The 57,342-nt window shown below is 71.3% G+C and carries 50 protein-coding genes and 1 tRNA gene (1 of these 51 only partly in view); 27 read left to right on the top strand and 24 right to left on the bottom strand.

Going from position 1 to position 57,342, the window contains the following annotated elements:
- Positions 1-306, top strand: partial view of a YrdB family protein gene (locus AB0G63_RS29660; RefSeq protein WP_360756357.1) — the 3' portion only. It extends 24 nt beyond the left edge of the window; 306 of the gene's 330 nt are visible here — the last part of the coding sequence; the start codon falls outside the window, past its left edge; its stop codon occupies positions 304-306.
- A gap of 9 nt (positions 307-315) precedes the next feature.
- On the opposite strand, the gene AB0G63_RS29655 is transcribed toward AB0G63_RS29660, so the two are convergent.
- Positions 316-891: a TetR/AcrR family transcriptional regulator gene (locus AB0G63_RS29655; protein ID WP_360756355.1), complete on the bottom strand. Its 576-nt coding sequence runs from the start codon at positions 889-891 to the stop codon at positions 316-318.
- A gap of 103 nt (positions 892-994) precedes the next feature.
- Between AB0G63_RS29655 and AB0G63_RS29650 the strand changes: the two genes are divergently transcribed.
- Positions 995-3,541 (top strand): glycoside hydrolase family 3 C-terminal domain-containing protein, encoded by a 2,547-nt coding sequence (locus AB0G63_RS29650; RefSeq protein ID WP_360756352.1) that lies wholly within the window; start codon positions 995-997, stop codon positions 3,539-3,541.
- 91 nt (positions 3,542-3,632) lie between these two features.
- Here the strand turns inward: AB0G63_RS29650 and AB0G63_RS29645 are convergent, their stop codons facing one another.
- Together AB0G63_RS29645 and AB0G63_RS29640 are read right to left on the bottom strand one after the other, a co-directional pair.
- Positions 3,633-4,604: an aldose epimerase family protein gene (locus tag AB0G63_RS29645; RefSeq protein ID WP_360756349.1), complete on the bottom strand. Its 972-nt coding sequence runs from the start codon at positions 4,602-4,604 to the stop codon at positions 3,633-3,635.
- 147 nt (positions 4,605-4,751) lie between these two features.
- Positions 4,752-5,651, bottom strand: a complete 900-nt coding sequence (locus AB0G63_RS29640; protein WP_360756347.1) for an SGNH/GDSL hydrolase family protein — start codon at positions 5,649-5,651, stop codon at positions 4,752-4,754.
- Between the two features lie 259 nt (positions 5,652-5,910).
- Between AB0G63_RS29640 and AB0G63_RS29635 the strand changes: the two genes are divergently transcribed.
- Positions 5,911-6,405: a DUF3145 domain-containing protein gene (locus AB0G63_RS29635; RefSeq protein WP_324789764.1), complete on the top strand. Its 495-nt coding sequence runs from the start codon at positions 5,911-5,913 to the stop codon at positions 6,403-6,405.
- Positions 6,406-6,487: 82 nt separating this feature from the next.
- On the opposite strand, the gene fabF is transcribed toward AB0G63_RS29635, so the two are convergent.
- The 5 genes from fabF to fasR form a co-directional block, all read right to left on the bottom strand.
- Positions 6,488-7,759, bottom strand: coding sequence for a beta-ketoacyl-ACP synthase II (gene fabF, locus AB0G63_RS29630; RefSeq protein ID WP_360756342.1), 1,272 nt, complete (start codon positions 7,757-7,759; stop codon positions 6,488-6,490).
- An 83-nt stretch (positions 7,760-7,842) separates the two neighbouring features.
- A complete protein-coding gene (locus tag AB0G63_RS29625) occupies positions 7,843-8,091 on the bottom strand; it encodes an acyl carrier protein (RefSeq protein WP_030040115.1) in 249 nt (82 codons plus the stop codon).
- Positions 8,092-8,194: 103 nt separating this feature from the next.
- A complete protein-coding gene (locus AB0G63_RS29620) occupies positions 8,195-9,226 on the bottom strand; it encodes a ketoacyl-ACP synthase III (protein WP_360756339.1) in 1,032 nt (343 codons plus the stop codon).
- Positions 9,227-9,241: 15 nt separating this feature from the next.
- Positions 9,242-10,162, bottom strand: a complete 921-nt coding sequence (locus AB0G63_RS29615; RefSeq protein ID WP_360756337.1) for an ACP S-malonyltransferase — start codon at positions 10,160-10,162, stop codon at positions 9,242-9,244.
- Positions 10,163-10,251: 89 nt separating this feature from the next.
- The gene (gene fasR / locus AB0G63_RS29610) at positions 10,252-11,457 is read right to left on the bottom strand and encodes a fatty acid biosynthesis transcriptional regulator FasR (RefSeq protein WP_360756334.1); all 1,206 of its coding nucleotides are present in this window, start codon (positions 11,455-11,457) and stop codon (positions 10,252-10,254) included.
- An 89-nt stretch (positions 11,458-11,546) separates the two neighbouring features.
- Here fasR and AB0G63_RS29605 point away from each other — a divergent pair, with 89 nt between their 5' ends.
- The 3 genes from AB0G63_RS29605 to AB0G63_RS29595 all read left to right on the top strand — a co-directional run bounded on the left by AB0G63_RS29605 (position 11,547) and on the right by AB0G63_RS29595 (position 19,910).
- A complete protein-coding gene (locus AB0G63_RS29605; protein ID WP_360756370.1) occupies positions 11,547-12,203 on the top strand; it encodes a pirin family protein in 657 nt (218 codons plus the stop codon).
- An 866-nt stretch (positions 12,204-13,069) separates the two neighbouring features.
- Positions 13,070-19,642: an RHS repeat-associated core domain-containing protein gene (locus tag AB0G63_RS29600; protein WP_360756331.1), complete on the top strand. Its 6,573-nt coding sequence runs from the start codon at positions 13,070-13,072 to the stop codon at positions 19,640-19,642.
- A gap of 10 nt (positions 19,643-19,652) precedes the next feature.
- Positions 19,653-19,910 (top strand): MafI family immunity protein, encoded by a 258-nt coding sequence (locus AB0G63_RS29595; RefSeq protein ID WP_360756329.1) that lies wholly within the window; start codon positions 19,653-19,655, stop codon positions 19,908-19,910.
- Positions 19,911-20,252: 342 nt separating this feature from the next.
- Here AB0G63_RS29595 and AB0G63_RS29590 read toward each other — a convergent pair whose 3' ends face one another.
- Both AB0G63_RS29590 and AB0G63_RS29585 read right to left on the bottom strand, forming a co-directional pair.
- Positions 20,253-20,522 carry a DUF397 domain-containing protein gene (locus AB0G63_RS29590; RefSeq protein WP_360756326.1) on the bottom strand — a complete coding sequence of 90 codons (270 nt, stop codon included), beginning with the start codon at positions 20,520-20,522 and terminating at the stop codon, positions 20,253-20,255.
- A complete protein-coding gene (locus AB0G63_RS29585; RefSeq protein ID WP_360756324.1) occupies positions 20,482-21,330 on the bottom strand; it encodes a helix-turn-helix transcriptional regulator in 849 nt (282 codons plus the stop codon). The genes AB0G63_RS29590 and AB0G63_RS29585 overlap by 41 nt, the downstream gene beginning before the upstream one ends.
- 111 nt (positions 21,331-21,441) lie before the next feature.
- Between AB0G63_RS29585 and AB0G63_RS29580 the strand changes: the two genes are divergently transcribed.
- The 3 genes from AB0G63_RS29580 (at position 21,442) to AB0G63_RS29570 (ending at position 23,823) form a co-directional block, all read left to right on the top strand.
- The gene (locus AB0G63_RS29580; protein WP_360756322.1) at positions 21,442-21,849 is read left to right on the top strand and encodes an ATP-binding protein; all 408 of its coding nucleotides are present in this window, start codon (positions 21,442-21,444) and stop codon (positions 21,847-21,849) included.
- Between the two features lie 371 nt (positions 21,850-22,220).
- A complete protein-coding gene (locus AB0G63_RS29575; protein WP_360756320.1) occupies positions 22,221-23,429 on the top strand; it encodes a M4 family metallopeptidase in 1,209 nt (402 codons plus the stop codon).
- An 88-nt stretch (positions 23,430-23,517) separates the two neighbouring features.
- Entirely contained in the window at positions 23,518-23,823 is a 306-nt protein-coding gene (locus AB0G63_RS29570) for a protealysin inhibitor emfourin (protein WP_360756317.1), read from the top strand.
- 53 nt (positions 23,824-23,876) lie between these two features.
- Here AB0G63_RS29570 and AB0G63_RS29565 read toward each other — a convergent pair whose 3' ends face one another.
- Positions 23,877-24,698, bottom strand: a complete 822-nt coding sequence (locus AB0G63_RS29565; protein WP_360756314.1) for a serine hydrolase domain-containing protein — start codon at positions 24,696-24,698, stop codon at positions 23,877-23,879.
- 179 nt (positions 24,699-24,877) lie between these two features.
- On the opposite strand from AB0G63_RS29565, the gene AB0G63_RS29560 reads away from it, so the two are divergent.
- Both AB0G63_RS29560 and AB0G63_RS29555 read left to right on the top strand, forming a co-directional pair.
- Complete coding sequence (locus AB0G63_RS29560) at positions 24,878-25,339, top strand: MerR family transcriptional regulator (RefSeq protein WP_324789403.1); 462 nt, start codon at positions 24,878-24,880, stop codon at positions 25,337-25,339.
- On the top strand, positions 25,339-26,355 hold the full coding sequence (locus AB0G63_RS29555; protein ID WP_360756309.1) for an aldo/keto reductase: 1,017 nt from the start codon (positions 25,339-25,341) through the stop codon (positions 26,353-26,355). Before AB0G63_RS29560 ends, AB0G63_RS29555 begins: the two co-directional genes overlap by 1 nt.
- A gap of 136 nt (positions 26,356-26,491) precedes the next feature.
- On the opposite strand, the gene AB0G63_RS29550 is transcribed toward AB0G63_RS29555, so the two are convergent.
- The 3 genes from AB0G63_RS29550 to AB0G63_RS29540 form a co-directional block, all read right to left on the bottom strand.
- Positions 26,492-27,355, bottom strand: coding sequence for a DUF4429 domain-containing protein (locus AB0G63_RS29550; protein ID WP_360756367.1), 864 nt, complete (start codon positions 27,353-27,355; stop codon positions 26,492-26,494).
- A 57-nt stretch (positions 27,356-27,412) separates the two neighbouring features.
- On the bottom strand, positions 27,413-28,630 hold the full coding sequence (locus tag AB0G63_RS29545) for an alpha/beta hydrolase (RefSeq protein WP_360756307.1): 1,218 nt from the start codon (positions 28,628-28,630) through the stop codon (positions 27,413-27,415).
- 65 nt (positions 28,631-28,695) lie between these two features.
- A complete protein-coding gene (locus AB0G63_RS29540; RefSeq protein ID WP_360756305.1) occupies positions 28,696-29,352 on the bottom strand; it encodes a TetR family transcriptional regulator in 657 nt (218 codons plus the stop codon).
- A gap of 66 nt (positions 29,353-29,418) precedes the next feature.
- Between AB0G63_RS29540 and AB0G63_RS29535 the strand changes: the two genes are divergently transcribed.
- Both AB0G63_RS29535 and AB0G63_RS29530 read left to right on the top strand, forming a co-directional pair.
- Positions 29,419-31,038, top strand: a complete 1,620-nt coding sequence (locus AB0G63_RS29535; RefSeq protein ID WP_360756303.1) for an MFS transporter — start codon at positions 29,419-29,421, stop codon at positions 31,036-31,038.
- A gap of 330 nt (positions 31,039-31,368) precedes the next feature.
- Entirely contained in the window at positions 31,369-31,677 is a 309-nt protein-coding gene (locus AB0G63_RS29530; RefSeq protein ID WP_360756301.1) for a small hydrophobic protein, read from the top strand.
- A gap of 1,122 nt (positions 31,678-32,799) precedes the next feature.
- Here AB0G63_RS29530 and AB0G63_RS29525 read toward each other — a convergent pair.
- Together AB0G63_RS29525 and aceE are read right to left on the bottom strand one after the other, a co-directional pair.
- Entirely contained in the window at positions 32,800-33,537 is a 738-nt protein-coding gene (locus tag AB0G63_RS29525) for an ion channel (protein WP_360756298.1), read from the bottom strand.
- 113 nt (positions 33,538-33,650) lie between these two features.
- Entirely contained in the window at positions 33,651-36,398 is a 2,748-nt protein-coding gene (gene aceE / locus AB0G63_RS29520) for a pyruvate dehydrogenase (acetyl-transferring), homodimeric type (protein WP_360756296.1), read from the bottom strand.
- A gap of 354 nt (positions 36,399-36,752) precedes the next feature.
- Here aceE and AB0G63_RS29515 point away from each other — a divergent pair, with 354 nt between their 5' ends.
- From AB0G63_RS29515 to AB0G63_RS29490, 6 genes are all read left to right on the top strand, one after another.
- Positions 36,753-37,190: a DUF3052 domain-containing protein gene (locus AB0G63_RS29515; protein ID WP_324789411.1), complete on the top strand. Its 438-nt coding sequence runs from the start codon at positions 36,753-36,755 to the stop codon at positions 37,188-37,190.
- Positions 37,191-37,298: 108 nt separating this feature from the next.
- A complete protein-coding gene (locus tag AB0G63_RS29510; protein ID WP_360756293.1) occupies positions 37,299-37,757 on the top strand; it encodes a peroxiredoxin in 459 nt (152 codons plus the stop codon).
- Positions 37,758-37,871: 114 nt separating this feature from the next.
- Positions 37,872-38,447 (top strand): TerD family protein, encoded by a 576-nt coding sequence (locus tag AB0G63_RS29505; RefSeq protein ID WP_360756291.1) that lies wholly within the window; start codon positions 37,872-37,874, stop codon positions 38,445-38,447.
- A gap of 133 nt (positions 38,448-38,580) precedes the next feature.
- A complete protein-coding gene (locus AB0G63_RS29500; RefSeq protein ID WP_360756289.1) occupies positions 38,581-39,156 on the top strand; it encodes a TerD family protein in 576 nt (191 codons plus the stop codon).
- Between the two features lie 78 nt (positions 39,157-39,234).
- The gene (locus AB0G63_RS29495; RefSeq protein WP_360756286.1) at positions 39,235-40,380 is read left to right on the top strand and encodes a DUF475 domain-containing protein; all 1,146 of its coding nucleotides are present in this window, start codon (positions 39,235-39,237) and stop codon (positions 40,378-40,380) included.
- 85 nt (positions 40,381-40,465) lie between these two features.
- Complete coding sequence (locus AB0G63_RS29490) at positions 40,466-41,197, top strand: Tellurium resistance (protein WP_360756284.1); 732 nt, start codon at positions 40,466-40,468, stop codon at positions 41,195-41,197.
- Positions 41,198-41,207: 10 nt separating this feature from the next.
- Here the strand turns inward: AB0G63_RS29490 and AB0G63_RS29485 are convergent, their stop codons facing one another.
- Complete coding sequence (locus tag AB0G63_RS29485) at positions 41,208-42,026, bottom strand: TerD family protein (protein WP_360756281.1); 819 nt, start codon at positions 42,024-42,026, stop codon at positions 41,208-41,210.
- 184 nt (positions 42,027-42,210) lie between these two features.
- On the opposite strand from AB0G63_RS29485, the gene AB0G63_RS29480 reads away from it, so the two are divergent.
- From AB0G63_RS29480 to AB0G63_RS29470, 3 genes are read left to right on the top strand one after another with little or no spacing between them, the layout of a single operon-like run.
- Positions 42,211-43,377, top strand: coding sequence for an HpcH/HpaI aldolase/citrate lyase family protein (locus tag AB0G63_RS29480; protein WP_360756278.1), 1,167 nt, complete (start codon positions 42,211-42,213; stop codon positions 43,375-43,377).
- A 24-nt stretch (positions 43,378-43,401) separates the two neighbouring features.
- Complete coding sequence (locus AB0G63_RS29475; protein WP_360756276.1) at positions 43,402-46,035, top strand: phosphoribosyltransferase; 2,634 nt, start codon at positions 43,402-43,404, stop codon at positions 46,033-46,035.
- Positions 46,035-46,847 carry an HAD family hydrolase gene (locus AB0G63_RS29470; protein WP_360756273.1) on the top strand — a complete coding sequence of 271 codons (813 nt, stop codon included), beginning with the start codon at positions 46,035-46,037 and terminating at the stop codon, positions 46,845-46,847. Before AB0G63_RS29475 ends, AB0G63_RS29470 begins: the two co-directional genes overlap by 1 nt.
- Before the next feature lie 845 nt (positions 46,848-47,692).
- Here the strand turns inward: AB0G63_RS29470 and AB0G63_RS29465 are convergent.
- Together AB0G63_RS29465 and AB0G63_RS29460 are read right to left on the bottom strand one after the other, a co-directional pair.
- A complete protein-coding gene (locus tag AB0G63_RS29465; RefSeq protein WP_360756270.1) occupies positions 47,693-47,914 on the bottom strand; it encodes a zinc ribbon domain-containing protein in 222 nt (73 codons plus the stop codon).
- Positions 47,915-47,955: 41 nt separating this feature from the next.
- Positions 47,956-49,332 (bottom strand): hypothetical protein, encoded by a 1,377-nt coding sequence (locus AB0G63_RS29460; RefSeq protein WP_360756267.1) that lies wholly within the window; start codon positions 49,330-49,332, stop codon positions 47,956-47,958.
- A 152-nt stretch (positions 49,333-49,484) separates the two neighbouring features.
- On the opposite strand from AB0G63_RS29460, the gene AB0G63_RS29455 reads away from it, so the two are divergent.
- Positions 49,485-49,556 (top strand) — tRNA-Val (locus AB0G63_RS29455).
- Positions 49,557-49,612: 56 nt separating this feature from the next.
- Here AB0G63_RS29455 and AB0G63_RS29450 read toward each other — a convergent pair.
- Positions 49,613-49,960, bottom strand: a complete 348-nt coding sequence (locus AB0G63_RS29450) for a hypothetical protein (protein ID WP_360756265.1) — start codon at positions 49,958-49,960, stop codon at positions 49,613-49,615.
- Between the two features lie 163 nt (positions 49,961-50,123).
- On the opposite strand from AB0G63_RS29450, the gene AB0G63_RS29445 reads away from it, so the two are divergent.
- A complete protein-coding gene (locus AB0G63_RS29445; protein WP_360756263.1) occupies positions 50,124-50,651 on the top strand; it encodes a GNAT family N-acetyltransferase in 528 nt (175 codons plus the stop codon).
- A gap of 3 nt (positions 50,652-50,654) precedes the next feature.
- Here the strand turns inward: AB0G63_RS29445 and AB0G63_RS29440 are convergent, their stop codons facing one another.
- The gene (locus AB0G63_RS29440) at positions 50,655-51,554 is read right to left on the bottom strand and encodes a 2-dehydropantoate 2-reductase (RefSeq protein ID WP_360756364.1); all 900 of its coding nucleotides are present in this window, start codon (positions 51,552-51,554) and stop codon (positions 50,655-50,657) included.
- A 94-nt stretch (positions 51,555-51,648) separates the two neighbouring features.
- Between AB0G63_RS29440 and AB0G63_RS29435 the strand changes: the two genes are divergently transcribed.
- Positions 51,649-51,873: a DUF2277 domain-containing protein gene (locus tag AB0G63_RS29435; protein ID WP_324789426.1), complete on the top strand. Its 225-nt coding sequence runs from the start codon at positions 51,649-51,651 to the stop codon at positions 51,871-51,873.
- 21 nt (positions 51,874-51,894) lie between these two features.
- Here the strand turns inward: AB0G63_RS29435 and AB0G63_RS29430 are convergent, their stop codons facing one another.
- The 3 genes from AB0G63_RS29430 to AB0G63_RS29420 all read right to left on the bottom strand — a co-directional run bounded on the left by AB0G63_RS29430 (position 51,895) and on the right by AB0G63_RS29420 (position 55,227).
- Positions 51,895-52,506, bottom strand: a complete 612-nt coding sequence (locus tag AB0G63_RS29430; RefSeq protein ID WP_360756260.1) for a VTT domain-containing protein — start codon at positions 52,504-52,506, stop codon at positions 51,895-51,897.
- 205 nt (positions 52,507-52,711) lie between these two features.
- Positions 52,712-54,361 (bottom strand): alkaline phosphatase D family protein, encoded by a 1,650-nt coding sequence (locus AB0G63_RS29425; protein ID WP_360756257.1) that lies wholly within the window; start codon positions 54,359-54,361, stop codon positions 52,712-52,714.
- A 221-nt stretch (positions 54,362-54,582) separates the two neighbouring features.
- Positions 54,583-55,227: an HNH endonuclease family protein gene (locus AB0G63_RS29420; protein ID WP_360756253.1), complete on the bottom strand. Its 645-nt coding sequence runs from the start codon at positions 55,225-55,227 to the stop codon at positions 54,583-54,585.
- 383 nt (positions 55,228-55,610) lie between these two features.
- Between AB0G63_RS29420 and AB0G63_RS29415 the strand changes: the two genes are divergently transcribed.
- Both AB0G63_RS29415 and AB0G63_RS29410 read left to right on the top strand, forming a co-directional pair.
- The gene (locus AB0G63_RS29415) at positions 55,611-56,192 is read left to right on the top strand and encodes a TMEM165/GDT1 family protein (protein ID WP_360756250.1); all 582 of its coding nucleotides are present in this window, start codon (positions 55,611-55,613) and stop codon (positions 56,190-56,192) included.
- Positions 56,193-56,390: 198 nt separating this feature from the next.
- The gene (locus AB0G63_RS29410) at positions 56,391-57,056 is read left to right on the top strand and encodes an HAD family hydrolase (RefSeq protein WP_360756247.1); all 666 of its coding nucleotides are present in this window, start codon (positions 56,391-56,393) and stop codon (positions 57,054-57,056) included.
- The last annotated feature ends 286 nt before the right edge of the window (positions 57,057-57,342 follow it).

The raw sequence follows: 57,342 nt of genomic DNA, 5'->3' as shown, positions 1-57,342 counted from the left end.
CTGTTCCTCATCGAGCTCGGTGCTCTCGCCGCCGTCGGCTACTGGGGCTTCACCCGCGACGTGGCGGCGCCCCTGGCGTGGCTGCTGGGCCTGGGCGCCCCGGCCGGGCTGATCGTGCTGTGGGGGCGGTTCGGTTCGCGCAAGGCGCCGCACGCGACGCACGGCGCGGTCCGCGTCGGCTTCGAACTGCTCTGGTTCGGGGCCGGCGTGGCCGCGCTGCTCGCTGCCGGGGCCGTGGCATGGGCGATCGCCTTCGCCCTGGTCTGCGCGGTCAGCAAGGCGCTGGCCGTGATCTGGCGCCAGTAGCGCGCACGTTCATGACTCGCCCAGCAGTGCCAGGAAGTCCCGGAACGCCCCCGGCATGTCCACCGACTCCGGGTCCAGGAGCCACTGGTACTGCAGGCCGTCCATCACCGCGACCAGCAGCGGGGCGGTGCGTTCCGGGGTGAGGCCGTTCGGGAGCCGCTCGCCGTACTCGGCGCGCAGGACGGCGGCCATGCTCTCGCGCACCCTGCGGTACCGCTCGGTGAAGTACTCGCGCGCCGGATGCCCCTCCGTCACGCTCTCGCCGAGCAGCGCCGAGAAGGTCTGGATGATGCCGGGCCGCATCGCGTTGTACTCCACCAGTGCGGCCAGCAGATCGACCCGCCACCGGGTGTCCGGCAGCGCGTCCCACTGGTCCCGCTCCTTCAGGACCGCGACGAGCAGCGCGTCCTTGGTCGGGAAGTAGTGCAGCAACCCCTGCTGGGTGAGCCCGACGCGCTCGGCGACCGCGGCCAGGCTCGCGCCCCGGTAGCCGCGCTCGGCGATCACCTCCAGCGCCGCCCGCACGATCTCGCCGCGCCGTTCCTCGCTCCTGACCCTGGCGTTCATGGGGTCACGGTATGTCATCCGCCCACCCTGAATGTAACAGCAAGATAACGAAACCTACCGCTCTACAGGTGACCGATGCACGATGGGGGCACTGCACGGACTTCAACGAGGAGGCACCGCGATGGCGGGAACCCCAGGAACCCCTCCGGCCGGCGAGGCCCGCGAGGCCGACACCGCCGGCGAGGCCGACACCGCCGGCGAGACCGACGCGGCCGACGAGACGCGGGAGGCCCACGCGGCCCGCGCGGCCCGCGAGGCGGTCGTCGAGGCGGCCCTCGGCAGGCTGGACCTGGACGCGAAGGCCCGGCTGCTGTCCGGCCAGGACATGTGGTCCCTGCCCGCCCTGCCGGAGATCGGCCTGAGGTCCCTCGTCATGTCCGACGGCCCGATCGGCGTCCGCGGCGTGCGCTGGACCGCCGACGACCCCTCCGTCGCCCTGCCCTCCCCGACCGCCCTCGCCGCCACCTGGGACCCGCGGCTCGCCCGCCGCGCGGGCGTCCTGCTCGCCCAGGAGGCCCGCCGCAAGGGCGTCCACGTGCTGCTCGCCCCCACCGTCAACCTGCACCGCTCCCCGCTCGGCGGCCGCCACTTCGAGGCCTACAGCGAGGACCCGTACCTCACCGGACTGATCGGCGCGGGCTATGTGTCCGGCGTCCAGTCGGGCGGCGTCGGCACCACCGTCAAGCACTACGTCGCCAACGACGCCGAGACCGACCGCTTCACGGTGAACAACCTGGTGAGCGAACGCGCCCTGCGCGAGCTGTACCTGGCCCCCTTCGAGATCATCGTCGAGAACGCCCACCCCTGGGGCATCATGACCGCCTACAACACGGTCAACGGCACGACGATGACCGAGCACCACTACCTGGTGAACGAGGTCCTGCGCGGCGAATGGGGCTTCGACGGCTACAACGTCTCCGACTGGACGGCCGCCCGTTCCACCAAGGGCGCCATCGAGGGCGGCCTCGACGTGGCCATGCCCGGCCCGCAGACCGTCTACGGCGCACCGCTCGCCCAGGCCGTGCGCGACGGCGAGGTCGAGGAGTCCGCGGTCGACGACGCCGTCCGCAACGTGCTGCGGCTCGCCGCCCGCGTCGGCGTCCTGGAGGGCGCCGAACCCGCGGTGACCGAACTGCCGGACACCGTGGACGGCGGCGCGCTGGCCCGCGAGATCGCCCGCCGCTCCTTCGTCCTGGTCCGCAACGAACGCGGCGCCCTGCCCCTGAAGCCGGGCAGCGTGGCGCTGATCGGCGCCGCCGCCCGCGACGCCCGCGTCCTCGGCGGCGGCTCCGCGACCGTCTTCCCGGCCCGGATCGTCTCCCCCCTCGACGGCCTCACCGCCGCCCTCCCCGACGGCGCCGTCGAGTACGCGGTGGGCGCCGACCCCAACACCGAACTCGCCGTCGCCGACCAGGGTTTCGAGCTGCGCGCGGTGTGCCGGGACGCGGACGGCGAAGTCGTCGGCACCGGCTCGGCCCCCAACGGCCTGATCCAGTGGATGGGTTCGGACCTCCCCGACGGCGTCACCCACGACAACCTGCACACCGTGGAGCTGACCGGCACCTTCACCCCCCGCGAAACCGGCACGCACACCTTCGGCGTCAAGGGCCTGGGCGCCTTCCGGCTGGTCGTCGACGGCACGACGTACTACGACGACGTCCAGCGCCCCGCCGACGACGACGACCCCTTCGAGGCGTTCTTCGGCGCCCCCGTGCCCCGCGCCGAGGCCGAACTCACCGCGGGCGAGACGGTCGAGGTCTCCCTCACCCACGTCGTCGCCTTCCCCGAGAACATGCCCATGAAGGTCGTCGGCTTCGCCCTGGCCCACCAGGAGCCGCAGCGCGACCCCGACGAACTGATCGCCGAGGCGGTCGAGGCGGCCCGCCGCGCCGACACGGCCGTCGTCGTGGTCGCCACCACCGACCGCGTCGAGTCGGAGGGCTACGACCGCAAGGACCTGGCGCTGCCCGGCCGCCAGGACGACCTGGTCCGCGCGGTCGCCGCCGTCAACCCCGACACCGTCGTGGTCGTCAACTCCGGCTCCCCGGTGGAGATGCCGTGGCGCGAGGACGTCGCCGCGGTGCTGCTGACCTGGTTCCCCGGCCAGGAGGGCGGCGCTGCCCTGGCGGACGTGCTCACGGGCGCCCACGAGCCGGGCGGGCGGCTGCCCACCACCTGGGGCTCCCTGGCCGACGCCCCGGTCACCCAGGTGACCCCCGCCGACGGTGAACTGCGCTACTCCGAGGGCGTCTTCATCGGCTACCGGGCCTGGGAGAAGGCCGGCCGCACCCCGTCGTACCCCTTCGGCCACGGCCTCGGCTACACCGACTGGACGTACGAGTCCGTCGACGTGGACGGGACGGCGGACGGTACGACGGCCACCGTCCGCGTCCGCAACACCGGCGAGCGCCCCGGTCGCGAGGTCGTGCAGGTCTACCTGGCCCCGGCCCAGCCCGACGCCGGCCGCCCCGCCCGCCGGCTGGCCGGGTTCGCGGACGTCACGGCCGCTCCCGGCGAGACGGCCGAGGCGGTCGTCACGCTCCCGCGCCGCGCCTTCGAGGTCTGGGACGAGGAGACCGGAGCCTGGACATTTGTGAAGGGTTCGTACGAGATCCAGGTCGGACGCTCGATAGCGGACCGCAGGATCACGGCGACGATTAACGTCTGATCCGGGACAAGTCTCCCCAAGCAGCCCCGGCCCGGGACCTGACCCCCGGGCCGGGGCTCGTACCGCCCCCGGCCCCCCCGGAGGACCCGCTTCAGCGCACCCCGAACCCGTACACCGTCTCGGAACGGAACACCTCGCCCGGCCGCAGCACCGTCGTCGGGTAGTCCGGGCGGTTGGGGGAGTCCGGGAAGTGCTGGGTCTCCAGCGCGACGCCCGCGCCGGGGGAGAAGGGCTCGCCCAGGTGGTCCGCGGTGTACACCTGAAGGCCGGGCTCGGTGGTGGAGACGGTCAGCACCCGCCCGGACACCGGGTCGTACAGCTCGGCGACCTCCCGGGCGGCCTCGGTCACCCCGCCGTCGAGCACGAAGTTGACGTCGTACCCGGAGCCGACCTCGCGCGCCCGCCGGAAGTCGAAGCGGGTGCCGGCCACCTCGCGGGGCGGCCCGGCGGGGATCAGGTGCTCGTCGACGGGCGTGTAGCGGGACGCGGCGACCCGCAGTTCGTGACCGCCCGCGTACCCCGAGCCGGCGAGGCCGAAGTAGCTGTGGTTGGTCAGGTTCACCACGGTCGGCGCGTCCGTCACCGCCTCGTAGGCGATCCGCAGGGCGCCGGACGCGTCCAGCGTGTACGTCGCGGACACCTCCAGCCGGCCCGGGAAGCCCTCCTCGCCGTCCGCGCTGACCCGGCTCAGCCGCACCCCGTGCTCCACCGGCACGACGTCCCACACCCGCTTGTCGAAGCCGCGCTCGCCGCCGTGCAGCGAGTTCGGCGGGGGGTTGAGCGCGAGCTCGTACGTCACCCCGTCCAGCGTGAAGCGGCCGCCCGCGATCCGGTTGGCGTACCGCCCGATCAGAGCGCCGAGGTACGGCTCCGGGTGCGCGAGGTAGCCGTCCAGGCCGGCGAACCCCAGCACCACGTTCCCGGCGCGGCCGTCCCGGTCCGGGACCTCCACCGACTGCACGATCCCGCCGTACGACAGCACCCGCACCCGTACGCCCGACCGCTCCAGGGTCCAGCGGTGCACCGGTGTGCCGTCGGGAAGTGTGCCGAAGTGTTCGTTCATGAGCGAATCCTAAGCGGGTCGGCGAAGTGCGCCGCGGCCGGGCAGCCGGGGGGTGCGGGGAACCGCGCGACCGGCCACGACGGCGCCGCGGCCGACGCACAGGCGCGACGCGGCACATCCGGCGGAGCGCTCAGCGCCGGGCACCGGTCACCGCTTCTTCGCCGTGACCGTCCGGTAGGCGATCTCCGCCAGCCGGGCCTGCCCGTCCACGCTCGGGTGGAACCAGTCCCAGTGGCTCAGCTGACCGGTGCCGAACCGGTACGCGTACACCGCGCCCCCGTCGAAGCGGCAGCGACGGTCCTTCGCGCACACCTCCCCCAGCACCGCGTTGTAGGCCTCCACCCGCTTGCGGACCGTGTCCCGGCGCAGCGTCGCCGCCGAGTCCAGCGCGTCCGCGTCGCCCAGCATCGACGGGCACAGGCCCAGCTTCCAGATCTGCTTGCCCAGCGCGTTGGTGCGCCCCTGGGACCACAGCCGCTTCAGATCCGGCACGCTCGACACGTACACCTGCGCCTTCGGCAGGGCCTTGCGCAGCGTGGCCATCGCCTCCTCGAAGTCGGCGCGGAAGTCGGCCACCGGCGTCATCGCGTCGGTCGAGGCCCGGCAGGCGTCGTTGGCGCCCGCCATCACCGTCACCAGCTGCGGCCTGCGCGTCACCGCCCGCGCCATCTGCCCGGGCAGGTCCGCCATCCGCGCCCCGGTCACCGCGTAGTTCCAGCTGCGCTCGGCCGCCTTCGCCTTCCCCAGCAGCCGCACGGCCAGACTGTCCACCTGCGGACTGGTCCCGGTCGCCCACGAGACCTCCGGGCAGTCCGCCAGCACCGCGCAGGCGTCGAAACCGCGGGTGATGGAGTCGCCGACGGCCGCGATCGAGGCGGGGCTGACGTCCCACACCGGCGCCGGCCGCGCCGACGGCTTCGCGGCCCGCGCCTTCGTCCCGTCCTGCCCGGCGGAGCCGCCACCGGCGGCGTCGCACCCGGCGACGCCGAGGACGGCCGCCGTCACGGCGGCGAGTACGGTCCGTGACCGGCGGCTGGGCTTGCGCATCCGCTGCTGATCCCCTCGGTCGACGTCAGAAAAGTCCCCCTCCATGACAACGCGCGCGGGTTCCCGGCCTCCACCCGGTGCGGCCACCGGCACCCGTACAAGCGTCCTGCCGGGTGAATGGCGGACGTTTCCCGGCACCGGCTCCGACGGTACGTCACACTCCTCGCGCCGTCGCAGGGTAGCCTCGCCATCAGCGTGGCCCGCCCGGCCACGGCCGTCCGCCAGTTCGCAAGATGTCCCGCTCTGCCCGGAGGTCCCGGTGACGACACGTGGAGTCCTGTACGTGCACTCCGCGCCGCGCGCGATGTGCCCGCACGTCGAGTGGGCCGTCGCCGGGGTGCTCGGCACGCGCGTCAGCCTCGACTGGATCCGGCAGCCCGCCGCGCCGGGCACCTGGCGCTCGGAGTTCTCCTGGCAGGGCCAGCCGGGCACCGCGTCCAAGCTGGCCTCCGCGCTGCGCGGCTGGCAGATGCTCCGCTTCGAGGTGACCGCCGAGCCCTGCCCGACCGCCGAGGGCGAGCGCTACAGCTGCACCCCCGACCTCGGCATCTTCCACGCCGTCACCGGCATCCACGGCGACATCCTCATCCCCGAGGACCGCCTGCGCGCCGCCCTGACCCGCTCCCGGGACGGCGAGACGGACCTGGAGGCGGAGATCGCCAGACTCCTGGGCAAGCCCTGGGACGACGAACTCGAGCCGTTCCGGTACGCGGGCGAGGGGGCACCGGTGCGCTGGCTGCACCAGGTCGTCTGACACCCCCGCGCCGCCTCCCGGCGCTACGCGAAGGGGCCCCCACCGACCGGTGGGGGCCCCTTCACGCTTCTGGCGGCGCCTGTCAGACCGTACGGAACGCCAGCACCACGTTGTGCCCGCCGAAGCCGAACGAGTCGTTCAGCGCGGCGATACGGCCCTCCACGGGCAGCTTGCGGGCCTCGCCGCGGACGATGTCGGCGTTGGCCTCCGCCTCCGGGTCGAGGTTCTCGACGTTGATGGTCGGCGGGGCCACCCGGTGGTACAGGGCGAGGATCGTCGCCACGGACTCCACACCGCCCGCGCCACCGAGGAGGTGACCGGTCATCGACTTCGTCGCGGAGACCGCCATGTGGTCCGCGTCGTCGCCGAACACCTTCCGCAGCGCCTTCAGCTCGGCGATGTCACCGGCCGGCGTCGACGTGGCGTGCGCGTTGACGTGCACGATCTCGGCCGGGACCAGGTCGGTGCGGTCCAGCAGGTTCTGCAGGGCGTGCGAGATGCCGCGCCCCTCGGGCTCCGGCTGCACGATGTCGTGGCCGTCGGCGGAGATGCCCTGGCCGACCGCCTCGGCGTACACGCGGGCGCCGCGCTTGGCGGCGTGCTCCGCGGACTCCAGGACGATCACGCCGGCGCCCTCGCCGAGCACGAAGCCGTCGCGGGCGACGTCGTAGGGACGCGAGGCGCCCTGCGGGTCGTCGTTGTTCTTGGACATCGCCATCATGTTGCCGAACGCGGCGATCGGCAGCGGGTGGATCGCCGCCTCCGTGCCGCCCGCGACGACGACGTCGGCGCGGCCCGTGCGGATCATCTCGATGGCGTAGCCGATGGCCTCCGCGCCCGACGCGCAGGCGGACACCGGCGTGTGCACGCCCGCACGGGCGCCCACGGCGAGGCCCACGTTCGCCGAGGGGCCGTTCGGCATCAGCATGGGGACTGTGTGCGGGGAGACGCGGCGGACGCCCTTCTCCTTCAGCACGTCGTACTGGTCGAGCAGGGTCGTCACGCCGCCGATGCCGGAGGCGATGACGGCGCCGAGCCGGTCCGGGTCGACGTTCGGGTCCTCACCGGCCTTGCCCTCGAAACCGGCGTCGGCCCACGCCTCCTTGGCGGCGACCAGCGCGAACTGCGCCGAGCGGTCCAGCCGGCGGGCCTGCGGCCGGGGGATGACCTCGGTGGGTTCCACGGCGACCGGCGCCGCGATGCGGACCGCCTGCTCGGCGGCCCATTCCTGCTCCAGGGGCTTGACGCCGGAACGACCGGCGACCAGACCCTCCCAGGTCGAGGCTGCGTCGCCACCCAGCGGTGTGGTTGCGCCGATACCGGTGACGACCACGGTGCGATTGGTCGGGCTCACGGGAATTCTTTCTCCAACGGATACGAGGATTCGTACGGCGCCACCGCCGGGTGGCGGGGCAGGCAACAGGCCTAGCGGGTGGCTCAGCCCTGGTGCTTGAGGATGTACTCGGTCGCGTCGCCGACCGTCTTGAGGTTCTTCACGTCCTCGTCGGGGATCTTGACGTCGAAGCGCTCCTCGGCGGCGACGACGACCTCGACCATGGACAGCGAGTCGACGTCCAGGTCGTCGGTGAAGGACTTGTCCAGCTGGACGTCCTCGACCGGGATGCCGGCGATCTCGTTAACGATGTCGGCGAGACCGGCGACGATCTCTTCCTGAGTGGCGGCCATGTCAGGCGCTCCTTCGTAGTGATTCAGAGGGTTGGCGTCCGCCGCGTCAGCGGCAGGTGTTGCTGGTCCCGTGCCGGATCGGAGGTGATCCGGCACGGAGTGCCTAGGGGAGGGTAACGACAGTCGCGGCGTAGACGAGACCCGCCCCGAAGCCGATGACGAGCGCGGTGTCGCCGCTCTTCGCCTCACCGGTCGCCAGAAGCCGCTCCATCGCGAGCGGAATCGAGGCGGCCGAGGTGTTGCCGGTGGTGCGCACGTCGCGGGCGACCGTGACGTGCGCCGGCAGTTTCAGCGTCTTCACCATCGAGTCGATGATCCGCTCGTTGGCCTGGTGGGGAATGAAGACGTCCAGGTCGTCCGCGGTGATCCCGGCCGCTTCCAGCGCCTGCTGGGCGACCTTCGCCATCTCGAACACGGCCCAGCGGAACACCGCCTGGCCCTCCTGCGTGATCGCAGGGAACTTGACGTTGCCCTCGCTGTCGAGGGGCAGCTGGGACACGTCGCCGACCCGGAAACGGTCCCAGGACACGGTCTGCTTGATCGTATCGGCCTTGTCGCCCTCGGAACCCCACACCGTCGGACCGATGTGCGGTTCCTCGGAGGGGCCCACGACGACCGCGCCCGCGCCGTCACCGAACAGGAAGGCCGTGGCACGGTCCTCCAGGTCGGTCAGGTCGGACAGCCGCTCCACGCCGATGACCAGCACGTACTCCGCCGAGCCCTCGACGATCATGCCCTTGGCGAGGGTGAGGCCGTAGCCGAAGCCCGCGCAGCCGGCCGAGATGTCGAAGGCGGCGGCCCTGTCCGTGCCGAGCTTGTCGGCGATCTCGGTGGCGATGGCCGGGGTCTGGTGGAAGTGCGAGACGGTGGACACGACGACCGCGCCGATCTGCTCGGCGGCGATCCCGGCGTCGGCGATCGCCTTGCCGGCCGCCTCCACGGACATCGCGGAGACGGTCTCCTCGTCGTTGGCCCAGTGCCGGGTCTCGATGCCGGAGCGCGAGCGGATCCACTCGTCGGACGAGTCGATCTTCTCCAGGATGACCTCGTTCGGCACCACCCGGACCGGACGGTAGCCGCCCACCCCGAGGATGCGCGCGTACGGGGCGCCCTTGCTCGGCTTGATCTTCGACATGCTCCGGGCTCCTTGTCAGGCGTGCTCTGCGATGAGCTCGCGAGCAGCGTCGAGGTCGTCGGGGGTCTTCAGGGCCAGCGTCTTCACACCCGGCAGGGCGCGCTTGGCGAGGCCGGTCAGCGTGCCGCCGGGGCACACCTCCAGCAGCGCGGTGACACCGAGCTCCTTGAACGTCTCCATGCACAGGTCCCAGCGCACCGGGTTGGCGACCTGGCCGACCAGCCGCTCCAGCACCTCGGAGCCGGACTCGACGGTCCGCCCGTCCCGGTTGGAGACGTAGACGACCTTCGGGTCCGCGGGCGAGAGCTCCTTGGCGGCCTCGGCCAGGCTGTCGACCGCGGACGCCATGTGGTGCGTGTGGAAGGCGCCGGCGACCTTCAGCGGAACGATCTTGCGGACGCCCTCGGGCTTGTCCTCGTTCAGCGCGGCGAGCTGCTCCAGCGTGCCCGCGGCGACGATCTGGCCGGCCCCGTTGACGTTCGCCGGGGTCAGGCCGAGCTTCTCCAGGTGCGCGACGGACACCTCCGGGTCGCCGCCGAGCAGCGCCGACATCCCGGTCGCGGTGACGGCGGCGGCCTCGGCCATCGCCAGACCCCGCCTGCGTACGAGCGTCAGCGCGGCGGTGTCGTCGAGGACGCCCGCGAAGGCGGCGGCGGTGATCTCGCCGACGCTGTGGCCCGCGACCGCGCCCGGCGCGACCTCGGAGATGTCACCCAGTGCCGCGGCGGACAGGATTCCGGCGGCGACCAGCAGCGGCTGGGCCACGGCCGTGTCGCGGATCGCCTCCGCGTCGGCCTGGGTGCCGTAGTGGGCGAGGTCCAGCCCGATGGCGTCCGACCAGGCGGCGACGCGGTCGGCGGCACCGGGCAGTTCGAGCCATGGAGTCAGGAAGCCGGGCGTCTGGGCGCCCTGGCCGGGAGCGACGAGTACGAGCACTCTCACACTCTCTCTTGTGGACGGCCGCGACCGCCCGTGGGGACAAGGACGAAGAACAGCAAGGGGTTTTGTGGGCCCCCGACAAAACTCTAGGAGGGGAGATCTCCATCGGCCAGACGCCCCAGGATCAGGGCGATGCGCAGCGTGAACGCAGAGCGTACGTCAGAAGGCGACCATCCGGTGACATCAGTCACACGTCGGAGCCGGTAGCGCACGGTGTTGGGGTGAACGAACAGCATCCGCGCGGCGCCTTCCAGACTGCTCGCCTGTTCCAGATACACGGAGAGCGTCTCCAGGAGCGCCGAACCGGCCTCCTCCAGCGGTCTGTAGATCTCCTCCACCAGCTGCTCGCGCGCGCTCGGGTCACCGGCGATCGCGCGCTCCGGCAGGAGATCGTCCGCCAGCACCGGGCGCGGCGCGTCCTGCCAGGCGGAGCACGCCTTGAGCCCGGCCGCCGCGGCCTGCGCGGACCGGGTCGCGGCCAGCAGGTCGGGCACCACCGGACCGGCCACCACGGGCCCGGCCGCATACGGCCCGATCAGCGACTTCGCGACGGCGAGCGGGTTGTCGCTGCCGCCGGCGATGACGACCAGCCGGTCGCCCAGCACCCCCGTCAGCACCTGGAGCTTGGCGTGCCGGGCGGCCCGCCGGATGGCCTCCACGGTCAGCTCGGAGTCCCCGTCCGGGGCGGTCCCCAGCACCACGCACACATGCTCGGGCGAGTTCCACCCCAGTGCGGCGGCCCTGCTCACGGCGCCCTCGTCGGCCTCCCCGCTCAGCACGGCGTTCACCACCAGCGACTCCAGCCGCGCGTCCCAGGCACCGCGTGCCTCGGCGGCCTGGGCGTACACCTGGGCGGTCGCGAAGGCGATCTCCCGCGCGTACACCAGCAGCGCCTCGCGCAGCACGCTCTCGTCGCCGGGCGCGGCCACCTCGTCGATGGCGCTCTCCATGACCTCGATGGTGGTGCGCACCATCTCCACGGTCTGCCGCAGCGTGATGGCCCGCGTCAGTTCGCGCGGCGCGGTCCCGAACACGTCGGTGGAGATCGCCTGGGGGGCGTCGGGGCGCCGGAACCACTCGGTGAACGCCGCGATGCCCGCCTGGGCCACCAGCCCGATCCAGGAACGGTTCTCCGGAGGCATCGCCCGGTACCACGGCAGCGTCTCGTCCATCCGCGCGATGGCCTGCGCGGCGAGACTCCCGGAGGACTTCTCCAGCCGCTTCAGGGTCGCGGCGTGCGGGTGGACGGCGGGCACTACGGCTTTGTTCTTACCGGTTACGGGTTCGGGCACGGGGACAAGACTGCCTTATCGGGACGGGCGCATGTACTGGCGGGGTGCGGGTCGGTCCGCTGGGCAGGCGGGGCTACCGTGGGGGCGTGATTCAGGTACGGCGCGCTGCGGAGCGCTACCCAGGGGGCGACCCGGCGGCCGGCATCGAGTCGCGGCACGCCTTCTCCTTCGGCCCGCACTACGACCCCGGCAACCTGCGCTTCGGCACGCTGATCGCCTGCAACGAGGAACGGCTCGCCCCCGGCGCCGGGTTCGACGAGCACCCGCACAGCCACACCGAGATCGTGACATGGGTCGTCGAGGGCGAACTGACGCACCGTGACTCCACGGGCCGGGAGACCGTGGTCCGCCCCGGCGACGTCCAGCACCTGAGCGCGGCCGCCGGCGTCCGCCACGTCGAACGCAACGACGGCCCCGCGCTGCTCACCTTCGTACAGATGTGGCTGACCCCCCGGGACCCGGGCGGCGACCCGTCGTACGACATCGTGCGCGGCATCGCCGACTCCACCCCGTACGCCGTCCCGGAGGCGACCGCCATGCTGCACGTACGCCGCCTGGCACCGGGCGAGCGGACGGCCCTCCCGGACGGCGCGTACGTCTACGTACACGTGGTGCGCGGCGAGATCCGCCTCGCCGACGAGCACCTGACCCCGGGCGACGCGGCCCGCATCACGGACGCCGAGGACCTTGAAGCGGTCGGGGTGACGTCGGCCGAGGTGCTGGTGTGGGAGATGGCGGGGAGCTGAGCGGGCGGGGTGGTGCGGTGACACCGCCGCCCACGCTGATCCGTCGCCTTCGCTCGGTGAGGCGGGTGGGCCCTCGCGACCGGCAGCCATCATATTTTGTGATGCAGATCACTCAATATCGCTGCAACCATTGGCCCGGCCATCTGTTCACAGCATGTTCATGGTCGTTACTGTTTCGCGGCGTTGATCGACTTCTGCGCTGAGTCGAGTCGCCGTGCTGGGGAGCACGGTCGGTTCGGCCTGGAAGCCGAATTCTTGTATCGGACTGCGGTTCGCGCGCGGACGCGCCAGGACCGTCCGGGGTGGGAGTCCAAGTGGCTGCTCGGCGTGCGCGTTTACTTTCCGTCACGGTGGCGGGTGCCATCCTGTCGGCCCTGTTGTCGACGGTGTCGGTCGTCTCTCCGCAGTAGGCCGCGGCGGCTGACGACGATGCGACGCCGCTGGTGCCGTCGCAGTCCCTGGGCACGGTCCCCGCGCAGCAGGCGGAAGAAGTGGGCAAGCCGCTCCCCGAGCCGACATGGCCGGATGCGGCCCAGGCGACGGTGGACTTGTCGCAGACGGCGCCGGGAGACCCGGGCACGGTGACCCCGCAACCATCGGCTTCGGCGAGCGGGGATGTCACCGAGATCGGTGGCGTGATCGAAGTCGCGCCGGCACCCCAGGGCCCAGGCACAGGCGCCCAGTTGGCCCGGGCGCGACTCGCCGACGAGGTTACGCCCACGCCCGCACCGAGCGCTTCGGACAGCCCGCAGGCGACTGCCTCCGCCGCCGCGGAGCCGAGCACGGACACATCGCCACAGCCATCCCCGTCGGCATCGGCATCGCCCGGGCCCGCCGACGAGACGCTGTCGCCGGACCAGGTCGAGGTGCGGTTGCTGGACCGCCAGGCCGTGGCTCCGGCCGGCGGCGTGGGCCTGGGACTGCAGGTCACCCGTACCGACGGCGTGACCGTGCCGGGCCAGGTCCAGGTCGACATCGACTACTCGGGCTTCAAGTACGCCTACGGCGGCGACTTCGCCTCCCGGCTGCGCCTGGTGAAGCTGCCCGCCTGCGCGCTGCAGACACCCGACGCCGAGGACTGCACGGACCGCGAGTTCGTGCCCGCCGAGAACGACCCGGCTACAGGCACGCTGACCGCCACGGTCGTGGCCGATCCGGACGGCGACGGCCTGTCCACCCAGCTCGACAGCACCAGCGGTTCCGTCTACGCGCTGACCACCGGCTCCTCTTCGGACAAGGGCGACTACCGGGCATCCACCTTGTCTCCGACCGGATCGTGGGATGTCGCGACCGGCTCCGGAGCCTTCACCTACAACCTGCCTGTGCAGTTGCCGTCTCCGGCGACGGGTTCGGCTCCGGACCTCGGACTGACGTACAACTCGCAGTCGGTGGACGGCCGGACCTCGGCGACGAACAACCAGGCCTCCTGGGTCGGCATGGGCTGGGACCTGAACGTCGGCTATATCGAGCGCAAATACCGTAACTGCACCCAGGACGGGCTGGCGACGATCGGCGACATGTGCTGGGACTCGCCCAACACCGCCGCGGAGCCGGACGGCGCCGTCTACGTCATCAATCTCAACGGGGTGAGCTCGACGCTGGTGCAGGACGGCACCGGCACCGGCTCCTACCACGTGCAGAACGATCCCGGGTGGCGGGTGCAGCACCTGAACGGCGGACACGGCGCGGACGACGAGTACTGGGTGATCTCCTCCCAGGACGGGCAGCGCTACTACTTCGGCTGGGGCCGCTCCGAGCGGACCGGCACCGCGACCGCGTCGGTGTTCACCATCCCGGTCGTCGGCAACGACGCCGGTGAGCCGTGCCACGACAAGTTCCCCGAGCCCTGCACGCAGGCCTGGCGGTGGAACCTGGACCGCGTCGTGGACGCCAACGAAGTCGAGTCGGCCTACTTCTACGACAAGGACACCAACTACTACCGGTCGGTCGCCAACACGGACAAGGCGCGTTCCTACACCGCCGGCGGCTACCTCACCAAGATCGAATACGGCTGGGCAACCCAGATCGCGAACTCCAAGCCCACCGGCAAGGTCGAACTCACCCATGTCGGCCGGTGCGTTGAACGCATGACAGAGGCTGACCCACTGCGCAACGAGTCGCGCGCCTGCCCGTCGATCTCCTCCACTCCCTCCTCCTATCCGGATGTGCCGGTCGACCTGCTGTGCGACGGCAGCGCGGCGGACTACTACTGCGCGGGCAAGACCTACTACCCGACGTTCTTCAGCAAGGACATGCTGTGGGACATCAAGACGTTCGTGCTGAACACCAGCGCGGACGGCTGGGATCTGGTGCAGCAGTACCAGACCAAGCACGGCCTGCCCAACCCGGACGGCTCGATCGGCAAAACGCTGTGGCTGGACTACGTCCAGCGGAAGACCTACGGCACAGGCACCGACATCGTCCTGCCGGTCATCAACTTCAACGGCATCGACCTGGACAACAAGGTCGGCTCCACCGAACTCAACTTCCGCCGCGTCAACACCATTCACGGCGACCTCGGCGCCACCACCACCGTCAGCTATGGCTCCCCCAACCCGTGCAGCGCCGACAATCTCCCCAGTCAGTCGTCGAACACCCAGGACTGCTTCTGGCAGAAGTGGACCCCGGAGGGCGACACCGCATCGAAGAGCGGCTGGTTCAAGAAGTTCCTGGTCACTCAGGTCACCGTCGACCCGACGGTGACCAGCAGCCAGGACGGCGCACCGGAGATGACCACCAGTTACGACTACCAGGGCGGAGCCGGATGGCGTTTCACCAACGATCCACTCACCCCGGACAGTGATGAGTCCTGGTCGGACTGGCGCGGCTACCAGCGCGTCGAAGTCACCTCGGGCACCGGCCCGGTCAAGCACTCCACCTTCCACTGGCTCTACCGCGGCCTGGACGGCGACCGCACCTCCAAGACCGACCCTTCCGCCACCCGCTCCGTCTCGGTGACCGACGGCGAAGGCACCTCCTACACCGACTCGGCCTGGCTGCAGGGCCGCACCATCGAGACCTCGGCACGCGACGACGCCGGCAGTTCACACGAGCGCGTCTTCCACCACTACTGGACCCACACCACCGCCACCTACGCCGGCCTGCCCGACGCCCGCTTCGTCCGCGAGGACCAGACCACCACCGACACCAAGATCTCCACCGGCTGGCGCACCCACGTCGTCCAGAACGAATACGACGCCGGCACCGCCACCTCGGCCACGTACGGTCTGCCGCTCCGCGTCGACGACCAGGGCGAACAAGGCGTCGTGGACAACCGGTGCACCACCTACGGCCGCGCCTACAACACCGACTTTTACGACGGCAGCAGCATCCAGCGATGGATGGTCCTTCTCGACGAGACGCGCCACTACTCCGTCGGCTGCGCCAGCCGGGACGCGGACCATCAGGACCGCTACGCCACCACCTTCTACGACAACGCCACCGACATCGCCGGCAACAAGCCCGTCGACGGCAACCCCACCGAGACACGCACCTACACCACCTCAAGCCACTACCAGCAGGCGAAGTCCGGTTACGACGGCGCGGGCCGGGCGCGCTGGACCGAGGACGCCTACGCGAACCGCACCACCACCAGCTACAGCCCGGAGAACAACTGGCCCACCGACGGCATCACCACCACCTCTCCCGACCCGGACGGGCTTGCCTCCGCGCGTGGCCCGCTGTCGACGACGGTGTGGATGTCCCGGTTCTGGGGCGTGCCGTATCAGAGCAAGGACGCCAACGGGAACATCACCAAGGTCACCTTGGACGCGGCCGGCCGTCCCATCGAGGTGTGGAAGCCGACCGAGACCGGCAGCTCACCCTCGCTCAAGTTCAGCTACACCGTCCCCGCGTCCACCAGCGGTGGAGTGCCCGACTCGGTCGACGGCTACCCTCGCGTGGCCACCCACACGCTGCAGTCGGACAGCACGTATCTGTCCTCCTACGCCTATGCCGACGGGCTGGGCCGGGCCCGGGAGACGCAGGCTCCGATTCCGGACGGCACCGATCCCTCCACGGGTGCAGAGGTTCCCAACCGGCAGGTGGCCGTCACGCGGTACGACACGGCCGGCAACGTCACGGGCACCTCGGCGGTCTTCCGCAACCAGGGCACCGCAGGCTCCGGCGGCCCGGTCAGCCCCAAGGTCGAGGACCTGCCCTCGTACACCGACCTGACCCTCGACTGGGCGGGGCGGACCACGCTGTCGCAGATCCTCGTCGGTGACGGAACCACCGCGCGAGGCGTCGCCCAGGGCCGGGTGCAGACGGCCTATCACGGCGACTACAGCACAGTCACCCCAGCGGTGGGCGGCGCCACCGACACCTACACCGACGTCTACGGTCAGATCTCCAAGGTCGTCGAGCACAGCGGCAGCTCCACCTACGCCACGCAGTACCTCTACACGGCCACCGGTGACCTGCAGCAGATCACCGACACCCGTGGCAACGACACCGTCTACAACTACAACTGGGCCGGCCAGCATACCCGGGTCGCCGACCCGGACGCCCGCATCACCCTCACCGAGTACGACGACAACGGTCAGGTCGACAAGGTCACCAGCAACAAGGGACAGACCGTCCTCGACTACAGCTACGACAACCTGGGCCGCAAGACGGCCGTGACCAGCGACACCGCCGTACTGGCCAGCTGGGTCTGGGACGGCCTGACCGTGCCCGGCGGCAAGGGGCAGATCACCGCGGCCACGAGCCAGGACACCAGCGGCAACACCTACACCGTGAAAACCAACGCCTTTGACGGCCGTGGCCGCCCGCTGAGCACCACGATCAGCATCCCGGCCGGCGTCACCGGCCTGGCAGGCGACTACACCGCGAGCTCCACCTACGACGCCGCCGACCACCTCACCTCGGTCACCTACCCGAAGGCCGGCGGGCTGGACGAGGAGACCGTCACCACCACCTACAACGCCTACGGCCAGCCCCGCAGCCTCGCCTCCGGCCAGCAGACCTACGTCAGGAACACGGTCTACGACGCCTACGGCCTGCTCACCGACCGGTACTACGGCGGCCCCACCGGCGCGGTGAGCGGTGTCGCCGCGCAGCGCACCTACAGCTACTACTACGCGGGCGGCACCCGTTGGCTGCGCGGGATCGCCACGACCACCACGGTCGGCCAGTACACCAGCGAAAAACAGCAAGACCTGTACGACCACGACGACACCGGACGCATCACCGAACTCAGGGAACAGGCCAGCGGCCAGACCGTACAGTCGCAATGCTTCCGCTACGACGGCCAGGGCCGCCTGACCAGCGCCTACACGCGCGCCGGCCTGGGGGTGTGCTCCCTGTACAGCAGCTCCGACTTCACCGGCGAAGCCCCCTACCAGACCGCCTACACCTACGACCGGCTCGGCAACCTCCAGTCCGTCACCGACACCAGCGACACAGGCGCGGCCACCACCCGCGACTACCTCTACCCGGGCTACGACGACGCCGGCAACTGGACCACTGCCAACGCCCCCTCGCCACACGGTGTCCGCAAGATCAACCACATCACCGCCGGCACCACCACGGGCACCGACACCTTCACCTACGACGACGCCGGCCAGATGGACACGCGCATCGAACCCGGCACGAGCACCGACTACGACTGGACCAAGCTCGGTCAGCTCTCCACCGTCAAGACGACCACCTCCGCCGGCAGCCAGCTCACCCGCTACACCTACGGTGCCGACGGCAACCTCCTGCTGCGCACCACACCCCAGGAGACCGTCGCCTACCTCGGCGGCATGGAACTGCACACCGACGGCCAGACGACCACCGCCACCCGCTACTACGCCTGCGGTGGGGCGACCGTGGCCATGCGCACCACCACCGGCACCACCACCACGGGCGGCAAACTCACCTACCTGATGGCCGACACCCAGGCCTCCACCCAGCTTGCCGTCGACGCCACCACCGGCACCACCACCCGCCGCCGCTACACCCCCTTCGGCGACGAACGCAGCGGCACCCTGCCCACCGGCACCGACCACGGCTTCCTCGGCAAGACCGAAGACACCAGCACCGGCCTGTCCCTCCTCGGCGCCCGCGCCTACGACCCGCACCTCGGCCGCTTCCTCAGCCCCGACCCCCTCAACACCCCCTACATCCCGCAAAACCTCTCCGCCTACAGCTACAGCATCAACGACCCCATCAACTACAGCGACCCCTCAGGGCTCTCCTTCACCGCGGAGGACCACAGCAGCGGAAACAACGACTGCAGCCTCACCGAAATCGTCTGCAGTGACGAGGTCCCCGTCGACCAGCTCCCGGACCACGAAAGCGGCGGCGACGACTACAACCACGACGGCTACGCCACCATCCATCCCGGCGTCAACGTCCCCATCATCTGGTCAAAGAAGGACGAATTCATCGCCGCGTTCTTCGCCGACATGGACGACTATTCTTGCCAGTCGGGAGAGCAAAACCGGTGCTATTACGTCGCCCCCGATGAGCCCTACGCCGACTTCAGAGCCTCCATCGCAGCCAAAGGACTTGCGAGCCTCCTGTTTCGTGCATGTGGCGAAGTAGCGGGCAGTTCGACCTGTCCTGTGGCAGGCGGGTCCACGGGTGAAATGGTCGCTGCGATGGGCGAGCTTTCCGCCATGACTGGCGGCGGAGAAGGACCAGGAAGCGGCGGAGGCATCGGCAGAGGGGGCTGCCCCAACAGCTTCACCCCTGACACCGAAGTCCTCATGGCCGACGGATCCACCAAACCAATCGGCGAAATAGAGCCGGAGGACAAAACCCTCGCGACCGACCCGGAAACAGGCGAGACCGAGGCCCGCACGGTCCTGGCCACCATCGTCACCAAGAGCGACAAGGACTTCTCCGAGCTCACTTTGAGTTCCAGTAACGGCAAGGCCAAGGTCACCGCGACCCGTCACCACCCCTTCTGGTCACCCAGCCGGCACGCGTGGGTGGATGCAGGGGAACTGAAGCCGGGGATGACCCTCCTCACCAACACCGATGCCAGGGCCACCGTTACAGCCATTCGTTCCTTCCATGGCAGCCATGAGACCCGCAACCTGACCATCGACGGCCTCCACACGTACTATGTACTCGCTGGTCAGACGCCGGTTCTAGTTCACAACAGCAATTGCTCCGGTATCGGACGCGACTTGATTGGTGGGCAAGAGCAGTTCCATATCATTCACGGTGACAGAACGGGTGGTGGCCATAAGTGGCCCGGACAGCCTGGGAAGACCGTGTTTCCGCGCGGCTGGGACACCGATAAGATCCTCGACAGCATTGCCGACGTGGCGACCAGTCCGAACAGCGTCAGAACGCAGCAGACAGGCCGGGCTGGAGCCCTTTATACGAGGAACGGGGATCCGTCGCGGTGGAAGGTTGAAGGAGTGGTGGACGGCGTGAACATCAGGGTAATTTATGAACCTGCGACAGGCCGAATCGTGACCGGCTTCCCGTATCGACCCTGATGGAGGTGCGGTGGAAGCCGTAGAGTACGCCGCCAAGATCGAAGAACTACTTGAGGAATCTCCCATAACTGCGCCTTCAGTCGCAGTTGACGTGCGCGACCTTCTGGTGGCCGGAGAGTTCGCCCTGGCCTTCGACACAATGTGTTCATGGATTTACGAGGACGAGTTGTCGATTAGTGAGGACTATTACGGGCGGCTTGTTCGGTTGTCGGCGGACCTCGGATCTCGTGATCTAATCGCGCGAATGCGTGAGCTGGTTACGGGGTAACCGAGTGGGCTCCTGTCGCCACTCCGGATCGCGATGTGTCGTGATCGTTTGATGTGGACCCGATCCGAGTGAGCGACCGCAACCTGAAGCCCCGCCAGGTGCGTCTGGCGGGGCTTCTGTGTGGGGCGACGGCGGTAATTGACGGTAACGTCAGCGGATGAGGGCGGCGCAGGGTGGTGGTTCATCGCCGTACCGTGCCTGCGGCGGGAGCCGATGCCGAGCTTGTCGGCGACCGCCCTGCACGGCGACCGTCTCACGTCAGTGTCGTTCCCCTCGTGCCTCCTGGCTGGCGCGCTTCTGCGGTACGAGCGGCTACGTCAGGGGGAACCGCTGGCAGTTGGACTACCGCAGGCCGTCGACGAACGCCTGCCAGGCGGGCGTGCTGACTATCACGGTCGGGCCGGAAGGGTTCTTGCTGTCGCGGACCGGGACGGCGCCGGTCGGGCAGCCGTCGGCGACCTCGACGCAGTCGCCGCCGGTGTTTCCGCTGTACGAGGATGTGCGCCAGACGGCGCCGCCGGCGACTGTGCACTCCACGCAGTCGCCGCCGGTACTGCCGCTGTAGCTGGACTTACGCCACTGTGCGTTCCTCATGGTCGGACCGGTGTCCATAGCGTTCCTCCATCACACGGGCGATCAGTGCCGCTGAATCCTCCACGGAGAGGGCTGCGGCCTGCAAACGAGCGTAACGGCGCGCTGCCTCCTTGATGGTCTCAGGGTTGGCGGTCATGTGCCCTGAAATCAGATCCTCTGTGTAGATGATGTCCGGGTCGTCGTCGAAGCGGAGCAGGTTGAACGCCCCGTCCAAGCTGGCATGTTCACCCGCTGAGTTCGGCAACACCTGCACGTGCAGCCAGCGGTGACCCGTGAACTCCAACAGGTGGGCGAGTTGGCGCCGCATGACATCGCGGCTTCCGATCGGCCGGAGCAACACGGCCTCGTCCAAGACCACCCAGGCCAGCGGCGGCTGTTCGTGCTCCATGATGCGCTGGCGTTCCACGCGGGCCGCCACCAAGCCGTCCAGGTCGTCCGGCATGCCAGTGGCGAGCACGGCCCGTGCGTACTCCTCCGTTTGCAGTAGTCCGTACACCAACTGTGCCTGGTACGTGGAGATGTATGTCGCGCGCGCCTCCATCTCCGCGTACGGCTGGAACCAGTTGGGGAGTTGGCTGCGCAGGACCAGGCCGATGAGGCGGGAGAACAATCCGTCCGTGCCGAGCGCGGCGTCCACGCGTTCGGAGAAGTCGCGGGTGGGGACCTTCTTCGTGGTCTCGATCTGGCCGATGAGCGAGCCCGTGCAGAAGATGATGTCGCCGAGCTGGCCCTGTTTCAGGCCGTGGGCCTCACGGTGGCGGCGCAGCTCCCAGCCGTAGTAGTGCAGCGGTGAAGCGGTGGGGTCGAGAGTCTGGATGTTGGCCACGGTGGCACCTCCGGCGTGCAACGCCGCATGACGTTCGTTTCTCTTGGTAGCCAAGCGTATGCGGTGGGTCACAGGCTGGGTGACGTGAATCACGTAACTGGTCCGCGAGAAGTGGACGTTCAGCCGCGGTACGGCGCCGAGTTCGCGTTGGGGGAGCACTCCGTCCGGCACCTGCGCCGCATCCTGCGGCTCTACCTCAAGGGCTCCGGCCTGCTCGAAGTGGCCGACGCGGCTGGACTGGCGCTGACGGAAATCCTCGCCAACGTCGTCCGGCACGTACCCGGCCGCCGGTGCCGCGTCTGCTTCCTGCTGCTGCCCGGCGCGGTGCGGGTGGAGGTCTCCGACGACTGCCCGCTGCTGCCGGTCCCGGGCAGCGGGGACGTGCTCGCCGACAGTGGCCGCGGCCTGCTTCTCGTCGAGGCGGTCACCGACCGGTGGGGCGTGACGCCGCGCCCCGGCGGTGGCGGGAAGACGGTGTGGTTCGAGTGCGCCGCCGAAAGGCCGCACTCACGCAGATGAGGAAGGCGGAGGCCCTCCGGCCCGGCAACGTGCCCAGGGGCTGACGAAGTTCGACGTACTCCGCACTTGTAACCCGGAACCCCGCTCGGGGAGGGCGCCGCTCGGGGTGCGCGTCGACGAATTCGAGCGGATACTCGAAGTGGACGCTTTCGCACCTCTCCACGCAGGTGCCCTCAAGCGTGACCGGACGTGACCGTCCGGTCGCAGCGATATGACCCCTTCCCATGATCGACGCGCTTCGGCGCGCCACGGTCGCAGCGGCCATGCCGGTCGGGACGGGCGCGGTTGCACAGGGACGCGAAGAACAATCCATGCAGAAAACCGGGCCGGCCGGGCGTGACCGCTGCTTCCTTTTGCCCGCGAGGTATCCCATGACCAGGACCTGCCGCCTCAATTGCATCGTCCCCCCGCACATTCTCGAAAAGCTCCTGAGGAGTGATGACAGCGACACGCACCAGGCCGCTCTGGCCACCATGCTGACCACCGCCTCCCTGCGTGGTGAGCGAGCTGTCCGGGCGTCCTTCGCCGGAGCCGCGGCCCTCGGCAACGGCCGGCGGACCGTCTTCGACTGCCGGCACGGCAGGTCTCTGCCCCTCGCCGTGCTCGCCCGGCCGGAGGACGGAGCCGCTTCCGGGGACGATTCCGTCAACCGGGCGTTCGACGGACTCGGCACGACGCGCGACTTCTACCACGCGTTGTTCCACCGCAACTCGATCGACAACCGGGGGATGCGCCTGGACGGGTACGTCCACTTCAGCACACGTTTCAACAACGCGTTCTGGGACGGCCAGCAGATGGTCTTCGGCGACGGCGACGGAAGGATATTCACCGACTTCACCGGATCCCTCGACGTCATCGGCCACGAACTGACGCACGGAGTCACCGAGAACACCGCGGGACTCGACTACCACAACCAGTCCGGTGCCCTGAACGAGTCCATCTCGGACGTCTTCGGATCGCTGGTCAAGCAGTGGTCGTTGAAGCAGACGGCCGACGAGGCGGACTGGCTGATCGGGGCCGAGATCTTCACTCCGGAGATCGACGCCGACGCCCTCCGCTCGATGAAGGCCCCCGGACACGCGTACGACAACGCGCTGTTCGGCAGCGACCCCCAGCCCGACCACATGAGCAAGTACGTCAGCCTGCCGGACACCGAGCCCGGGGACTTCGGCGGCGTGCACATCAACTCGGGTATTCCGAACAAGGCGTTCTACCAGACGGCTGTGGGAATCGGCGGATTCGCGTGGGATGCTGCCGGACTCATCTGGTACGAGTCACTCAAGGCTTCCAGCGCGGAGACGCAGTTCCAGGACTTCGCGGACACCACCTACCAGAAGGCCGAGGAACTCTTCGGGGCCGGCAGTGCCGAACAACTCGCCGTGCTGGCCGCCTGGCAGGAGGTGGGCCTCCAGATCACTGGGGTCCCGGCCGGGGTCGCCCGGGCGCGCACTCTCACGGCCGGCCGCGACGGCGGCGTGGGACGGGAGGACGGCGTGGCCTCCCTGAGCAAGCAGGTCGGGGCACTGGCCGCCCAGGTGTCCGGGATGGCCAAGGACCTGGCCTCGCTGAAGAGCAAGTGACCGTCGGCGAACGACCGGAGGGCGGGCCGGCCTCGGCCGAGCGGAACGGCGGGAAGCGCCGCCCGGTCGGCCGGGAAGGTTGTGGACGATGAGGGTGACCCTGGCGACACACGGCGGACAGGCGGCCGCGATCCGGCTCCGGCTCCCGCCCGAGGTGCTGGACACCGACACCCTGCCCACGGACGCCGCGGCGGAGCTGGCCGAGCTGGTGGCCGCGGTCGGCCCGGCGGTCGAGAAGGAACGGCCGCCGGGCCGGGCCCGGGACGCCATGAGCTACATGATCACGGTGGAGAAGGACGGCCGCACGACCGTCCTCACTCAGTCGGACACCACCATGACCCCGGAGTTCGCTGCCCTGCTCGGCTGGCTCGAGAGACACTTCGCACAGCGGTGACGAGCCGGGACGGACAGTCACCGGCCGCGTCACTCTCACCGGCCTCGGTGGGCTCAGCCCCGCGCCTCCGCCAGTACGGCGTCCGTGAACGGCGGCCACGCCTCGATGGCCCAGGGGCCGAAGGCGCGGTCGGTCAGGGCGACGGTGGCGAGGCCCGCGTCGGGGTCGATCCACAGGAAGGTGCCGGACTGGCCGAAGTGGCCGAAGGTGCGCGGGGAGGACGTGGCGCCCGTCCAGTGCGGGGACTTGGAGTCGCGGATCTCGAAGCCGAGGCCCCAGTCGTTGGGGTTCTGGTGGCCGTAGCCCGGCAGGACGCCCTTGGTGCCGGGGTACTGCACCGTCATCGCCTCGGCGACCGTGCGCGGGTCCAGCAGGCGCGGCGCCTGCACCTCGGCGGCGAAGCGCAGCAGGTCGGCGGCGGTGGAGACGCCGTCCTTCGCGGGGGAGCCGTCCAGGGTCGTCGCGGACATGCCCAGCGGTGACAGGACCGCCTGGCGCAGGTACTCGGCGAAGGGGATCTCGGTCGCCTTCGCGATGTGGTCGCCGAGCTGCTCGAAACCGGCGTTGGAGTACAGGCGGCGCTCGCCGGGCGGGGCCGTCACCCGGTGCTCGTCGAAGGCCAGGCCGGAGGTGTGGGCGAGCAGATGACGGACGGTGGACCCGGGCGGGCCGGCCGGCTCGTCGAGCTCGATCGCGCCCTCCTCGTACGCCACGAGGGCCGCGTACGCCGCGAGCGGCTTGGTGACCGAGGCCAGCGGGAAGGGTCGGTCGGCCGGCCCGTGGGTCCCCAGGACCGTGCCGTCGGCCCGTACGACACCCGCCGCGGCGGCGGAAACCGGCCAGTTCTCGATCAACGCGAGGCTCTTGAGCGACATGCCGTCGAGCCTAGGGCCTCGCGGCGCCGGCATCGGCGGGGGGTAGGCGTCGGCCGCCGGGCCGGGGGAGACGTACGGTCAACCGGCCGGCGGGCGGCGCTCGCGCATCGCCCCCGTCCTGCCGATTTCTCATCGGTCGGCTTGCCTGGAGTGCGCTCGAAGGTCATAGCGTTGTGCTCATGACGGTGATGGAGACTCCGCGTACCAGGACCGACAGCTGCGCCGCCCCGCCGAACCCGCACCGGCGGCCGCAAGGACAGGACAGTTACACGATCAGCGAGGTCGTCGCCTTCACCGGGCTGACCGCGCACACGCTCCGCTGGTACGAGCGCATCGGCCTCATGCCGCACGTCGACCGGTCGCACACCGGTCAGCGCCGCTACAGCAACCGTGACCTGGACTGGCTGGACTTCGTCGGCAAGCTGCGGCTGACCGGCATGCCGGTCGCCGACATGGTGCGCTACGCCGAACTGGTCCGCGAGGGCGACCACACCTACCGCGAGCGGTTCGAACTGCTGGAGTCCACCCGCCGGGACGTGCTGACCCGGATCGCCGAACTCCAGGACACGCTCGCCGTGCTCGACCGGAAGATCAGTTTCTACGCGGACGCCGACCGCGCCCGCGAAGCGGAGAAGGTGTGATGACCGACACGCAGATCCCCACCGTACGACTCGGCGACACCGGCCCCGAGGTCGGCGTCCAGGGCCTCGGCTGCATGGGCATGAGCTTCGCCTACGGCCCCTCCGACGCCAAGCAGTCCCGGGCCACCCTGGAGCGGGCCCTGGAGCTGGGCGTCACCCTCTACGACACGGCGGACGCGTACGGGGCCGGCGAGAACGAGCGGTTCCTGTCCCCGTTCTTCAAGGCGCACCGGGACGAGGTCGTCGTCGCGACCAAGTTCGCCCTGTCGATCCCGCCGGACGACCCCACGCGGCGCATCGTCCGCAACGACCCGCCGTACATCCGCCAGGCCGTCGAGGCCAGCCTGAAGCGCCTCGACATCGACGCCATCGACCTCTACTACATGCACCGCCGCGACGTGAACGTGCCGATCGAGGAGAGCGTCGGGACGATGGCCGAGCTGGTGCGCGAGGGCAAGGTCAAGCACCTGGGCCTGAGCGAGGTGACCGGCGCGGAGCTGCGGGCCGCGCAGGCCGTGCACCCCATCGCCGCGGTGCAGTCGGAGTGGTCGCTGTTCAGCCGGGACATCGAGGCGCAGGTGGTGCCCGCGGCCCGGGAGCTGGGCGTGGCGCTGGTGCCGTACTCGCCGCTCGGCCGCGGTTTCCTCACCGGCACCTTCACGAACGCCGACAAGGACCTCACCGCGGACGACTTCCGCCGTCAGCAGCCCCGGTTCACCGGCGAGAACGCGGCCGCCAACGCCGCGCTCCTGGAGCCGGTGCGCGCCGTCGCCGAGGCCCACGGGGTGACGCCGGCGCAGATCGCCCTGGCCTGGGTCCAGCAGCAGGCGGCCGTGCGGGACCTGCCGGTCGTGCCGATCCCGGGCACCCGCAAGCCGGAGCGGGTGGAACAGAACGCGGCGGCGACGCGGATCGAGCTGACCGTGGAGGAGCTGTCCCTGCTGGAGCCGATCGCGTCGAAGGTGGCGGGCGACCGGTACGCGGACATGACGTTCACGTCCGCAGGACGGGAGTAGCGGCCGGCCTGCCGGGCGGACTCCGCCGGGGTCCGGCAGCGCCCTGAAGGGGCGCGGGGAACTGCGCGACCGGCCACGACGGTGCGGCAGGCGATCGACCGGTCGGACGGAAGGTCGCGGCATTTCCAGCGGAGCGCTAAAGCTCCGCCAGCAGCTCCGCCTTCTTCACCGAGAACTCCTCGTCCGTCACCAGCCCCGCCCGGTGCAGCTCCCCCAGGTGACGGATCCGCTCGGCGATGTCGGCGGGGTCGCGGCGGGGCCGGGGCGCCGTCACGGCGGCCACCGGCCGGGAGGCGCGGACCGCCGCCAGCACCGCCGCGGCGAACGGCAGGGACTCGTGCACGGGCCCGTAACCGAGCCCGAACACGACGGCGGCCGGGTCCTGGTCCGGCTGGGCCGGCTGCCCGGCCGCCCCGGCCTCCCGCCGCAGCAGCCGCAGATGCCCCTCGAACGCCTCGGGCGAGCGCCACTCCACCCCGCTCAGCTCCGTGACCGGGAAGCTCTGGTCGCCCGCCTTCCACTTCGCCGACGACGCGCCCGTCCAGAACCACCGGAAGGCGACCGTACGGCCGTCGAAGGACGCCTTCGCGTCGTACGCCTTGAACTGCCGCGGCGCCTCGGGAGCGGCCACCAGGAACTCGTCGGCCGGGCCGTCGTCGGTCAGCCGGGCCCGCAGCTCGTCGGCGTAGTACTCGGCGAGCGTCTCGCGCTCCGCGGGCAGCACCAGCCGGTACGGGTCGCACCCGTCCCTCAGCTGGCCCGCGGCCGCCTCCATCAGCGGGTCGGCGCCGGGGCGCGGCTCGGCCCGCAGCACGACCGTGCCCCGCTTGCCGGGGGAGAGCGTCACCCCGGCGAGGGCCGCGAGCGGCACCCGGCGTTCCCCGAGCGCCTGGAAGAGCTTGGGTGTTCGAATCCCCCGTTCGTAACGGATGAGCACGGAGTCGGACTCGAACTCCCAGGCGGCATGAAATCCGGCCAGTACGTCACCCATGCGGCTCATCGTATGCGCGACCGGCTTCTTCGTCGCTACCCCGTGCATACCGCAATTTCTGCGCCTCTACGCGCGTCCGGCCGCCGCGGGACCGGACAAACCCGCGCTGCACACCGCATCCTCGCGCGCGCACTGCACCGAGCCGTACGCGCCAACCCCGATGTCGGCGAAGTTGCGCAGGCTCTGCGTACCGGGCTGGAAGTAGCCGCTGTGCCCCTTCGCGCCGTCGGCCGACAGCACCCGTGCCCCGAACGAGGCCGCGACCGGGTCGGCGCCGTGGCCGAGCCCGCCGACCTCCAGGTAGGGCACGTCCTGCACCCAGTCGGTGGCGTTGCGCATCGACCACACCCGGGCGGAGGTGCGCAGGCCGGATGCCCGCTGCACGCGCATGCCGGGGCTCGCGGCGACCGCGATGTCGGCCACCCGGCGCGGCAGCGCGTGCGCGGCGACCCCGCACACCACGGAGCCGTAGCTGTGGCAGAACAGCGTGACCGGCGCGGTCCCGGGCAGGGCGCGCACCAGCGCGTTCAGCCGCACCGCGCCGTTCTCGGCGCGCATCGCGGTGGCCGAGTCGATGCCGAGTCCGGCGGGCGCGGTGTAGTCGGCCCAGGCGATCACCGCCGTACGGGTCTCCGGGTCCGCCTCCCGCTCGGCCGCGTACAGGGACTCGCCCATGCCGACGGGTGCCGAGTACCTGCGGTTGGTGCGCTGGAAGGTGAGCAGGGCGGTGTCGACGCCGGGCACGATCACCGACACCCGCTCGGCCCGGGTCAGGTCTCCGAACACCTCGGCGACGCGCCCCGAGCCGGCCGGGTCGAAGGCGAGGATCTGGCGGCCGGGGCTCAGCAGCGACGCGTAGCGGTGCATGCGGCGGCCCGCCTCGTACTGCCCGGCGGGCGTGAGCCGGCTGTCGTGCATGCGCTTGAACTCGGCCCGGTGCTGGTGCGCGAGCGCGATCCGGTTGGCCTGGTAGCGCAGGGCGACGGGCGCGCCGTTCATGTTGCCGACCGCGAGCGGGTAGTGCCGGGCGAGGTCACCGCGCTCCCTGGGGGTGAGCGAGGCGAAGAAGCGGGCGATCCGGGCGGGGCTCGCGTCCGGGTGCGGCAGCCGGTGCCCGTGCAGCCGGCCGTGGTCCCAGGCGGAGACCGAGGCCTGCAGGGCGGTGGGCGCGCGGTGGGAGCGCAGCGCCGTCCAGCCGGTGGTGGCGAGCATCACGAACACGACGGCCAGCGCGAGCAGCGCGCGCCAGACGTTGAGCGGCGGGGAGGTTTCGAAGGAAGTCACTGAAAGGACACACTAGGAGAACGAGAGGGTCTCGTGCTGCCACAGTGACGCGGCTCACGTTCGGCTCATGTTTCAGAAGACACGCCTGTGATACCTGAGCGTGTTCGCCAGTTCTCCGTGAGTGCCGGGCCCACCTGTTCGAGGTACGAGATCGTCAGCCGGCGCATGGCGTCCAGGCTGACGTCCCCCCGGCTGCTCCACTGCCGCTCGGCCAGCCGCATCACCCCGCCGAAGACGGCCACGGCCAGCCGGGGCCGCGGGTCGGCGTCCGCGTCCACGCCCTCGCGCTCGGCCAGCACGCGCGCGAGGCTGTCCTCGATCTCCGCGCTGCGCCGCAGGTGGGCGGCGAGCAGCACCGGGGTCGACTCGATCACCTGGTACATGCGCAGGTACAGCTCGACCGGCACGACGGACTCGATGATGTCGTTGAGGCCGTCCCAGCCCTCCAGCAACGCCTGCCGCAGCGCCGTCATCGGCGCCTCCCCGGCCGGGCGGTCCCGTACGGCCTCGACGAACCGCGCCACCGCCAGCTCCTGAAGGAAGAGGGCCGCCTCCTGCTTGCCGGCGAAGTAACGGAAGAAGGTGCGCTGGGAGACGTCGACGGTGTCGGCTATCTCGTCGACGGTCGTCCGCTCGTAACCCCGGGTGGTGAACAGCTCGAGAGCGGTCCGCAGCAGGGCGTCCCGGGTGCGCTGCTTCTTGCGTTCGCGCAGTGTTTCCATGACCGTCAGTTACTGACTTGTGAACTGGTTTGTCAATTGTCAGCGGCTGTCACTAACCTCGAATGTATGACTAGTCAGACCACCGTCGACACGACGGGACCGGGAGACGGGGCGTCGGCGGCCCCGTCGGACCGGTCGCCGTCCTCCGGGCTGCGCGGCCACCCCTGGGTCACCCTCATCACCGTCGCCGTCGGGGTCATGATGGTGGCCCTGGACGGCACCATCGTGGCCATCGCCAACCCTGCCATCCAGAAGGACCTGAAGGCGAGCTTCGCCGACGTCCAGTGGATCACCAACGGCTACTTCCTCGCCCTCGCGGTCTCCCTGATCACGGCCGGCAAGCTCGGTGACCGCTTCGGGCACCGGCAGACCTTCCTGATCGGCGTGACCGGCTTCGCCGCCGCCTCGGGCGCCATCGGACTGTCCAGCAGCATCGCCGCCGTCGTCACCTTCCGCGTCTTCCAGGGCCTCTTCGGCGCCCTGCTGATGCCGGCCGCGCTCGGCCTGCTGCGGGCGACCTTCCCGGCCGAGAAGCTCAACATGGCCATCGGCATCTGGGGCATGGTCATCGGCGCCTCCACCGCGGGCGGCCCGATCCTCGGCGGCGTGCTCGTGGAGCACGTCAACTGGCAGTCGGTGTTCTTCATCAACGTGCCCGTCGGCGCGATCGCCCTGGTCCTCGGCATCCTGATCCTGCTCGACCACCGCGCCGAGAACGCCCCGCGCTCCTTCGACATCCTGGGCATCGTGCTGCTCTCCGGCGCGATGTTCTGCCTGGTGTGGGCCCTGATCAAGGCGCCGACGTGGGGCTGGGGCGACGGCCGGACCTGGCTGTTCATCGGCGTCTCGGCGGTGGGCTTCGCGCTGTTCTCCTTCTGGGAGACCAAGGTGAAGGAGCCGCTGATCCCGCTCGGACTGTTCCGCTCCGTCCCGCTGTCCGCGGGCGTCGTGCTGATGGTCCTGATGGCCATCGCGTTCATGGGCGGCCTGTTCTTCGTGACGTTCTACCTGCAGAACGTGCACGGCATGAGCCCGATCGACGCCGGTCTGCACCTGCTGCCGCTCACCGGCATGATGATCGTCGGCTCGCCGCTGGCCGGCGCGCTGATCACCAGGCTGGGCCCGCGCATCCCGCTGGCCGGCGGCATGACGGCCACCGCCGTCGCCATGTACGGCATGTCGACCCTGCAGACCGACACCGGCAGCGCGACCATGTCGCTCTGGTTCGCCCTGCTGGGCCTCGGCCTCGCCCCGGTCATGGTCGGCGCCACCGAGGTCATCGTCGGCAACGCCCCCATGGAGCTGTCCGGCGTCGCCGGCGGCCTGCAGCAGGCGGCGATGCAGATCGGCGGCAGCCTCGGTACGGCCGTGCTGGGCGCCGTGATGGCCTCCAAGGTCGACAGCGACCTGGCGGGCAACTGGAAGGACGCCGGGCTGCCCCCGCTCACCCCGGCCCAGCTGGACCAGGCCGCGGAGGCTGTCCAGGTAGGCGTGGCGCCGGTCGCCAAGGGCACGCCGGAGACGCTCGTGGCGAAGATCACCGACGTCGCGCACGACACCTTCATCTCCGGCATGAGCCTCGCCTCCCTCGTCGCCTGCGGTGTCGCGTTCGTGGCGATCTTCGTCGCCCTGCTCACCAAGCGCGGCAAGAACGCGCAGGCGGGTGCGGGCGCCGCGCACATCTGACCGCCCGCGAGCGGCTTCCGCCCACGGCCGGAAGCCGCTCGCGATCCCTCCCACCGGCGGAAGCCGCTCGCGATCCCTCCCACCGGCGGAAGCCGCTCGCGGTCCCTCCCACCGGCGGAAGCCGCTCGCGGTCCCTCCCACCGGCGGAAGCCGCTCGCGATCCCTCCCACCGGCGCGCGCCGCAGACCACGGCGGGCATGTCCTGCCGGGGCCTGTCGTGTCCTGTCGTGTCTTGTCGTGCCCTGTCGGGGACAACGGCCCGGATTAGCCCGCGAATCGGGGGTACCCGCACCATCGAGCCCCGAACAGACCCCGGGGCTCAGGGAGTTGATGATGGCGGGCTTCGGAAATGGAACGCGCAGGCACCCCCGCTCACGTGGCCGGACGTGGTCACGGACCGGGCCGGATCGCGCGACGCTCGGAATCATCGGAGTCATCTGCGCGGTCGCCGGGTTCTTCGCGCTGGGGATCGTCCTCGGCCCCGTGGCGATCGTCTGCGGCTGGCTGGCAATGGGCCGCAGCTGGGCGGGCTCCCGCCCCGTGCCGGCTCTGGTCGCCCTCGTACTGGGCGCCATCGACACGCTCCTGGCGATCATCTGGCTCGCCGGAGCGGCCACCCCGGGCAGCGGGCTGTTCTGACCCGAGGTGGGAAGGGACGGACCCCCGGCGGGACGGCGAACACGACAAGGCCGGGGGCCCGCCCACACGCCGACCGTCACCACCGCCGTTCCCGGTACGACCGGCAGCCGCCCGGCTACGCGGCACCTCCGGCGTCCCCCGTGCCGCGTGCCGCGGCTTCACGCCCGTGGCGCCCGACCTACCGCGCTCGCGGGCCCACAGGCCCGTGGCCGGCGGCTGCTGACCGCGGGTCTTCGCGCCTGCGACGCGCGGCTGGCCGCGGGCGGTCTCCATACTCGTGGCACGTGACCGTGCCGGCCCCACAGGCCTGTGCGCGCTTCCGGTGACCGGGGTACTCACGCCTGCCGCGTGCAGGCCGGTCAGAACTGGCCTGCACGCCCCTGATGCCCGGCCGGTGCCCGGTCTTCACGCCTGCGCTATGCGGCCGGTCACCTCCGGCTCTCACCCCACGCACTCGGACAGCCGTCTCCGCCCCCCCCCGCGAGGCGTGGCCGAGGCCTCCGGCCTCACGCCGTGCTCCGCGCCCGGAGCCCTCTTGTCTCACGCCCGCGACGCGTGGCCGGGGATGGGGCCGCCGCCCGCGAGGCGTGGTCGGGGCCTCCGGCGCGCGCCGTGCTCCGCGCCCGGAGCCCTCTGATCTCGCGTCTGCGACGCGCGGCCGGAGGCTTCCGGGCTGACGCCTGTGACGCGTGAGCGGGGAATGGGCTGGCGCCCGTGGCGCGCGGTCCGGGCCTCCGGCGTGCGCCGTGCTCCGCGCTCGGAGTCCTCTGGCCTCACGCCTGCGACGCGCCGGTGGAGACTTCCGGGCTGACGCCCGTGGCGCGCGGTCGGCGACCGGGCCGCCCGCCCGCGATGCGTGGTCGGGGCCTCCGGCGTGCGCCGTGCTCGGCGCCCGGAGCCTTCTGATCTCGCGCCTGCGACGCGCGGCCGGAGACTTCCGGGCTGACGCCCGTGGCGCGTGGCCGGGGCCGGGCTCGTGCCCGTGACGCGCGGTTCGGGGCTGGGCTCGTGCCCGTGACGCGCGGTTCGGGGCCGGGCTCGTGCCCGTGACGCGTGGGCCGGGACCGGGCTCGTGGCGCGTGGGCCGGGGGAGCTCGGGCGTGGGCCTGCGGCGGGCGGGCGTCAGTGGTGGGCGGAGTGTTTTCGGAGGGCCGCGACCTCGGCGCGCAGGGCGCGGACCTCCGCGGTCAGTGCTTCGATCGCCTCGGTCTGGAGGCGTTCCTCCGCGTCGTCCCGTTCGAACCGGGCGATGAACCAGGTGGCGATGTTCGCCGTCACCACACCTAGCAGCGCGATCCCGGACAGCATCAGGCCGACCGCGATCATCCGGCCCAGGCCGGTCGTCGGCGCGTGGTCCCCGTAGCCGACCGTCGTCATCGTCGTGAACGACCACCACACCGCGTCACCCAGTGTGCGAATGTTCCCGTCCGGTGAGTCGCGCTCCACCGACAGCACGGCCAGCGACCCGAACATCAGCAGCCCCACCACGGATCCGGCGACGTACGTGGTCAGCCTGATCTGGGTGGCCATCCGCGCCCGCCGCCCCACCAGCATCAGGGTGGCGACCATGCGCAGCAGCCGCAGCGGCTGCAGGATCGGCAGCACCACCGCGCCCAGGTCCAGCCAGTGCCGCCGTACGAACGCCCGGCGGTCGCGGGCGAGCGCCAGCCGCGTCACATAGTCACCCGCGAACGCGCCCCACACCGCCCACTCGGTCGCCGTGCACACCACGGTCAGCGACCGGCCGGCCGTGCTGTCCACGATCGGTACGGCGTAGGCGACGGCGAACAGTACGGCGAGCGCCAGCAGCGGCCGTTGCGTCAGCTCTTCCCACCGTGCCTGCGCCGTTTGTTGCTCCATACCCGCATGGTAAAGAACGCGTAAGGGCGGCGGAGCCATGAGCTCCGCCGCCCTCGCAGCCGAAACCGGCCACGAACCGTCCGCGAACCGTCCGCGAACCGTCCGCGTCGCGGCTACGCGTCGCCGCCCGCCGCGCCCGGGTCCGCCGCCGTGACGTCGAGGACCCGGTAGCGGTCGATCGCCTGCTTCAGCACCGACCGGTCGACCTGGCCCTGCTTGGCCAGCTCGGTCAGCACCGCCACCACGACCGACTCCGCGTCGATGTGGAAGAAGCGCCGCGCCGCCCCGCGGGTGTCCGCGAAGCCGAAGCCGTCCGCGCCCAGCGACTGGTACGGCCCCGGCACCCACCGCGCGATCTGGTCCGGCACCGACCGCATCCAGTCGGACACGGCCACGAACGGCCCCTGCGCGCCGCCGAGCTTCCGCGTCACGTAGGGCACGCGCTGCTCCTCCTCGGGGTGCAGCAGGTTGTGCTCCTCGCACGCCACGGCCTCGCGCCGCAGCTCGTTCCAGGAGGTCGCCGACCACACGTCGGCCCGCACGTTCCAGTCCTCGGCGAGGATCCGCTGCGCCTCGATCGCCCACGGCAGGGCCACGCCGGACGCCAGGATCTGCGCCGGGATCGAGCCGGACGTGCCCTCGCTGAAGCGGTAGACGCCCTTGAGGATGCCCTCGACGTCCACGTTCTCCGGCTCGGCCGGGTGCCGGATCGGCTCGTTGTAGACGGTGAGGTAGTAGAAGACGTCCTCGCCGTGCGGGTGCTGCTCGTCCCCGCCGTACATCCGGCGCAGGCCGTCCTTCACGATGTGCGCGATCTCGAAGCCGAACGCCGGGTCGTAGGCCACGCACGCCGGGTTGGTCGAAGCGAGCAGCTGCGAGTGGCCGTCCGCGTGCTGCAGACCCTCACCGGTCAGCGTCGTACGGCCGGCGGTCGCGCCCAGCACGAAACCGCGCGCCAGCTGGTCGGCCATCTGCCAGAACTGGTCGCCGGTGCGCTGGAAACCGAACATCGAGTAGAAGACGTACACCGGGATGAGCGGCTCGCCGTGGGTGGCGTAGGCGGAGCCGGCCGCGATCGCCGAGGCCGTGCAGCCCGCCTCCGAGATGCCGTCGTGCAGCATCTGCCCGGTCGGCGACTCCTTGTAAGCGAGCAGCAGATCGCGGTCGACCGCCTCGTACTGCTGGCCGAGCGGGTTGTAGATCTTCGCGCTCGGGAAGAACGAGTCCATGCCGAACGTGCGGTACTCGTCCGGCGCGATCAGCACGAACCGCTTGCCGATCTCCTTGTCCCGCATGAGGTCCTTGAGCAGCCGCACGAAGGCCATGGTCGTCGCGATGGACTGCTGACCGGAGCCCTTCTTCACGGTCGCGTACGTCTTGTCGTCCGGCAGCGGGAGCGGCTTGGAGCGGACCACCCGGGTCGGTACGTACCCGCCGCACTGCCGGCGCATGTCGTGCATGTACTGGATCTCTTCGGAGTCCCGGCCCGGGTGGTAGTACGGCGGCACGCCGGACTCCAGCTCGTTGTCCGAGATCGGCAGGTGCAGGCGGTCCCGGAAGCGCTTGAGGTCGTCGACCGTCAGCTTCTTCATCTGGTGGGTGGCGTTGCGGCCCTCGAAGTTCGGGCCGAGCGTCCAGCCCTTGACCGTCTTGGCGAGGATGACCGTCGGCTGGCCCTTGTGCTCCTTGGCCGCCTTGAACGCCGCGTAGATCTTGCGGTGGTCGTGGCCGCCGCGGCCCAGCATCAGGACCTGGTGGTCGGTCATGTTCTCGACCATCGCGCGCAGCCGCTGGTCGTCGCCGAAGAAGTGCTCGCGGATGTACGCGCCGGTCTCGGTGGCGTACGTCTGGAACTGGCCGTCCGGCGTGGTGTTCATCTTGTTGACCAGCACGCCGTCGCGGTCCTGCGCGAGCAGCGGGTCCCAGGAGCGGTCCCAGATCAGCTTGATGACGTTCCAGCCGGCGCCGCGGAAGACCGACTCCAGCTCCTGGATGATCTTGCCGTTGCCGCGCACCGGGCCGTCCAGGCGCTGCAGGTTGCAGTTGACGACGAAGGTCAGGTTGTCCAGGCCCTCGCGCGCGGCGATCGACAGCTGGCCGAGCGACTCCGGCTCGTCCATCTCACCGTCGCCGAGGAAGGCCCACACGTGCGACTTGGAGGTGTCGGCGATCCCGCGCGCGTGCATGTAGCGGTTCATCCGCGCCTGGTAGATCGCGCCGATCGGGCCGAGGCCCATCGAGACGGTCGGGAACTCCCAGAAGTCCGGCATCGAGCGCGGGTGCGGGTAGCTGGACAGCGCGTACGGCGCCTTCGACTTCTCCTGCCGGAAGCCGTCCAGGTGCCGCTCGGTGAGCCGGTCCAGCAGGTACGCGCGCGCGTAGATGCCCGGGGAGGCGTGCCCCTGGAAGAAGACCTGGTCGCCGCCGTCGCCCTCGTCCTTGCCGCGGAAGAAGTGATTGAAGCCGACGTCGTAGAGCGACGCGGAGGAGGCGAAGGTGGCGATGTGGCCGCCGACCCCGATGCCGGGCCGCTGGGCGCGCGAGACCATCACCGCCGCGTTCCAGCGGGTGGCGTTGAGGATCTTCCGCTCGATCTCCTCGTTGCCCGGGAAGAACGGCTCGTTCTTCGTCGGGATCGTGTTGACGTAGTCCGTGCTGCGCATCTCGGGCACGGCCACGCGCTTCTCGCGGGCCCGCTCGATCAGCCGCAGCATCAGGTAGCGCGCCCGTTCCCGGCCGCGCTCGTCCACGGCGGCGTCGAGGGAGTCGAGCCACTCCTGGGTTTCCTCGGGGTCGAAGTCAGGAACCTGACTCGGAAGGCCGCCAATGATGATCGGGTTGCGATCGGATCCGGAAGCCACGCTGGTCCTTACCTGTCAGAGGGCTGCTGTCAGCTGCATTTTCGGTACGCCTGCACCGCTTCCCCATCGTGTACCTCGGGGAGGCAAACGTCATCTCTACTGAGAGGTAACCGGGGCCCGTATGCGAAGACCGGGGTTCCCAATGGGGCAAAGGGGGCACAAGGGTGTGGTGGAGGTCACTCACGGAGGGGACGGTGTGCCTGGAGTTGCGGTGACACGGCCAGGATCGTCACCGTTTCGGCGGTCTGGACGGCCGGGTACTTGCGCGATCCGCCCCGCCCGTGTGGACTACGGCCAATGCTTCGCGCACGCGCGTGGCTGAACCATCACCAAGACATGATCAGGAGGCAACCCGTGAGCGCGACCGCGGACCACGCGGAGGAGCGGACGAACCCTGCCGTCAGGCTGGGGTTCCAGCCCGAGCAGGTGGTCCAGGAGATCGGCTACGACGAAGACGTCGACCAGGAGCTCCGCGAGGCCATCGAGGACGTCATCGGCAGCGACCTGGTGGACGAAGAGTACGACGACGTGGCCGACGCCGTGGTGCTGTGGTTCCGCGACGAGGACGGCGACCTGACGGACGCGCTGGTGGACGCCACCACGTACGTCGAAGAAGGCGGCTCGATCCTGCTGCTGACCCCGAAGACAGGCCGGGACGGCTACGTGGAGCCGAGCGACATCTCCGAAGCCGCGACGACGGCGGGGCTGTCCGCCTCCAAGAGCGTCAGCGTGGGCAAGGACTGGAGCGGCAGCCGGCTGGTGACGCCCAAGGCGGCCAAGACCAAGAAGTGACACGCCCGGGGCGGGCCGGTGCGACCGGCCCGCCCGTCGGCGTCCCGTGATCGCTGCGTAGGGTGGTGCCACCACCCCGACAGCCCCACCGGAAGGGACGTACGACCCATGGCGATCCAGGTCGGAGACAAGGCCCCCGACTTCGAGCTGAAGGACAACCACGGCCGCACCGTGAAGCTGTCCGACTTCCGAGGCGACAAGAACGTCGTCCTGCTCTTCTACCCGTTCGCCTTCACCGGCGTGTGCACCGGCGAGCTGTGCGAGGTGCGGGACAACCTGCCGAAGTTCGCCGACCGCGACACCCAGGTGCTCGCCGTCTCCAACGACTCCATCCACACCCTGCGCGTCTTCGCCGAGCAGGAGGGCCTGGAGTACCCGCTGCTGAGCGACTTCTGGCCGCACGGCGAGGTCTCCCGCGCCTACGGCGTCTTCGCCGAGGACAAGGGGTGCGCGGTGCGCGGCACCTTCGTCATCGACAAGGAGGGCACGGTGCGCTGGACGGTCGTCAACGCGCTGCCGGACGCCCGTGACCTGAACGACTACGTCAAGGCGCTCGACACCCTCTGATTTTGTCGCCGCCAAGGCCTGCGGCGGACGGGAACCCGTCACTAGGATCAAACCGTTGATCCGATGTCATAACGCGCGGCGGGGCTCCCCGCCCAACACACCAATGGAGGACTCGTGGGAGTCAGCCTCAGCAAGGGCGGCAACGTATCACTGACGAAGGAGGCCCCGGGCCTGACCGCGGTCCTCGTCGGCCTGGGCTGGGACGCCCGCACCACGACCGGCACCGACTTCGACCTCGATGCCAGCGCGCTGCTGCTGAACAGCTCCGGCAAGGTCGGCAGCGACCAGCACTTCGTCTTCTTCAACAACCTCAAGAGCCCCGACGGCTCGGTCGAGCACACCGGCGACAACCTCACCGGTGAGGGCGAGGGCGACGACGAGGTGATCAAGGTCAACCTCGCGGGTGTCCCGCTGGACATCGAGAAGATCGTCTTCCCGGTCTCCATCTACGACGCCGAGAACCGCCAGCAGTCCTTCGGCCAGGTCCGCAACGCCTACATCCGCGTCGTGAACCAGGCCGGCGGCGCGGAGATCGCCCGCTACGACCTGAGCGAGGACGCCTCCACCGAGACCGCCATGGTCTTCGGCGAGCTCTACCGGCACGGCGCGGAGTGGAAGTTCCGCGCCATCGGCCAGGGCTACGCGTCGGGCCTGCGCGGCATCGCGCAGGACTTCGGCGTGAACGTCTGAGGCGTGGACGTCTGAGACGGGCGCGAGGTCTCGTCACACCGGCGCCGCACCGTTCGCGTGCGGCGCCCGGGGGCGCCCCTCCGGGGGTGCGCAGGACAACAGAACAGGCAGCAACTCGGGGAGGACCAGCATCATGGGCGTCACGCTCGCCAAGGGGGGCAACGTCTCCCTGTCCAAGGCCGCACCCAATCTCACCCAGGTGATGATCGGGCTCGGCTGGGACGCGCGCTCCACCACCGGAGCCCCGTTCGACCTCGACGCCAGCGCCCTGCTGTGCAACGGCGGGCGGGTGCTGGGCGACGAGTGGTTCGTCTTCTACAACCAGCTCACGTCTCCGGACGGCTCGGTGGAACACACCGGCGACAACCTCACCGGTGAGGGCGAGGGCGACGACGAGTCGATCCTGGTCGACCTGGCCAAGGTGCCGCCCCAGTGCGACAAGATCGTCTTCCCGGTCTCCATCCACATGGCGGACGAGCGCAACCAGACCTTCGGTCAGGTCAGCAACGCGTTCATCCGGGTCGTCAACCAGGCCGACGGGCAGGAACTCGCACGCTACGACCTGAGCGAGGACGCGTCCACCGAGACCGCCATGATCTTCGGCGAGCTCTACCGCTACCAGGGCGAATGGAAGTTCCGGGCCGTGGGGCAGGGGTACGCGTCCGGGTTGCGGGGGATCGCTCTAGACTTTGGGGTCAATGTTTCGTAAAAAGCCGGGTATGGCGCGGGGGAGACCTTCCCCCGAGCCCGGCTTGGGGGGACCCCCACCATACGGATTGGGTAGCCAGTGCTTCTGAAAACCTTCGGCTGGTCGTTCGCGGTCACCGCGATCGGTCTGGTCGCTGCGGTCTTCTACGGGGGGTGGGAGGCCTTCGGCATCGTGGCGATCCTCTCCGTCCTCGAGATCTCCCTGTCGTTCGACAACGCGGTCGTCAACGCCGGAATCCTGAAGAAGATGAACGCCTTCTGGCAGAAGATCTTCCTCACGGTCGGCGTGCTCATCGCCGTCTTCGGCATGCGGCTGGTCTTCCCCGTCGTGATCGTCGCGATCAGCGCCAAGATGGGCCCCATCGAGGCCGTCGACCTCGCGCTGAACAACAAGGACCGCTACCAGGAACTCGTCACCGACGCCCACCCGGCCATCGCCGCGTTCGGTGGCATGTTCCTGCTGATGATCTTCCTCGACTTCATCTTCGAGGACCGGGACATCCAGTGGCTGCGCTGGATCGAGCGGCCGCTGGCCAAGCTCGGCAAGGTCGACATGCTGTCGGTCTGCATCTCCCTGATCGTCCTGCTGATCACCTCCTTCACCTTCGCCACCCACGCCCACCAGCACGGCGGCTCGCACGTCGACAAGGCGCAGACGGTGCTGATCGCCGGCATCGCCGGCCTGATCACGTACATGGTCGTCGGCGGTCTGTCCGGCTACTTCGAGGACCGGCTGGAGGAAGAGGAGGAGCGCGAGCACGAGGAGGAGGAAGAGGCCGAGCGGACCGGCAAGAAGAAACCCGCCGTCGTCCTCGCCGGCCAGGCCGCGTTCTTCATGTTCCTCTACCTCGAGGTGCTGGACGCGTCCTTCTCCTTCGACGGAGTGATCGGCGCGTTCGCCATCACCAACGACATCGTCCTGATGGCGCTCGGCCTGGGCATCGGCGCGATGTACGTGCGGTCGCTGACGGTCTACCTGGTCCGCCAGGGCACCCTCGACGACTACGTCTTCCTCGAGCACGGCGCGCACTACGCGATCGGCGCCCTCGCCGTGATCCTCATGGTCACCATCCAGTACCAGATCAACGAGGTCATCACGGGCCTGGTCGGCGTCATCCTGATCGCCTGGTCCTTCTGGTCCTCCGTGCGCCGCAACAACGCGCTCGCCGGGTCCGGGGGAAACGCGGGCTCGGACGAGAAGACTGAGGTCTCCTCCGGGGTGTGACGGCCCCGCGGGGGAGGGAACGCTCTGTGCGGGGCGGCCGGACCACCCGGCCGCCCCGAAGGCTTTCAGCGGACGTGGGGGCGGAATGGGCTTCTTGGACGGACTGTGGCGCGGACGCGACACCGACTTCGACTCGGGCAGCGCGGCCAGCAACGCCATCGAGCTGACCAAACGGCACCGCCAGGTCTCGCTCACCAAGCAGGGCGCGGCCACCGGGAACCTGCGCATCAACCTCACCTGGCGGATGCGGACCAGCGACCTCGGCGGCCCGCAGCGGGAGTCCCTGCTGCGCCACCCCCTCAAGGCGCTCAAGCCGCCGGAGATCATGGGACACAGCCAGAGCATGGTCAACGTCGACCTCGACCTGGGCTGCCTCTACGAACTCGAGGACGGCTCCAAGGGCGTGGTCCAGCCGCTCGGCGGCTACTTCGGCGACGTCAACGCGGCACCGTACGTCAAACTCAGCGGCGACGACCGCTTCGGGTCGGCGTCCGGCGAGACGATCTACGTCAACCTCGACCACCGCGAGGCCATCAAACGACTGCTGGTCTTCGTCTACATATACGACCAGACGCCCGCCTTCGACCGTACGCAGGCGATGGTGACCCTCTACCCCAGCAACGGACCCCGGATCGAGATAGGCCTCGACGAACGCCACCCCCAGGCCCGGTCCTGCGCCGTGGTGATGATCGAGAACGTCAAGGGGGAACTCCTCGTGCGCCGCGAGGTGAAGTTCGTCTACGGCTTCCAGGCCGAACTCGACCGGCTGTACGGGTGGGGACTGCAGTGGGGGCGCGGCTACAAGACGAAGGCGTAGCGGTGACCGGCTACGGCCGGATGAACTGAGGCCCCTGGGGCGGCAGCCGGAAGTCCGGGTCCGGCGCCGCCGTCGCCGCGGGCGGATAGCCGTAGCCGGAACGGGCGGCCGTCACGGCCGGCTGATGGGGGTAGCCGTACGCCGTGGTCGGCGGCGGCTGCTGGGTGGTCGGCGCCGACGGCGGATAGCCGTACCCCGGCTGGGCCGGGACCGCCGCCGTGGGCTGCTCCGGAGGCAGGGCCCGGGAGACCTCCGGCGTGGACGCCGGCTGCGGCGCCGCCTCCTCCGACTCGTCCACCGAGATGCCGAAGTCCGTGGCCAGACCCTTCAGACCGTTGACGTACCCCTCGCCCAGCGCGCGGAACTTCCAGCTCTCCCCGCGCCGGTACAGCTCGCCGCAGATCAGCGCGGTCTCCTTGCCGGTCTCCGGCTTGATGTCGAAGGTGACGATCGGATCACCGTCGGCGACCCGCGCGTCGTACAGCAGGATGCACAGCCCCGGCACGCGCTCGAAGGGGGTGTCCTCCGCCGACGCGACCACCACGATCCGGCTGACCTCGGCCTCCACACCGGCCAGATCTGTCTGGATCGTGTCGGTGGGGCCCTCGGCGGTCCGCTTCTTGCCCAGCCACCAGATCTTCCCGGAAGGGTGCCGGGGCTGGTTGTAGAAGACGAAGTCCTCGTCGGAGCGCACACGACCGTCGGGGCCGAGGAGAAGCGCCGAGGCGTCGACGTCCGGGACCCCCTGCCCGGGCGTCCAGCGCACGACGGCGCGCACCGTGGTGGCCTCCAGCGGGACGTTCGACCCCTTCAGCATCGCGTGCGTCATACCGTCATCCTGCCTTCTCGGTCCTGCTCACGACAACGTGGGGGTGAGACGCCCTACCTTTGTGCCCACGGGCGTTACCGGAAATTCATGCCCGGCGGGAACCCCGGACACGTGCCGGTACGTACTATTACCGGCCACCTGTTCTCAAAATCCACAGGCTTGTCTTGCGCCACGGGGGAGTTCCATGCGTCATTTCGGGCACATCGCCCCTGAGGTGCGACAGCGCCTCTTCCACCAGGAGCCGTGCGTGTTCACCGCCGACTCCCCGGCCCGCGTGCTGTCCGCCGCCCTGGGCGCCACCCTCTACAGCCCCGCCACCCGCCCCCACCTCGCCGACGACATCGTCAAGCAGGCCCGGAACGGCGTGATCTCGATGGTGCTGTGCCTGGAGGACTCCATCGACGACGCGGACGTGCTGGCCGGCGAGGAGAACCTGGTCAGCCAGTTCGCCGACCTCGACCGCCAGGACGGCCGGAACCTGCCCATGCTGTTCATCCGGGTCCGCACCCCCGAACAGATACCCGACCTCGTCCGCCGCCTCGGCCCCACCGTCCGGCTGCTGTCCGGATTCGTGTTCCCGAAGTTCACCGAGGAACGCGGCATCCCCTTCCTCGAGGCCCTGACCAGCGCCGAGGCCGCGAGCGGCCGGCGGCTGTTCGCCATGCCCGTACTCGAATCGCCCGAACTGCTCTACCGGGAGTCGCGCGTGGAGACCCTGGAGGGCATCTTCCGCGCCGTCGACAAGTACCGCGACCGCGTCCTCGCGCTGCGCCTGGGCGTCACCGACTTCTGCTCCTCCTACGGCCTGCGCCGGGCCCCCGACATGACGGCTTACGACGTCCAGATCGTCGCCTCCGTCATCGCCGACGTGGTCAACATGCTGGGCCGCGCCGACGGCACCGGCTTCACGGTGACCGGCCCGGTCTGGGAGTACTTCCGCGTCCCGGAGCGCATGTTCAAGCCGATGCTGCGCACCAGCCCCTTCCTCGAGGGGCAGGCCGTCGAACTGCGCGAGAGACTGATCGAGCACGCCATGGACGGGCTGCTCAGGGAGATCTCGCTGGACCAGGCCAACGGCCTGATGGGCAAGACCTGCATCCACCCCTCCCACGTGCTGCCCGTGCACGCGCTGTCCGTGGTCAGCCACGAGGAGTTCAGCGACGCCGCGGACATCCTGCGCCCCGAGCGCGGCGGCGGGGGTGTGCTGAGATCCGCGTACACGAACAAGATGAACGAGGTGAAGCCGCACCGCGCCTGGGCCGAGCGCACCATGCTGCGGGCCGAGGTCTTCGGCGTCGCGAACGAGGACGTCAGCTTCGTGGACCTGCTCGCCGCCGGAATCCCCGGCTGAGCCCACCTCATCACCTAGGGACGCATGAACAACGCAGTCAACAACCGGGTCTGGTCCGGCAGCTGGGTCGCCGAGCGGCTCGGCGTCGAACTCACGGGCGACGACAAGCTGACCGGCATGCTGGGGCTCGCGCTGCGCCGCAACCCCAAGCGGGCCCATCTGCTCGTCTCCAACGTGCTCGGCAAGCACGTACCGCAGGCGCCGTCCGTCGTCTACGGCCACGGCTTCGCGCTCGGCCGCCGGGTGCGCGACCTGCTGGGCCCCGACGACGCCCGCGCCGCCGTAGTCCTCGGCTACGCCGAGACCGCCACCGGCCTCGGCCACTCCGTCGCCGACGGCCTCGGCACCGCCCCCTACCTCCACTCCACCCGCCGCCCGGTCCCCGGCGTCGCCCCCGCCGGCGGCTTCGAGGAGTCCCACTCGCACGCCACCTCCCACCTGCTGCTCCCCGAGGACCCGGCGCTGCTGGCCGGCGACGGGCCGCTGGTCCTGGTCGACGACGAGTTCTCCACCGGCAACACGGTGCTGAACACCGTCCGCGACCTCCACCAGCGCTATCCGCGCGCCAGGTACGTCGTCGTCGCCCTGGTCGACATGCGCTCGGCCGCGGACGCCCGGCGGCTCGAGGACTTCGCCCGGGAGATCGGCGCACGGGTGGACCTGGTGGCGGCCGCCTCGGGCACGGTGCTGCTGCCGGAGGGGGTCCTGGAGCGGGGACAGGAACTGGTGGCGCGCTACGAGTCCGCGAGCGACGCGGCCGGCCGCCCCCGGGGCACGGCTTCGCCGGGAGCGAGCGCACGACGCGCTGCGCCTTCTCAGCACGGCGGCTCCGAGTCCGAGTCCGGCTCCGGCGTTGGCCGCGAGGCCGGCCCCGGCGCCGGCTCCCCGGGGGTGGGGGAGGCCGCGCGACCGGTCCCGGCCCACCCGCACCCGGGCCACGAGCCGGCCCGGCCCGCCGGCCGCGTCGCCCGGGTGGACCTGGGCTGGCCCGAGGACCTGCCCGACGGCGGGCGGCACGGCTTCACCCCGGCGCACCGGGCCCGCCTGGAAGGCGCGCTGCCCGCGATGACCGCCCGGCTCGCGGAAGCCCTGCCCGCCGGCGCGCGCCGCGTCCTCGTCCTCGGCTTCGAGGAACTCATGTACGCGCCCCTCAGGCTCGCCCGCGAACTGGAACAGATCGCCGACGCCGAGGTCCGCTACTCCACCACCACCCGCTCGCCCGTCCTCGCCGTCGACGACCCCGGCTACGCGATACGCAGCCGCCTGGTCTTCCCCGCCCACGACGACCCCGCCGACGGCCCCGGCGAGCGCTACGCCTACAACGTCGCGGGCGCCGGCTTCGACGCCGTCGTCGCCGTCGTCGACTCGGCCGCCGACACCCCCGCCCTGCACGCCCCCGACGGCCTGCTCGCCCGGCTCGCCGCCCACACCCCGCACGTCCTGCTCGCGGTCGTCCCCTCGTACGCGCCCGCACCCCGGTACGTTCCCGAAAGGCCCGCCATGCTGCCCGAGCCCCTTCGCGGCCCCGCCTTCTCCAGTTACCCGCCCGAGGAGGTCGGCTGGCTGCTGCAGGACCTCTCGGACGTCACGCTGGAGGCGCCGACCGAGGAGCGCGAGGAGGCCATCCAGAGCGGCGGCGCGCACTACGCCGAGTCGCTGCCGGTGGAATACCAGCCCAGCGAGCAGTACCAGCGGCTGTTCCACACGGCACTGGAGGAGTCCGCGGCCCGCCTCGCGCAGGCCGTCGGCGCCGTGACGGAGGTCGTCCTCGCCGAACGGTCACCCCGCCCGGTGCTCGTCTCGCTGGCCCGCGCCGGCACCCCCGTCGGCGTGCTGATGCGTCGCTGGGCACGGTTCCGGCACGGCCTGGACCTGCCGCACTACGCCGTCTCTATCGTGCGCGGCCGCGGCATCGACGCCAACGCGCTGCGCTGGCTGGCCGCCCACCACGACCCGCGGGACGTCGTCTTCGTCGACGGCTGGACCGGCAAGGGCGCGATCACCCGCGAACTCGCCGCAGCGCTCGCCGAGTTCGAGGCCGGCGACGGCATCACCGGCTTCGACCCGGAGATCGCGGTGCTCGCCGACCCCGGCTCGTGCGTGCGCACCTACGGCACCCGCGAGGACTTCCTCATCCCCTCCGCCTGCCTCAACTCCACCGTCTCCGGCCTGATCTCGCGCACCGTCCTGCGCGCCGACCTGGTCGGCCCGCACGACTTCCACGGTGCGAAGTTCTACCGCGAACTCGCCGGCGCCGACGTGTCGACCGGCTTCCTCGACGCCGTCGGCGCCCGCTTCCCCGAGGTCGTGGACGCCGTCGACGCGCAGGCCAAGGAACTGCTGTCCGGCGACCGCACGCCGACCTGGGAGGGCTGGGCCGCCGTCGAGCGCATCAGCGAGGAGTACGGCATCCATGACGTCAACCTCGTCAAGCCCGGCGTCGGCGAGACCACCCGCGTGCTGCTGCGCCGGGTGCCCTGGAAGATCCTCGCCCGGGCCGGGGCGGGCGCCGACCTGGACCACGTACGGCTGCTCGCCGAACAGCGCGGCGTACCCGTCGAGGAGGTCGGCGAACTGCCGTACACCTGCGTGGGGTTGATCCACCCGCGGTTCACCCGCGGCGCGACCGGCGCCGACGGCAGGGCGGTGACGGTCTGATGCCGGTACTGGTGGCCAGCGACCTCGACCGCACGCTCATCTACTCGTCCGCGGCCCTCGCGCTGACCATGCCGGACGCCCGGGCGCCCCGGCTGCTGTGCGTCGAGGTGCACGAGAGCAGACCGCTGTCGTTCATGACCGAGTCCGCCGCCGGACTGCTGGCCGAACTCGGCGACGCGGCGGTCTTCGTGCCGACCACGACCCGCACGCGCAAGCAGTACCTGCGCATCAACCTGCCGGGCCCGCCGCCCACCTACGCGATCTGCGCCAACGGCGGGCACCTGATGGTCGACGGCGTGTCCGACCTCGACTGGCACGCGCGCGTGACCGCCCGGCTCGCCGAGGAGTGCGCGCCGCTGGCGGAGGTGCGCGAGCACCTGATGGCCACGGCGGACCCGCTCTGGGTGCGCAAGCACCGGGTCGCCGAGGACCTCTTCGCCTACCTCGTCGTCGAGCGCGAACTGCTGCCCGAGGAGTGGGTGAAGGAACTCGCGGTGTGGGCGGAGAACCGCGGCTGGACGGTCTCGCTGCAGGGCCGCAAGATCTACGCCGTGCCCAAGCCGCTCACCAAGAGCGCCGCGATGCACGAGGTCGCCCGCCGCACCGGCGCCGACCTCACGCTCGCCGCCGGCGACTCCCTCCTCGACGCCGACCTGCTCCTCGCCGCCGACCGCGGCTGGCGCCCGGGCCACGGCGAACTCGCCGACGCCGACTGGACGGCCCCCACGATCAGCGCACTGCCCGAGCGGGGAGTACTGGCAGGCGAGCGCATCCTGCGCGAATTCCTGACCGCCTCCCGGGCCCCCCGCTAGCCGGGGGCCGGACCGGGGCCTCGCGCCAGGGCCCGGGGCTGGACCAAGGCCGGGCCGGGGCTCCGGTGTCGGGCCACGGGCCCGGGGCTGGACCGGAACTGGACCGGAACTGGACCGCGCCGGTGCTCGGGGTCGTACCAGGGCCGGGGGCCGGAACATGGCTCAGGGGCCGCAGGGCCGGGCCAGGGCCGGGTGCCCGGTGGGCGGGAACGGAGTCCGCCCCGCCAGGGCTCCAAAGGCCGGCCCATGGCCCGTGGGCCGGACCAGGGCCGGGGCGGGGCTCAGGGGCAGGCCGAGGCTGTGGTGTCGGGCCAGGGCCCGGGGTTGGACCAAGGCCGGGCCGGGGCTCCGCTGTCGGGCCACGGGCCCGGGGCTGGACCGGGGCTGGACCGGAACTGGACCGCGCCGGTGCTCGGGGTCGTACCAGGGCCGGGGGCCGGAACATGGCTCAGGGGCCGCAGGGCCGGGCCAGGGCACGGTGCCCGGTGGGCGGGAACGGAGTCCGCCCCGCCAGGGCTTCAAAGGCCGGCCCATGGCCCGTGGGCCGGACCAGGGCCGGGGCGGGGCTCAGGGGCAGGCCGAGGCTGTGGTGTCGGGCCAGGGCCCGTGCCGGGCCCGTGGGCCGGACCGAGGGCCGGGGCAGGGCCCCGGAGCTGGGCCAGGGCCCAGGGCTGGGCCAGAACCGGACTGCGCCGGTGCTCGGGGGCGAACCAGGGCCGGACGGGGCCGATGCTCGGGGCCGGGCCAGACCGGGCCGGGGCTCGGGGTTGGGCCGGGACTCCGGTGCCGGGACAGGGGCCGGGGGCCGGTGGCGGCACCGGGGGCGGCCCGTCCGGGGCGCGACGTCAGCCGCAGCAGCCTCCGCCGCAGCAGCCGCCCCCGCCGCCTCCGGCGCGGGGGGCCGCCGCGGGGGCGGCGGCCGTGCCGCCCACCGCGACCGTCGACAGGAGCTTGACCGTGTCGTCGTGACCCGTCGGGCAAGTGGCGGGGGCGGAGGACTCCGCCATGGGACGGCTCAGTTCGAAGGTGTCGCCGCAGGTCCGGCAGCGGTACTCGTAGCGAGGCATGCGCACAGGTTAACCGGCCGGGCGTCATCGCCACAGGGCCCTCAGTGGCCGGTCCCGCGCTCCTCGCGGATCTGCGCCACCACCCGCGCCACCGTCTGCCGCACCGCCTCCGTCTCCGTCAGGAAGTGCCAGTAGTCGGGGTGCCGCCCCTCCAGCGTGCCGATCGCCCGCTCCAGCCGCTCCACCGCGTCGTCCAGCGGACGCGCGTGCCGCGGGTCGGGCGTGTTGCGCCCGGCCATCGCCAGCCGCTGCGCGTCGCGGATCGCGAACCGCGTCCGGTCGATCTCCTGCCGCGGATCCTTCTGCACGGCGTTCAGCCGCCGCAGCCGGTCACCCGCCGCCGACACGGACTCGTCGGTCGTGTTCAGCAGCGCCCGCACGGTCGCCAGCAGCGCGGTCGCGTCCGGCCAGCGCTGCGCGTCCCGCGCCGCCTGCGCCTCCCGCAGCTTCAGCTCGGCCTGCCGCACACTCTGCGCCGCGTGCTCCGGCACGTGCTGCAGGTCCTGCCAGCACGCCACGGTGAACCGCCGCCGCAGCTCGCTCAGCACCGGCTCGACCTGTCCGGCCCGCGTGGTCAGCGCCTGCGCGCGGGTGCGCAGCGACACCAGCCGGTGGTCGGTCTCGGCCGCCGTCTCCGGCAGCCGCTCCGCCTCCGCGCGGATCGCCCCGGCCTCCCGCGCGACCCGCTCGGCCCGTTCCAGGGTCTGCGGGACGCCGTGCTTCCCGGCGCCCTGGTTGAGCCTGGTCAGCTCCGGCCCGAGAGCGGCGAGGCGGGCCGCGAGGTCGTCCGCCTTCAGCCCCGACTCCCGCACCGCGTCCAGCGCGTTCGACGCGGCCAGCAGCCCCTGCCGGGCCCGTTCGACCGCCGGGGCGAGCCGGGCGAGCTGGGTCTCCGCCTTCCCCAGCAGCGGGCCGAGCCCGTCCCCGAAACGGTCCAGCTCCTGCTTGACGCGGGTCAGCTCGTCCTTCGCGGCGGTCAGTTCGGCACGCGCGTGCGCGGCGACCGACGCCTCCAGGTCGTCCCGGTCCAGATCATGGGCGTCGACGGCCTCGATGTAGCGGTGACTGGCCTCGTCGATACGGCGGCTGATCGCCTCGAAGTCCGAGACCGCGCGCCGGGCGGCCGGGGAGTCGTCGACGGCCGTGATCGTCTCGATCGAGATCCGCAGGTCGCGCTGGGCGGTGTCGAGCTCGTAGAACGCGGCCGCCGCGGCGTCCTTCGCGGCCTGCGCCTCCGCCCGCTGACTCTCCGAACGCCCGCCGAACCAGCGCCGGGTGCCCCCGCCGGCGAACGCCGCGGGCAACGCCAGCACGGCGACGAGCGGGAGGGCGACGAGGGCGAACGCGTCCGGCAGCGCGGAACGGCGACGTGCGCGCGGCACCATCGGCGGGTACGGCTGCGAAGGTGTCGCCGTCACATCCCTCTCCCCGTGCTGTCATCCGACCAGGCCGGTGCCCGGTTTCATTGTCCCACTGGTGGAGGACGAACACACGAGCCGATCAGTTCGCCGTGCGGCGATACGGGATTGCGGGGCACGGCGCAGGGCAAGGTAGGCTGTCGAATCGTCTCGGGTGCGTAGCTCAGGGGTAGAGCGCCTGCCTTACAAGCAGGATGTCGGCGGTTCGAAACCGTCCGCGCCCACGTCGTGCGAAGACCCCGGCCGGGTGCGGCCGGGGTCTTCGTGTGTGTGGCGGGGCTCAGGCCTCTTTCCGGTCGCCCTGCTCCTCGTGCGCGTGCTTGAGCCTTGTGCGGGCCTCCACGCGCTCCGCGGCCGCTACGTCCGCCCAGAAGCGGTGGGTGGTGACGAAGACGGCGAGTTCGTGTTCGCGCTGCCGGAGCTTCTCGACCTCGGCCTGTTCGTCGGCCGACCAGCCGGGGGAGGCGGGGCGCTCCACCTTGCGCCAGCCGCCGCCGTCGCTGAAACCGTCCAGGGGCTCGACCGACCAGGGCAGCCGCTTGAGCAGGGCCGACAGCTCGGCCCTGACCTGGTGCAGCTCCTCCTGACCGGCGAGAAGGTCACTCGGAAAGTCATAGGTCGTAGCCACGGCGCAATGCTACGCCTGTTCGAATTTGAGATGCGAGTTCCCAGCGGGGGTTCACACGAACGAGTGGGGCGCGGGCCGGGATGCCGGGCGGGGGGTCCGAGGGCAGGGGCGGGGCGGTGTCAGAGGCGGGGCGGTGTCAGAGGTGGGGGCTAGGGTCGGCGGCATGGAGAGCGTGGGCGGGGAGAGCGCGGACGGGGTGCGAGTGCGGTTGGAGGGGTGGGGGGAGGGTGACCTCTGGCTGCTGCGGCGGATCAACAGCCCTGAGATGACCGAGCACTTGGGCGGGCCGGAGAGTGAGGAGAAGCTGCTCGACCGGCATCGTCGGTATCTGGAGCTCGACTCGGGGCGCATGTACCGGGTCATGCTGGCGGACAGCGGGGAGACCGTCGGCTCGATCGGGTTCTGGGAGCGCGCGTGGCGGGGCGGCGCCGTCTGGGAGACCGGGTGGGGGGTGCTGCCCGAGTTCCAGGGGCGGGGGCTGGCCGCGCGGGCGGCCCGGGCCGTCGTCCAGGAGGCCCGCGCCGCCGGCGGGCCCCGGTGGCTGCACGCCTTCCCGAGCGTGGAGCACGCCGCGTCGAACGCCGTGTGCCGCCGGGCCGGGTTCACCCTCCTCGGCCCGGTCGACTTCGAGTACCCGAAGGGGCACTGGATCACGTCCAACGACTGGCGGATCGACCTGTCGGCCGGGTGACCGTCAGCTCCCGGCCCCGGCCAGCTCCCGCACCAGCCGGGACGTCACCGGCACGCGCACCCCGTGCCGCTCGGCCGCCCGCAGCAACGCGCCGCCGACGGCGTCCAGTTCGAGTGCGCGTCCCGCTTCGGCGTCGCGCTGCATGGACGACCTGGTCTGCGGCGGGAAGGCGTCGTAGCGGGCCAGGGCCTGCCCCGGGTCGGCCGGTCCGCCGCACGCCCGGCTGACCGCCGCCGTCTCCTCCACCAGCGCCGTCAGCTCCTCGCGATGCCGGGTGCGCACCTCGCCCAGCGGGAGTCGGTAGCGGGTGGTGAGCAGCGCGAACGGCGCCAGGAACGACATCTTCGCCCACAGCGCCGCCGTCTCGTCGTCCAGCACCCGGGTCACCGGCCCGGCGTCGCCCAGGACGCGGGCCTGCGCGTCGAGGCGTGCCCGGTCCACGGTGTCGCCGGTCAGGTCGATCTCGGCGAACGGGCTGCCGTGTTCGATGACGCCCGGCGCGACGCGGGTGGACTCCACGCGGATGACGGCCGGGGCGACGAGTTCGGGGCGGTAGCGGGCGCGCAGCGCCGCGGGGTGCTCCACGCCGTTGAGGAACGGTACGAGCAGTCCGTCGCCCAGCGTTCCGGGCGGCACCCGGTCGAGGGCGGCGTCCAGGGCGGTGTGCTTGACGGCGACCAGGCACGCGTCGACCGGCGTGCGCAGGACGGTGTCGGCCTCGACGCGGGCGGTGAAGTCGCCGTACAGGCCGCTGCGGACCTGGATGCCGGACGTGCGCAGCGTGTCGGCGGTGTCCTCGCCGGCCAGGCAGATCACCCGGTGCCCGGCGCGCGCCAGGAGTCCGGCGAGCAGGCCGCCGATGCCGCCCGGGCCGAGGACGGCCATGGTGAGTTCGTTCGCCATGATGTGCGGGTTCCCTTCGTCGGTCGGCCCCGTAGCGGTGGCCGCCTCGGCAGGGATCATCGCAGGCTTCGCGGGCGTGCGGGAGACTGGTGCCATGTGCCGGAGCATCAAGACCTTGCGCCCGCCCGCGTTGCCCGAGGAGGCGACGGAAGAGGAGATCCGGGCCGCCGCCCTGCAGTACGTACGGAAGGTGTCCGGGTTCCGGGCGCCCGCCGCGCACAACCGGGAGGTCTTCGACCGGGCCGTCGACGCGGTCGCCGCGGCCACGGCGGAGCTGCTCGCCGGGCTGGAGGTGCGGGGGCAGCGCGTGAGCGGCTAACCGGGACCCGTCAGGGGACCTTCAGGAGACCTTCACCGGCCGGCGCACCACGTACCCCGCGCCCGCGCCCGCGGCGCACAGCGCCGTCACGGACACCCCGGTGGCCAGCCAGGTCGCGCCCAGCCACTGGCCGCCGAAGTAGCCGAGGGCGACGCTGTAGGCGGCCCAGGCCAGGCCCGCCAGGGCGGACCAGGGCAGGAAGTCGCGGGCGCGGCGGTGGGCGGCGCCGGCGCCGAGGGAGACGACCGAGCGGCCGGCCGGGGCGAACCGGGCGAGGACGACCAGGGCGCCGCCGCCGCGGGCCAGGGCCGCGCCGAGGCGCTCCTGAGCGGAGGTCAGCCGGCGGGAGCGGGCGATGGTGTTCGCCAGGCGCTCGCCGCCGCGCCAGGCCAGCCGGTACGCCACCAGGTCGCCCAGGACGGAGGCGAGGGCCGCGCACAGGGTCAGCGCCAGGATGTCGGGGACGTCGTGCGGCACCTGGCCGGTCGCCGAGCCCGCCGCCGCGGCCGTGGCGGCGGCTATCACCAGCACGCCGCTCGGCAGGACCGGCAGGAACACGTCCAGCAGGACCGACAGCGCCACCATGGCGTAGATCCAAGGGCTGCCGGTCAGCGACCCCATACTCTCCAGCACCGCAACTCCCCGTGAACTCCCCCGTCGGCCAGACCGTGCCGCGATGTCGCGGGGGAGCGGCAGGAGCGGCCGAACAACAGCCATACAGCGTACGCGTCGGGTGTGACAGGAGGTTCACGGGGGCTGCGTGGGTTCCGCACGGCATGTTCACTTTGCTGCGCTGTGCGGGCTGTCGGGCGGGGGTGTCGTCCAGGTTTGTCCTGAGTCAGGTGGTCAGGGCCGAGTCCCGGACGGTTCTCAGTGATCCGTCCGGCTGTGCCTGCTCCAGCCGTAGGCGGGCCGAACGTCCGTGCAGCGTCAGGGTCATCAGCTGGTTGCCGAACCAGGGGCCGCCCGTCTTGCGCCACTTCACCGGCGGCCGCTCGCCGCCCGCGTGCCGGGCGAAGCCGCGGCCGAGGACGCGGGCCGGCGCGCTCCAGCCGAAACGGAAGCCGAGCCGCATCGACAGCGGGACGGTGTTGTGGACGGGGGAGCAGGTCAGTTGCAGGACCCGGGCGGCCGGGGAGCCGGCCGGCCAGGTCGGCTCCGCCGCGTACGCGTGGTGGACGTCCCCCGACAGCACCAGCACCGTCGCGGGCGCGCCGGGGCCGCTGCCGGTCTCGGCGATCAGTCCGCACAGCGCGTCGAAGGAGGCGGGGAAGGCCGCCCAGTGTTCGAGGTCGGCCGCCTGCCGCAGCCGCTCCCCGATCCGTGCCCAGCGCGCGCCGCGGTCCCCCCGGCACAGGGCCGAGCTCCACGCCTCGGCGTCGTGCACCAGGTGCGGCAGCAGCCAGGGCAGGGAGGTGCCGAGCAGCAGGTGGTCGTAGGAGTCCCGCCCGTCCTCACGCCCGTCGAGGACCTGTTCGCGCAGCCATCGTGCCTCGCCCGGGTGCAGCATCGCGCGGTCGTCCTCGTCGAGCACCCGGGCCGCCCGCGAGTCCACCATCAGCACACGTACGCGGCCGAAGTCGCGCCGGTAGCTCCAGCGCGCCGAGGCGGGGTCGGCGTCGGCGCGGCAGGCGAAGGCGCGCAGCGCGTCCGTGCCGTCCGGGGCGGCGCGGACGGCCGCGTACAGCGGGTCGGCGGCGAGTTCGGCGGGCGGGAGGTTGCCGAGGTGCTGGTGCACCCAGTACGACATCAGGCCGCTCAGCAGCCGCTCCCGCCACCACGGTGTGGCGCGCATGCCGGCCAGCCAGGCGGCGGAGGTGTTCCAGTCGTCGATGACGTCGTGGTCGTCGAAGATCATGCAGCTGGGCACGGTGGACAGCAGCCAGCGCACCTCGGGGTCGAGCCACGATTCGTGGTACAGGCGGGTGTACTCCTCGTAGTCCGCGACCTGGCTGCCGGGAGGCTCGCGCAGGTCTCGCCGGGCGGCCAGCCAGCGCCGGGTCGCGTCTGAGGTCTCGTCCGCGTAGACCTGGTCGCCCAGCAGGAGCAGTACGTCGGGGCGCTCGCCGTCCGGGGCGGCGGCGATGCGGCCCGCCAGCGAGTCGAGGGCGTCGGGGCCGACCGGGTCCTGGCGGGCGGCGGCGGGCGGGGCGGCCCAGCGGCAGGAGCCGAAGGCGACGCGGAGGGCGTCGCCGGGGCCCGGGGTGCGGATGACCGAGGGCGGGAAGCCGGAGAAGGGCGCGTCGGGCAGCGGCCACACGCGCGTGCCGTCCAGGAACACCTCGTACGGCGTCGTCGTGCCCTCGGTGAGGCCGGTGACCGGGACGAGGGCGTAGTGGTGGCCGGCGATCTGGAAGGTGCGGGACGCGCCGCGCGCGCCGTCCGCGCAGCGCACCTCGGCGGTGCACGGACGGCTCGTCTCGACCCAGACGGTCGCGGACGAGCCGTCGGCGTACCTCAGCAGCGGTCCCAGGCGCAGTCCGGACACGTGATCGCCCTCCTCCGTCGCCCCGTACGGGTCGCCCCGTACGGTACGGGGCGACGGAGGGGAACGGGGAGGTATCGGCGGTCACGGGCCGGTCCGGCGTGGCGTCGGTCTGGTGTTGTGTCGGTCCGGCGCGGTGATCGGTCTGGTGTGGTGTCGGTCCGGGGTGGTGTCCGTCCGGCGCGGTGTCGGTCCGGGGTCGTGTCGGTCTGGTGTGGTGTCGGTCAGCAGGCGGCGAGGTAGTTCGTGAGCGCGGTCTTCTCCGCCGAGTCGACCGAGAGGTCGTAGTAGTACTTGACCTGGACCCAGGCGCGTACGTAGGTGCAGACGTACGCCGACCGGGACGGAACCCAGGTGGCCGGGTCCTGGTCGCCCTTGGCCTGGTTCACGTTGTCCGTGACGGCGATGAGCTGCGGGCGGGTGAGATCGTTGGCGAAGGCCTGGCGCTGGGAGGTGGTCCAGGCGCTGGCCCCGGAGTCCCAGGCCTCGGCGAGCGGGACCAGGTGGTCGATGTCGAGGTCGGATGCGGCCGTCCAGGTGGCGCCGTCGTAGGGGGAGTACCAGCTGCCGCTGGTGGCCGCGCAGGAGGAGTCGGTGACGACGTTCGAGCCGTCCCGCTTCAGCACGGTCTCGCGGGTGTTGCAGGTGCCGCTGATGGTGATCCAGTGCGGGAACAGGTCACGGCTGTAGCCGGTGCGGTTCTCGGTGGCCACCGTGAGGGAGGCCAGGTAGCTGCGGGCGGTGGACGCGCTGACCGGGGTGGGGAGGGCGGCGGAGGCGGTCGGGGAGTTGAACAGCGCGGCGGAGGCTATGAGGCCGGTCAGCGCCGCGAGTATGCTGAGCCGTCGACGCGCGTAGAACTTCGGCATGCGAACTCCCTGGAGTCGTGGGGGCGTTGGGGTGCGAGCGAGGGAATGCTCGCGACGTCGTGTTGCGGGGAGGTGTGCGACGGGTAAGAAGCTAGTGACGCGTACATGACATGACAAGGTATGCGGGGGAATTCGGTCGCGAGGCGTCGCGTACCATGGGCTGTGCAGAAGGGGAGTAGCTCTTCGCCGGAACGTCGACATACTGCTCAGCTCGTCTGAGCCGGCGCCCGGAGGCGGGTCCCGTGGACCTCGCCAGCGAGACCTTCGGCCAGCAGTGCACGCCCGTGTCCTACGGCACGGGCGCCCAGTGTGCTGCCGCGCCGAGGTGTCCTCCCGGAAGGTCCAGCACTCTCGGCGGGGCGGCCCCGACCGATTGAGGAACCTTGATCAGCTTCACCGTGTTGGCGCTCACGTTCGGCGTCGTCTTCCTCGCCGAACTCCCCGACAAGACCGCCCTGGCCGGACTCGTGCTCGGGACCCGGTACCGCGCCTCCTATGTCTTCGCCGGCGTCGCCGCGGCCTTCGTGCTGCACGTCACCCTGGCCGTCGCGGCGGGCAGCGTGCTGACGCTGCTGCCGCAGCGGATCCTGCACGTGCTGACCGGGGTGCTGTTCCTGGGCGGCGCCGCGATGCTGCTCTTCAAGAAGGGGGACGACGACGAGGAGATCCGCAAGCCGGAGAACCAGTCCTTCTGGAAGGTCGCCGGAGCCGGATTCATGCTCATCCTCGTCGCCGAGTTCGGGGACCTCACGCAGATCATGACGGCCAACCTCGCGGCGCGATACGACAATCCGCTGTCCGTGGGGCTGGGGGCCGTGCTGGCGCTGTGGTCGGTGGCCGGGATAGGGATCGTCGGCGGCCGGGCGCTGCTGCGGCGGGTGCCGTTCGCGCTGATCACGAAGGTCGCGGCGCTGCTGATGACGGGGCTCGGCGTGTGGAGCCTCTGGGAGGCGGTGCGCGGCTGAGGGTTCGGCCGTGGCTGAACGGCCGGTGAACTCTCGCTGTGGGTGGTGGCGGGATTCCGCTCTGTTTTGTATCGTGGAGGAACAAAGTGGCTCCCGCTCGTTTTCCCTGACCGGCGGGCGGGGCCGCCTTGTTCCCGCGGGCGCCGCGGCCGTGTCCGCCCGCCCCGTTCTGGAGCCCGCCCCGTCCTGGAGTTGCCGATGACGGCCACCACCGTGCCCACTGTCCTCACCGCCCGCGCCCTGCTGCTGGACATGGACGGCACGCTCGTCGACTCCGAGGCGGTCGTCGAGCGCTGCTGGCGGCGCTGGGCCGGGCGGCACGGGCTGGACGGGGACGAGGTCATGAAGGTGGTGCACGGGCGGCAGGGGTACGCCTCGATGGCGCTGCTGCTGCCCGACCGGCCGATGGAGCACAACCTCGCGGACAACGCGCGGATGCTCGCGGAGGAGACGGCCGACATGGACGGCGTCGTCGCCGTGCCCGGCGCGGCGGAGTTCCTGGCGTCGCTGCGGGGGGTGCCGCACGCGCTGGTCACCTCGGCGGACGTCGCCCTGTCGACGGCTCGCATGGCCGCGGCGGGGCTGCCGTTGCCGGACGTGCGGGTGACCGCGGAGAGCGTGGGGGCGAGCAAGCCCGATCCGGAGGGGTTCCTGAAGGGGGCCGCCGCGTTGGGGGTCCCGCCCGAGGAGTGTGTCGTCTTCGAGGACTCCGCGGCGGGTATCCAGGCCGGGCGGGCCGCGGGGATGCGGGTCGTGGGCGTGGGGGCGCGGGCCGGCTTCCACCGGCCCGATGTGGTGGTGCCGGATCTGACGCGGGTGCGGGTGGAGCGGGTCGGGGGCGGGATCCGGGTGGCGGTTCGGTAGGGGGTGCCTGCGGCGGTGTGGCGCGGGGGTGCCTGCGGCGGCGTGTGGCGGTTCGGCGGGCGGTGCGCGGTACGGGGTGCGCGGTGCCTGCGGCGGCCTGTGGCGGTGCGGTGCGCGGTGCGGTGCGGTGCGCGGTGCCCTGCGGGGGCGTGGTGTGGTGCCTGCGGCGCCTGTGGCGGTTCGGTGGGGGTTTGTGTAGCGCGGGCGGGTGCGGGTGGGTCGGGGCCGGGACCCGGCGTTGTCACCCCTGCACCCCGCAACAAACGCCTCTATCAAGTGAAAAATC

Source organism: Streptomyces sp. NPDC020996 (genome assembly GCF_040641355.1).
Taxonomy (GTDB): Bacteria; Actinomycetota; Actinomycetes; order Streptomycetales; family Streptomycetaceae; genus Streptomyces.
This window is presented reverse-complemented; position numbering and strand designations above follow the sequence as displayed.

Bases quoted from the DNA above. Each gene is read 5' to 3' on its own strand.
- AB0G63_RS29655 (WP_360756355.1), bottom strand. From the start codon at position 891: ATGACATACCGTGACCCCATGAACGCCAGGGTCAGGAGCGAGGAACGG.
- AB0G63_RS29650 (WP_360756352.1), top strand. From the start codon at position 995: ATGGCGGGAACCCCAGGAACCCCTCCGGCCGGCGAGGCCCGCGAGGCC.
- AB0G63_RS29645 (WP_360756349.1), bottom strand. From the start codon at position 4,604: ATGAACGAACACTTCGGCACACTTCCCGACGGCACACCGGTGCACCGC.
- AB0G63_RS29640 (WP_360756347.1), bottom strand. From the start codon at position 5,651: ATGCGCAAGCCCAGCCGCCGGTCACGGACCGTACTCGCCGCCGTGACG.
- AB0G63_RS29625 (WP_030040115.1), bottom strand. From the start codon at position 8,091: ATGGCCGCCACTCAGGAAGAGATCGTCGCCGGTCTCGCCGACATCGTT.
- AB0G63_RS29620 (WP_360756339.1), bottom strand. From the start codon at position 9,226: ATGTCGAAGATCAAGCCGAGCAAGGGCGCCCCGTACGCGCGCATCCTC.
- AB0G63_RS29590 (WP_360756326.1), bottom strand. From the start codon at position 20,522: ATGGACACCGGTCCGACCATGAGGAACGCACAGTGGCGTAAGTCCAGC.
- AB0G63_RS29575 (WP_360756320.1), top strand. From the start codon at position 22,221: ATGACCAGGACCTGCCGCCTCAATTGCATCGTCCCCCCGCACATTCTC.
- AB0G63_RS29570 (WP_360756317.1), top strand. From the start codon at position 23,518: ATGAGGGTGACCCTGGCGACACACGGCGGACAGGCGGCCGCGATCCGG.
- AB0G63_RS29565 (WP_360756314.1), bottom strand. From the start codon at position 24,698: ATGTCGCTCAAGAGCCTCGCGTTGATCGAGAACTGGCCGGTTTCCGCC.
- AB0G63_RS29560 (WP_324789403.1), top strand. From the start codon at position 24,878: ATGACGGTGATGGAGACTCCGCGTACCAGGACCGACAGCTGCGCCGCC.
- AB0G63_RS29555 (WP_360756309.1), top strand. From the start codon at position 25,339: ATGACCGACACGCAGATCCCCACCGTACGACTCGGCGACACCGGCCCC.
- AB0G63_RS29550 (WP_360756367.1), bottom strand. From the start codon at position 27,355: ATGAGCCGCATGGGTGACGTACTGGCCGGATTTCATGCCGCCTGGGAG.
- AB0G63_RS29540 (WP_360756305.1), bottom strand. From the start codon at position 29,352: ATGGAAACACTGCGCGAACGCAAGAAGCAGCGCACCCGGGACGCCCTG.
- AB0G63_RS29535 (WP_360756303.1), top strand. From the start codon at position 29,419: ATGACTAGTCAGACCACCGTCGACACGACGGGACCGGGAGACGGGGCG.
- AB0G63_RS29530 (WP_360756301.1), top strand. From the start codon at position 31,369: ATGATGGCGGGCTTCGGAAATGGAACGCGCAGGCACCCCCGCTCACGT.
- AB0G63_RS29525 (WP_360756298.1), bottom strand. From the start codon at position 33,537: ATGGAGCAACAAACGGCGCAGGCACGGTGGGAAGAGCTGACGCAACGG.
- AB0G63_RS29510 (WP_360756293.1), top strand. From the start codon at position 37,299: ATGGCGATCCAGGTCGGAGACAAGGCCCCCGACTTCGAGCTGAAGGAC.
- AB0G63_RS29500 (WP_360756289.1), top strand. From the start codon at position 38,581: ATGGGCGTCACGCTCGCCAAGGGGGGCAACGTCTCCCTGTCCAAGGCC.
- AB0G63_RS29490 (WP_360756284.1), top strand. From the start codon at position 40,466: ATGGGCTTCTTGGACGGACTGTGGCGCGGACGCGACACCGACTTCGAC.
- AB0G63_RS29485 (WP_360756281.1), bottom strand. From the start codon at position 42,026: ATGACGCACGCGATGCTGAAGGGGTCGAACGTCCCGCTGGAGGCCACC.
- AB0G63_RS29480 (WP_360756278.1), top strand. From the start codon at position 42,211: ATGCGTCATTTCGGGCACATCGCCCCTGAGGTGCGACAGCGCCTCTTC.
- AB0G63_RS29475 (WP_360756276.1), top strand. From the start codon at position 43,402: ATGAACAACGCAGTCAACAACCGGGTCTGGTCCGGCAGCTGGGTCGCC.
- AB0G63_RS29470 (WP_360756273.1), top strand. From the start codon at position 46,035: ATGCCGGTACTGGTGGCCAGCGACCTCGACCGCACGCTCATCTACTCG.
- AB0G63_RS29465 (WP_360756270.1), bottom strand. From the start codon at position 47,914: ATGCCTCGCTACGAGTACCGCTGCCGGACCTGCGGCGACACCTTCGAA.
- AB0G63_RS29445 (WP_360756263.1), top strand. From the start codon at position 50,124: ATGGAGAGCGTGGGCGGGGAGAGCGCGGACGGGGTGCGAGTGCGGTTG.
- AB0G63_RS29440 (WP_360756364.1), bottom strand. From the start codon at position 51,554: ATGGCGAACGAACTCACCATGGCCGTCCTCGGCCCGGGCGGCATCGGC.
- AB0G63_RS29435 (WP_324789426.1), top strand. From the start codon at position 51,649: ATGTGCCGGAGCATCAAGACCTTGCGCCCGCCCGCGTTGCCCGAGGAG.
- AB0G63_RS29420 (WP_360756253.1), bottom strand. From the start codon at position 55,227: ATGCCGAAGTTCTACGCGCGTCGACGGCTCAGCATACTCGCGGCGCTG.
- AB0G63_RS29410 (WP_360756247.1), top strand. From the start codon at position 56,391: ATGACGGCCACCACCGTGCCCACTGTCCTCACCGCCCGCGCCCTGCTG.